Source organism: Microbacterium sp. F2, from assembly GCF_052274505.1.
In the GTDB taxonomy this organism is placed as follows: Bacteria; Actinomycetota; Actinomycetes; order Actinomycetales; family Microbacteriaceae; genus Microbacterium.
The window spans coordinates 963,008-1,015,517 of record NZ_JBNVBV010000001.1; the positions used below are offsets into that span (position 1 = coordinate 963,008).

Annotated in this window: 62 protein-coding genes and 3 pseudogenes (1 of these 65 only partly in view); 31 read left to right on the forward strand and 34 right to left on the reverse strand. The window is 66.5% G+C overall.

All coding sequences use genetic code 11. From position 1 onward, the window contains the following. Positions 1–81: the 5' portion of an SDR family oxidoreductase gene (locus tag ACQVDU_RS04740; RefSeq protein WP_443476347.1), read on the reverse strand. 858 nt of this gene lie to the left of the window's left edge; only the first 81 of its 939 coding nucleotides appear in the window; the start codon lies at positions 79–81; its stop codon lies off the left edge, out of view. Positions 82–193: 112 nt separating this feature from the next. Here ACQVDU_RS04740 and ACQVDU_RS04745 point away from each other — a divergent pair, with 112 nt between their 5' ends. Then, the gene (locus tag ACQVDU_RS04745) at positions 194–1,033 is read left to right on the forward strand and encodes a helix-turn-helix transcriptional regulator (RefSeq protein ID WP_443476348.1); all 840 of its coding nucleotides are present in this window, start codon (positions 194–196) and stop codon (positions 1,031–1,033) included. A gap of 109 nt (positions 1,034–1,142) precedes the next feature. Here ACQVDU_RS04745 and ACQVDU_RS04750 read toward each other — a convergent pair whose 3' ends face one another. After that, entirely contained in the window at positions 1,143–1,913 is a 771-nt protein-coding gene (locus tag ACQVDU_RS04750; RefSeq protein ID WP_443476349.1) for an SDR family oxidoreductase, read from the reverse strand. A gap of 100 nt (positions 1,914–2,013) precedes the next feature. Between ACQVDU_RS04750 and ACQVDU_RS04755 the strand changes: the two genes are divergently transcribed. Further along, complete coding sequence (locus tag ACQVDU_RS04755; protein ID WP_443476350.1) at positions 2,014–2,862, forward strand: helix-turn-helix transcriptional regulator; 849 nt, start codon at positions 2,014–2,016, stop codon at positions 2,860–2,862. A gap of 6 nt (positions 2,863–2,868) precedes the next feature. On the opposite strand, the gene ACQVDU_RS04760 is transcribed toward ACQVDU_RS04755, so the two are convergent. From ACQVDU_RS04760 to ACQVDU_RS04790, 7 genes are all read right to left on the reverse strand, one after another. Beyond that, positions 2,869–3,303 (reverse strand): type II toxin-antitoxin system VapC family toxin, encoded by a 435-nt coding sequence (locus ACQVDU_RS04760; RefSeq protein WP_300592684.1) that lies wholly within the window; start codon positions 3,301–3,303, stop codon positions 2,869–2,871. Further along, a complete protein-coding gene (locus ACQVDU_RS04765) occupies positions 3,293–3,517 on the reverse strand; it encodes an AbrB/MazE/SpoVT family DNA-binding domain-containing protein (RefSeq protein ID WP_300592679.1) in 225 nt (74 codons plus the stop codon). Before ACQVDU_RS04765 ends, ACQVDU_RS04760 begins: the two co-directional genes overlap by 11 nt. An 83-nt stretch (positions 3,518–3,600) precedes the next feature. Further along, positions 3,601–4,035, reverse strand: coding sequence for a hypothetical protein (locus tag ACQVDU_RS04770; protein WP_443476351.1), 435 nt, complete (start codon positions 4,033–4,035; stop codon positions 3,601–3,603). A gap of 120 nt (positions 4,036–4,155) precedes the next feature. After that, positions 4,156–5,631, reverse strand: coding sequence for a 30S ribosomal protein S1 (gene rpsA, locus ACQVDU_RS04775; protein WP_443476352.1), 1,476 nt, complete (start codon positions 5,629–5,631; stop codon positions 4,156–4,158). Between the two features lie 225 nt (positions 5,632–5,856). Beyond that, positions 5,857–7,158, reverse strand: a complete 1,302-nt coding sequence (locus ACQVDU_RS04780; protein WP_443476353.1) for an SAM-dependent methyltransferase — start codon at positions 7,156–7,158, stop codon at positions 5,857–5,859. A gap of 208 nt (positions 7,159–7,366) precedes the next feature. Then, positions 7,367–8,065 (reverse strand): hypothetical protein, encoded by a 699-nt coding sequence (locus tag ACQVDU_RS04785; RefSeq protein WP_443476354.1) that lies wholly within the window; start codon positions 8,063–8,065, stop codon positions 7,367–7,369. 68 nt (positions 8,066–8,133) lie between these two features. Next, complete coding sequence (locus ACQVDU_RS04790; protein ID WP_443476355.1) at positions 8,134–8,706, reverse strand: protein-tyrosine phosphatase family protein; 573 nt, start codon at positions 8,704–8,706, stop codon at positions 8,134–8,136. Between the two features lie 150 nt (positions 8,707–8,856). On the opposite strand from ACQVDU_RS04790, the gene ACQVDU_RS04795 reads away from it, so the two are divergent. Further along, a complete protein-coding gene (locus ACQVDU_RS04795) occupies positions 8,857–9,435 on the forward strand; it encodes an RNA polymerase sigma factor (protein WP_443476356.1) in 579 nt (192 codons plus the stop codon). A gap of 28 nt (positions 9,436–9,463) precedes the next feature. Here the strand turns inward: ACQVDU_RS04795 and ACQVDU_RS04800 are convergent, their stop codons facing one another. Beyond that, positions 9,464–9,835, reverse strand: coding sequence for a hypothetical protein (locus ACQVDU_RS04800; protein ID WP_443476357.1), 372 nt, complete (start codon positions 9,833–9,835; stop codon positions 9,464–9,466). 215 nt (positions 9,836–10,050) lie between these two features. Here ACQVDU_RS04800 and ACQVDU_RS04805 point away from each other — a divergent pair, with 215 nt between their 5' ends. Together ACQVDU_RS04805 and ACQVDU_RS04810 are read left to right on the forward strand one after the other, a co-directional pair. Then, positions 10,051–11,142 (forward strand): type I restriction endonuclease, encoded by a 1,092-nt coding sequence (locus tag ACQVDU_RS04805; protein WP_443476358.1) that lies wholly within the window; start codon positions 10,051–10,053, stop codon positions 11,140–11,142. A gap of 9 nt (positions 11,143–11,151) precedes the next feature. Beyond that, positions 11,152–12,042 carry an HNH endonuclease gene (locus ACQVDU_RS04810; protein ID WP_443476359.1) on the forward strand — a complete coding sequence of 297 codons (891 nt, stop codon included), beginning with the start codon at positions 11,152–11,154 and terminating at the stop codon, positions 12,040–12,042. Between the two features lie 104 nt (positions 12,043–12,146). Here the strand turns inward: ACQVDU_RS04810 and ACQVDU_RS04815 are convergent, their stop codons facing one another. Together ACQVDU_RS04815 and ACQVDU_RS04820 are read right to left on the reverse strand one after the other, a co-directional pair. Beyond that, positions 12,147–12,572, reverse strand: coding sequence for a type II toxin-antitoxin system VapC family toxin (locus tag ACQVDU_RS04815; protein ID WP_443476360.1), 426 nt, complete (start codon positions 12,570–12,572; stop codon positions 12,147–12,149). Beyond that, positions 12,569–12,802, reverse strand: coding sequence for a FitA-like ribbon-helix-helix domain-containing protein (locus tag ACQVDU_RS04820; protein WP_443476361.1), 234 nt, complete (start codon positions 12,800–12,802; stop codon positions 12,569–12,571). The genes ACQVDU_RS04815 and ACQVDU_RS04820 overlap by 4 nt, the downstream gene beginning before the upstream one ends. Positions 12,803–12,918: 116 nt before the next feature. On the opposite strand from ACQVDU_RS04820, the gene ACQVDU_RS04825 reads away from it, so the two are divergent. Further along, complete coding sequence (locus ACQVDU_RS04825) at positions 12,919–13,140, forward strand: ribbon-helix-helix domain-containing protein (protein WP_443476362.1); 222 nt, start codon at positions 12,919–12,921, stop codon at positions 13,138–13,140. After that, the gene (locus ACQVDU_RS04830; protein WP_443476363.1) at positions 13,106–13,504 is read left to right on the forward strand and encodes a type II toxin-antitoxin system PemK/MazF family toxin; all 399 of its coding nucleotides are present in this window, start codon (positions 13,106–13,108) and stop codon (positions 13,502–13,504) included. Before ACQVDU_RS04825 ends, ACQVDU_RS04830 begins: the two co-directional genes overlap by 35 nt. Here ACQVDU_RS04830 and ACQVDU_RS04835 read toward each other — a convergent pair. The 4 genes from ACQVDU_RS04835 to ACQVDU_RS04850 form a co-directional block, all read right to left on the reverse strand. Beyond that, positions 13,446–13,619, reverse strand: a complete 174-nt coding sequence (locus ACQVDU_RS04835; protein WP_443476398.1) for a hypothetical protein — start codon at positions 13,617–13,619, stop codon at positions 13,446–13,448. The genes ACQVDU_RS04830 and ACQVDU_RS04835 overlap by 59 nt on opposite strands. Then, the gene (locus tag ACQVDU_RS04840) at positions 13,616–13,897 is read right to left on the reverse strand and encodes a HigA family addiction module antitoxin (RefSeq protein ID WP_443476364.1); all 282 of its coding nucleotides are present in this window, start codon (positions 13,895–13,897) and stop codon (positions 13,616–13,618) included. The genes ACQVDU_RS04835 and ACQVDU_RS04840 overlap by 4 nt, the downstream gene beginning before the upstream one ends. A 12-nt stretch (positions 13,898–13,909) precedes the next feature. Next, the gene (locus ACQVDU_RS04845; protein ID WP_363493349.1) at positions 13,910–14,188 is read right to left on the reverse strand and encodes a type II toxin-antitoxin system RelE/ParE family toxin; all 279 of its coding nucleotides are present in this window, start codon (positions 14,186–14,188) and stop codon (positions 13,910–13,912) included. 134 nt (positions 14,189–14,322) lie between these two features. Then, positions 14,323–15,129 (reverse strand): hypothetical protein, encoded by an 807-nt coding sequence (locus ACQVDU_RS04850; protein WP_443476365.1) that lies wholly within the window; start codon positions 15,127–15,129, stop codon positions 14,323–14,325. Between the two features lie 176 nt (positions 15,130–15,305). On the opposite strand from ACQVDU_RS04850, the gene ACQVDU_RS04855 reads away from it, so the two are divergent. Continuing rightward, complete coding sequence (locus ACQVDU_RS04855; protein WP_443476366.1) at positions 15,306–16,892, forward strand: HNH endonuclease signature motif containing protein; 1,587 nt, start codon at positions 15,306–15,308, stop codon at positions 16,890–16,892. A gap of 155 nt (positions 16,893–17,047) precedes the next feature. Here ACQVDU_RS04855 and ACQVDU_RS04860 read toward each other — a convergent pair whose 3' ends face one another. The 5 genes and pseudogenes from ACQVDU_RS04860 to ACQVDU_RS04880 form a co-directional block, all read right to left on the reverse strand. Beyond that, positions 17,048–17,803, reverse strand: a complete 756-nt coding sequence (locus tag ACQVDU_RS04860; RefSeq protein ID WP_443476367.1) for a YqjF family protein — start codon at positions 17,801–17,803, stop codon at positions 17,048–17,050. A 93-nt stretch (positions 17,804–17,896) separates the two neighbouring features. Then, a complete protein-coding gene (locus ACQVDU_RS04865; protein WP_300590677.1) occupies positions 17,897–18,385 on the reverse strand; it encodes a DUF6036 family nucleotidyltransferase in 489 nt (162 codons plus the stop codon). A gap of 44 nt (positions 18,386–18,429) precedes the next feature. After that, on the reverse strand, positions 18,430–18,633 hold the full coding sequence (locus tag ACQVDU_RS04870) for a hypothetical protein (protein ID WP_300590678.1): 204 nt from the start codon (positions 18,631–18,633) through the stop codon (positions 18,430–18,432). 204 nt (positions 18,634–18,837) lie between these two features. Continuing rightward, positions 18,838–19,017, reverse strand: a pseudogene (locus ACQVDU_RS04875) (helix-turn-helix domain-containing protein); the annotation flags it as partial. Positions 19,018–19,116: 99 nt separating this feature from the next. Further along, the gene (locus ACQVDU_RS04880) at positions 19,117–19,611 is read right to left on the reverse strand and encodes a GNAT family N-acetyltransferase (RefSeq protein ID WP_300590679.1); all 495 of its coding nucleotides are present in this window, start codon (positions 19,609–19,611) and stop codon (positions 19,117–19,119) included. Between the two features lie 151 nt (positions 19,612–19,762). Here ACQVDU_RS04880 and ACQVDU_RS04885 point away from each other — a divergent pair, with 151 nt between their 5' ends. Both ACQVDU_RS04885 and ACQVDU_RS04890 read left to right on the forward strand, forming a co-directional pair. Then, positions 19,763–20,026 carry a type II toxin-antitoxin system Phd/YefM family antitoxin gene (locus tag ACQVDU_RS04885; RefSeq protein ID WP_300590680.1) on the forward strand — a complete coding sequence of 88 codons (264 nt, stop codon included), beginning with the start codon at positions 19,763–19,765 and terminating at the stop codon, positions 20,024–20,026. Positions 20,027–20,039: 13 nt separating this feature from the next. Beyond that, on the forward strand, positions 20,040–20,465 hold the full coding sequence (locus ACQVDU_RS04890; protein ID WP_443476397.1) for a type II toxin-antitoxin system VapC family toxin: 426 nt from the start codon (positions 20,040–20,042) through the stop codon (positions 20,463–20,465). Between the two features lie 49 nt (positions 20,466–20,514). On the opposite strand, the gene ACQVDU_RS04895 is transcribed toward ACQVDU_RS04890, so the two are convergent. Further along, positions 20,515–21,168, reverse strand: coding sequence for a DUF6226 family protein (locus ACQVDU_RS04895; protein ID WP_443476368.1), 654 nt, complete (start codon positions 21,166–21,168; stop codon positions 20,515–20,517). Positions 21,169–21,270: 102 nt separating this feature from the next. Here ACQVDU_RS04895 and ACQVDU_RS04900 point away from each other — a divergent pair, with 102 nt between their 5' ends. The 5 genes and pseudogenes from ACQVDU_RS04900 to ACQVDU_RS04920 form a co-directional block, all read left to right on the forward strand. Continuing rightward, a complete protein-coding gene (locus ACQVDU_RS04900) occupies positions 21,271–21,681 on the forward strand; it encodes an SRPBCC family protein (protein WP_282502652.1) in 411 nt (136 codons plus the stop codon). Between the two features lie 208 nt (positions 21,682–21,889). Continuing rightward, positions 21,890–22,204, forward strand: coding sequence for a transposase (locus tag ACQVDU_RS04905; RefSeq protein ID WP_269268755.1), 315 nt, complete (start codon positions 21,890–21,892; stop codon positions 22,202–22,204). Next, positions 22,201–22,953 carry an IS3 family transposase gene (locus tag ACQVDU_RS04910; RefSeq protein WP_269268754.1) on the forward strand — a complete coding sequence of 251 codons (753 nt, stop codon included), beginning with the start codon at positions 22,201–22,203 and terminating at the stop codon, positions 22,951–22,953. The genes ACQVDU_RS04905 and ACQVDU_RS04910 overlap by 4 nt, the downstream gene beginning before the upstream one ends. Positions 22,954–23,155: 202 nt before the next feature. Next, positions 23,156–24,217 carry an IS110 family transposase gene (locus tag ACQVDU_RS04915; RefSeq protein ID WP_269268753.1) on the forward strand — a complete coding sequence of 354 codons (1,062 nt, stop codon included), beginning with the start codon at positions 23,156–23,158 and terminating at the stop codon, positions 24,215–24,217. Positions 24,218–24,233: 16 nt separating this feature from the next. Further along, positions 24,234–24,467: pseudogene (locus tag ACQVDU_RS04920) on the forward strand (integrase core domain-containing protein); the annotation flags it as partial. Positions 24,468–24,491: 24 nt separating this feature from the next. Here the strand turns inward: ACQVDU_RS04920 and ACQVDU_RS04925 are convergent. From ACQVDU_RS04925 to ACQVDU_RS04940, 4 genes are all read right to left on the reverse strand, one after another. Then, on the reverse strand, positions 24,492–25,397 hold the full coding sequence (locus ACQVDU_RS04925) for an NADP-dependent oxidoreductase (RefSeq protein WP_204947949.1): 906 nt from the start codon (positions 25,395–25,397) through the stop codon (positions 24,492–24,494). A 76-nt stretch (positions 25,398–25,473) separates the two neighbouring features. After that, positions 25,474–25,899 (reverse strand): cupin domain-containing protein, encoded by a 426-nt coding sequence (locus ACQVDU_RS04930; protein ID WP_204947950.1) that lies wholly within the window; start codon positions 25,897–25,899, stop codon positions 25,474–25,476. Between the two features lie 103 nt (positions 25,900–26,002). Next, positions 26,003–28,009, reverse strand: a complete 2,007-nt coding sequence (locus ACQVDU_RS04935; protein WP_269268752.1) for a heavy metal translocating P-type ATPase — start codon at positions 28,007–28,009, stop codon at positions 26,003–26,005. 94 nt (positions 28,010–28,103) lie between these two features. After that, positions 28,104–28,343, reverse strand: a complete 240-nt coding sequence (locus ACQVDU_RS04940; RefSeq protein WP_204947951.1) for a heavy-metal-associated domain-containing protein — start codon at positions 28,341–28,343, stop codon at positions 28,104–28,106. A 164-nt stretch (positions 28,344–28,507) separates the two neighbouring features. On the opposite strand from ACQVDU_RS04940, the gene ACQVDU_RS04945 reads away from it, so the two are divergent. The 5 genes from ACQVDU_RS04945 (at position 28,508) to ACQVDU_RS04965 (ending at position 33,492) form a co-directional block, all read left to right on the forward strand. Continuing rightward, a complete protein-coding gene (locus tag ACQVDU_RS04945) occupies positions 28,508–29,191 on the forward strand; it encodes a Crp/Fnr family transcriptional regulator (protein ID WP_204947952.1) in 684 nt (227 codons plus the stop codon). Positions 29,192–29,511: 320 nt separating this feature from the next. After that, positions 29,512–31,167: an IS21 family transposase gene (gene istA / locus ACQVDU_RS04950; RefSeq protein ID WP_278100875.1), complete on the forward strand. Its 1,656-nt coding sequence runs from the start codon at positions 29,512–29,514 to the stop codon at positions 31,165–31,167. Then, the gene (gene istB, locus ACQVDU_RS04955) at positions 31,164–31,973 is read left to right on the forward strand and encodes an IS21-like element helper ATPase IstB (RefSeq protein ID WP_443476369.1); all 810 of its coding nucleotides are present in this window, start codon (positions 31,164–31,166) and stop codon (positions 31,971–31,973) included. Before istA ends, istB begins: the two co-directional genes overlap by 4 nt. Before the next feature lie 95 nt (positions 31,974–32,068). Further along, complete coding sequence (locus ACQVDU_RS04960) at positions 32,069–33,106, forward strand: hypothetical protein (protein ID WP_443476370.1); 1,038 nt, start codon at positions 32,069–32,071, stop codon at positions 33,104–33,106. Continuing rightward, positions 33,103–33,492, forward strand: coding sequence for a GntR family transcriptional regulator (locus tag ACQVDU_RS04965; protein WP_278100878.1), 390 nt, complete (start codon positions 33,103–33,105; stop codon positions 33,490–33,492). The genes ACQVDU_RS04960 and ACQVDU_RS04965 overlap by 4 nt, the downstream gene beginning before the upstream one ends. 302 nt (positions 33,493–33,794) lie before the next feature. Here ACQVDU_RS04965 and ACQVDU_RS04970 read toward each other — a convergent pair. After that, positions 33,795–34,677: pseudogene (locus ACQVDU_RS04970) on the reverse strand (IS5 family transposase). Between the two features lie 142 nt (positions 34,678–34,819). Here ACQVDU_RS04970 and ACQVDU_RS04975 point away from each other — a divergent pair. The 3 genes from ACQVDU_RS04975 (at position 34,820) to ACQVDU_RS04985 (ending at position 36,722) form a co-directional block, all read left to right on the forward strand. After that, complete coding sequence (locus tag ACQVDU_RS04975; protein ID WP_300592166.1) at positions 34,820–35,491, forward strand: Type 1 glutamine amidotransferase-like domain-containing protein; 672 nt, start codon at positions 34,820–34,822, stop codon at positions 35,489–35,491. A 78-nt stretch (positions 35,492–35,569) separates the two neighbouring features. Further along, positions 35,570–36,250 carry a hypothetical protein gene (locus ACQVDU_RS04980; RefSeq protein ID WP_443476371.1) on the forward strand — a complete coding sequence of 227 codons (681 nt, stop codon included), beginning with the start codon at positions 35,570–35,572 and terminating at the stop codon, positions 36,248–36,250. A 19-nt stretch (positions 36,251–36,269) separates the two neighbouring features. Next, on the forward strand, positions 36,270–36,722 hold the full coding sequence (locus ACQVDU_RS04985) for a helix-turn-helix domain-containing protein (RefSeq protein WP_300592169.1): 453 nt from the start codon (positions 36,270–36,272) through the stop codon (positions 36,720–36,722). Between the two features lie 19 nt (positions 36,723–36,741). Here ACQVDU_RS04985 and ACQVDU_RS04990 read toward each other — a convergent pair whose 3' ends face one another. The 3 genes from ACQVDU_RS04990 to ACQVDU_RS05000 are packed head-to-tail and all read right to left on the reverse strand — an operon-like array spanning position 36,742 to position 39,282. Then, positions 36,742–37,557, reverse strand: a complete 816-nt coding sequence (locus ACQVDU_RS04990; RefSeq protein WP_443476372.1) for a hypothetical protein — start codon at positions 37,555–37,557, stop codon at positions 36,742–36,744. A 56-nt stretch (positions 37,558–37,613) separates the two neighbouring features. Continuing rightward, positions 37,614–38,351, reverse strand: a complete 738-nt coding sequence (locus ACQVDU_RS04995; protein ID WP_443476373.1) for a phosphotransferase — start codon at positions 38,349–38,351, stop codon at positions 37,614–37,616. Beyond that, on the reverse strand, positions 38,344–39,282 hold the full coding sequence (locus tag ACQVDU_RS05000; protein WP_300592174.1) for a hypothetical protein: 939 nt from the start codon (positions 39,280–39,282) through the stop codon (positions 38,344–38,346). The genes ACQVDU_RS04995 and ACQVDU_RS05000 overlap by 8 nt, the downstream gene beginning before the upstream one ends. A 210-nt stretch (positions 39,283–39,492) precedes the next feature. On the opposite strand from ACQVDU_RS05000, the gene ACQVDU_RS05005 reads away from it, so the two are divergent. From ACQVDU_RS05005 to mtnB, 7 genes are all read left to right on the forward strand, one after another. Continuing rightward, positions 39,493–40,674 carry an aminotransferase class I/II-fold pyridoxal phosphate-dependent enzyme gene (locus tag ACQVDU_RS05005; protein ID WP_300592176.1) on the forward strand — a complete coding sequence of 394 codons (1,182 nt, stop codon included), beginning with the start codon at positions 39,493–39,495 and terminating at the stop codon, positions 40,672–40,674. 77 nt (positions 40,675–40,751) lie between these two features. Next, complete coding sequence (locus tag ACQVDU_RS05010; protein ID WP_443476374.1) at positions 40,752–41,777, forward strand: isopenicillin N synthase family dioxygenase; 1,026 nt, start codon at positions 40,752–40,754, stop codon at positions 41,775–41,777. A 193-nt stretch (positions 41,778–41,970) separates the two neighbouring features. Beyond that, positions 41,971–42,954, forward strand: a complete 984-nt coding sequence (locus ACQVDU_RS05015) for a PLP-dependent cysteine synthase family protein (protein ID WP_300592180.1) — start codon at positions 41,971–41,973, stop codon at positions 42,952–42,954. Then, complete coding sequence (locus ACQVDU_RS05020) at positions 42,951–44,111, forward strand: cystathionine gamma-synthase (protein ID WP_300592182.1); 1,161 nt, start codon at positions 42,951–42,953, stop codon at positions 44,109–44,111. Before ACQVDU_RS05015 ends, ACQVDU_RS05020 begins: the two co-directional genes overlap by 4 nt. A gap of 73 nt (positions 44,112–44,184) precedes the next feature. Further along, positions 44,185–45,324 carry a hypothetical protein gene (locus ACQVDU_RS05025; protein ID WP_443476375.1) on the forward strand — a complete coding sequence of 380 codons (1,140 nt, stop codon included), beginning with the start codon at positions 44,185–44,187 and terminating at the stop codon, positions 45,322–45,324. Then, positions 45,321–46,028 (forward strand): acireductone synthase, encoded by a 708-nt coding sequence (gene mtnC, locus ACQVDU_RS05030; RefSeq protein WP_443476376.1) that lies wholly within the window; start codon positions 45,321–45,323, stop codon positions 46,026–46,028. The genes ACQVDU_RS05025 and mtnC overlap by 4 nt, the downstream gene beginning before the upstream one ends. Continuing rightward, positions 46,025–46,660, forward strand: coding sequence for a methylthioribulose 1-phosphate dehydratase (gene mtnB, locus ACQVDU_RS05035; protein ID WP_300592188.1), 636 nt, complete (start codon positions 46,025–46,027; stop codon positions 46,658–46,660). Before mtnC ends, mtnB begins: the two co-directional genes overlap by 4 nt. Positions 46,661–46,713: 53 nt before the next feature. Here the strand turns inward: mtnB and mtnK are convergent, their stop codons facing one another. From mtnK to ACQVDU_RS05055, 4 genes are read right to left on the reverse strand one after another with little or no spacing between them, the layout of a single operon-like run. After that, the gene (gene mtnK / locus ACQVDU_RS05040; RefSeq protein ID WP_300592190.1) at positions 46,714–47,931 is read right to left on the reverse strand and encodes an S-methyl-5-thioribose kinase; all 1,218 of its coding nucleotides are present in this window, start codon (positions 47,929–47,931) and stop codon (positions 46,714–46,716) included. Next, positions 47,928–48,977 (reverse strand): ABC transporter permease, encoded by a 1,050-nt coding sequence (locus ACQVDU_RS05045; protein WP_300592192.1) that lies wholly within the window; start codon positions 48,975–48,977, stop codon positions 47,928–47,930. Before ACQVDU_RS05045 ends, mtnK begins: the two co-directional genes overlap by 4 nt. Beyond that, a complete protein-coding gene (locus ACQVDU_RS05050) occupies positions 48,974–50,536 on the reverse strand; it encodes a sugar ABC transporter ATP-binding protein (RefSeq protein WP_443476377.1) in 1,563 nt (520 codons plus the stop codon). Before ACQVDU_RS05050 ends, ACQVDU_RS05045 begins: the two co-directional genes overlap by 4 nt. Further along, positions 50,533–51,627 (reverse strand): substrate-binding domain-containing protein, encoded by a 1,095-nt coding sequence (locus tag ACQVDU_RS05055; RefSeq protein WP_443476378.1) that lies wholly within the window; start codon positions 51,625–51,627, stop codon positions 50,533–50,535. The genes ACQVDU_RS05050 and ACQVDU_RS05055 overlap by 4 nt, the downstream gene beginning before the upstream one ends. Positions 51,628–51,846: 219 nt before the next feature. Here ACQVDU_RS05055 and ACQVDU_RS05060 point away from each other — a divergent pair, with 219 nt between their 5' ends. Continuing rightward, complete coding sequence (locus ACQVDU_RS05060) at positions 51,847–52,434, forward strand: 1,2-dihydroxy-3-keto-5-methylthiopentene dioxygenase (RefSeq protein WP_300590934.1); 588 nt, start codon at positions 51,847–51,849, stop codon at positions 52,432–52,434. Positions 52,435–52,510 lie beyond the last annotated feature (76 nt).

Genomic DNA, 52,510 nt, shown 5'->3' on the forward strand with positions numbered 1-52,510 from the left:
GCCGATCCCGTCGCTGCCGCCGGTGACGACGGCACGGCGTCCGGTGAGGTCGGGCAGGGGCAGATCGTAGGTGCGAGGCATGTCGATTCTTCTTTCGTCCGGAGGGATGGCTTCAGCATCCGTCGCTGGGCGAGCCGTATCCACGGCCTGACGATCCGAGGCTGCGCGAGCCGATTCGGGAGAGGATGCCTACATGATCGATCGACCCGGACTCGCGCACTTTCTGCGCACCCGTCGCGAAGCGCTGCAGCCCGAGGATGTCGGGCTCTTCCGGGGTGCTCGCCGGCGCACGAGCGGCTTGCGGCGCGAAGAGGTCGCGGCCCTGTGCCACATGTCGGCCGACTACTACTCCCGACTCGAGCGCGAGAAGGGTCCGCAGCCGTCGGAGCAGATGGTCGCCGCGATCGCGCAAGGTCTGCACCTGTCCATCGACGAGCGCGATCACCTCTTCCGCCTCGCCGGGCATCGCCCACCCGAGCGCGGGGCGGCGTCCGAGCACGTCAGCCCCGGGATGCTCCGCATCCTCGACCGCCTCACCGACACCCCCGCCGAGGTCGTCACCGAACTCGGCGAGACGCTCCGGCAGACTCCCCAGGGCATCGCGCTCGTCGGAGACCTCACCCGCTTCACCGGCCCCGCGCGCAGCATCGGATACCGCTGGTTCACCGATCCGGATGCGCGCAGCATCCATCTGCCCGAGAACCACGAGTTCTACTCCCGCATGTATGCCGCGGGCCTGCGGACGATCGCCGCGCAGCGCGGGCCGACCTCGCGCGCTGCGCGATACGTCGAGCTGCTGCTGGCCGAAAGCGCGGAGTTCCGCGAGTACTGGGATCGGCATGAGATCGGCATCCGTCCCCGGGAGCTCAAGCGGTATGTCCATCCCGAGGTCGGGCTGCTGGAGCTGACCTGCCAAGTGCTGACGGATGCCGAAACCTCGCACAGTCTGCTCGTCTACACGGCCGTCCCCGGGAGTGAGAGCGCCGAAAAGCTTCAGTTGCTGGGCGTTCTCGCCCGCGCGGGCACCCGGTAGCCCGTCGGGGCCGTGGCTAACTCCTCAAACCCGGCGCCCGACGCAGCATCCGCCGCGACCTACCGCCCGCAGCCCTCGGATCTGAGGAGTTAGCCACACAGCGCCGGCGTTACTCCTCCGCGGCGTGCGGGTCTGAGGCGTTGAGCGTGGCCACGACCTGCGGGTAGTCGCCGCGCGCCTCGCCGTGCCGCAGGAACCTCACCCGCTCGACGAGAATCTCGGATGCCTCGGGCTGGGTCTCGATCAGGGTCATGACCTCGTCGACGAAGTCATCGAGCGGCAGGGCTATCGGGCTCTCCTCCTGCCCGGGCATGAGCGCCGTCCGTACGGCCGGCGGCACGAGCTCCACGACCGACACCGAGGTGCCCTCCAGCTGCAGCCGCAGCGACTCGCTCAGCATATGGATCGCCGCCTTCGAGGCGTTGTAGCTCGGCGTCACCCGCAGCGGCGCGTGCGCCAGGCCCGACGAGACGGTCATGATCGTGGCATCCGGCCGGGTCTGCAGGTTTTCGATGAACGCGCCAATCAGCCGAATGGGCCCGAGCACGTTCGTCGTGATGATCGACTCGGCGCTTGCGACGAAGCCGTCGGCCCGCGTCCAGTCTTCGGCGCGCATGATGCCGGCCATCGTGATCAGCACGTTCAGCTCGGGGTGGTTCTCGAGCACGGTGGCGGCGGCGGAACGGATGCTGTCGGCATCCGCTGTGTCGATCTGCACCGTGTCGATGCCGGGATGCGTGTCGCGGATCTCGTCGAGCAGCGCCGTGCGCCGCCCGCCGACGATGACCGTGTTGCCGCGCTCGTGCAGACGCAGGGCGAGGGCGAGTCCGATGCCGCTCGTGGCACCCGGGATGAAGATGGTGTTTCCGGTGATGTTCATGCCTCCACCCTGCGCCGGGGTGCGAGGCCGCGGCAGAGAGCGGATGTCCAGGGATTCGCGATCCCTGGAACGGATGCCGACAGCCGCGCATACTGGCGGGATGGACCGTGACGCGCTCGCCGAGTTTCTCGTGCATCACCGGTCCGCGTTGCAGCCGCAGGACGTGGGGCTCTCGGCAGGAGCCCGCCGCCGCACCCAGGGCCTGCGGCGTGAGGAGGTCGCGCAGCTGGCGGCGATGTCGACTGACTACTACACGCGTCTCGAGCAACGCCGCGGACCGCAGCCGAGCACACAGATGCTCAGCTCGCTCGCGCGGGCACTGCGCCTGAGCGCCGAGGAGCGCGATTACCTGTTCCGCGTCGCCGGGCATAGCGCTCCGGACCGCGCCGCGAGCGACTTCGTGTCGCCGGGCTTGCTGCGGATGATGGACCGCCTCACCGACGTGCCGGCGTTCATCATCACGGCGATCGATGAGACGCTCGTACAGAATACGCCCGGGCGCGCGCTGTTCGGCGACGCATCAATGTTCACCGGACTCGAACGAAGCGGTATCTACCGCTGGTTCGCCCACCCCGACACCGCCCGCACGGTCTACCCCGAGAGCGATCACGCCCGCCAGTCGCTCGCGCTGGTCTCGTCGCTGCGGGCGGCGTATGGGGCGATGGGTCCGCGTTCGCGAGCTGGCGAGATCGCCCGGGCGTTGGAGGCCCAGAGCGCGGAGTTCGCCGAGCTGTGGCCAAGCCAGCGGGTCGGGCGCCGGTTCGAAGACCACAAGGTCGTCATCCATCCCGAGATCGGGCCGATCGAGGTCGACTGCCAGGCCCTGTTCACCGAGGATGCCTCGCAGACCCTCGTCGTGCTGACGGCTCCCCCGGGCACGGATGCCGACAGCCGCCTGCGCCTGCTCGCGGTGCTCGGCACGCAGCAGTTCAGTGACGTCGACCGGTGAGCCGGCTCACTCTTCGCTGGATGGAGTAGGCGGAGCGATCAGTTCAAGCCCCGGGAACGACGTGCGATATCTGCGAGCATCACGGGTAAGTAGCGTGTGACCGCGCACAAGCGCGTGGGCGCCGATGTAGAAGTCCGGCAGAACCGCCGAGCGCGACCCGCCCCGCTGTCGGTAACGGGCGAAAGCCTGCGCTGCCGGGAACCCCGCGTCGAAGGGGATGCTTTCTCTGGTCAGCGCGAGCGGCGCAAGCGCTGCGTCGACATCGGATGCCGCTGCGAATCTCACCGACAGCTCGGCGAAGATCAGTTGGTTGATCAGGATGGGGCCGCGGTCTATCGCCGCGGCCAGGGCGTCGCTCGACCACGCACCCCATCGGGGATCATCGGTGAGAACGTCGAGCAAGACGTTCGTGTCGACGAGCGTCGATCGCTCAGCTGTCACGAGTCAGCGCGAGGATCTCGTCGGTGGATGGTCCCGGGCCAGCTGCGCCACGTATGCGCAGCACCGCGCGCTGACCGGGAGTCAGATCGTCGCGATGGATGATCCGCAGAACTCCCCCGTCATCGATGACTTCGACCTCGTCGCCGGTTGCGAAACCGTGTTTGTGGCGCAGTTCGGCTGGGATAGTCACCTGCCCCTTGGCATTCAGCTTCATCTCACACCCCGTATTACGCCGACAAAAGCAAGCGTAATACGCCGGCTCATCGGCTCAAAGCGCCCCGCACGACACCATGCGGCTCACCGCACGACGTAGACGTTCTCGGCGAGCTTGACGCCTCCGTCGGGCGCAGGGTCGCCGTCAGGAACAAGCTGGTACGTGGCAGGGGTTCCTCTACTCACACCGACACCACCCCGAGATGCGCATCCGGTCGACGCCATGTCGTAGGCGACCAACACGAGACAGTACTGGGGCCCCTCGGTTCCGATCCCGCGCACGGCCCACACTTGCGTGCCGTTGTCGTCGCCGGCGTACCGCGACATGCTCTGCGTGAGATCCGCAAACAGGTCACTCGCGGCGTCGGGCAGCGTGTCGATGTCTTCGGCACCACTGTCGAAGATGCTGTACGTGTAGGTGCGCGGTGAGTTCGTCGGCTCCGGCGCCGCATCGGTGCATCCGGCGAGCCCGAGCACGCCAACAAAAGCAACTGCAAGTACTGCGATCCCCCGATGCATGCGCCCAGTGTGGCACAGCGCCACGGCCTCACAAACGCTGAAAGGCCGGGACCCCCGTGGGGATCCCGGCCTTCCGTTGCTGTGTAGTGCTACCGGCTGTGATGCGGGTGGTGCCGGGTCTTAGCGGCCCGAGAGCTTCTCGCGCAGGGCCGCGAGGGCTTCGTCATCCGCGAGCGTGCCCACCGGGCTCTCGCTCGAGTACGAGCCGGAGCCCGATGCGGACGAACCGCTGTAGCTGTCGTCGGCTTCCTTGGCAGCCTCGGCCTCGGCGGCCTTGGCAACCGTAGCCTTGTGGGCTTCCCAGCGCGCCTGGGCTGCAGCGTATTCCTGCTCCCACTTCTCGCGCTGCTCGTCGAAGCCTTCCTTCCACTGGTTGGTCTCGGGGTCGAAGCCCTCGGGGTACTTGTACTCCCCGTTCTCGTCGTACTCCGTGACCATGCCGTAGAGGGCCGGGTCGAACTCGACACCGAAGGGGTCGATGGACTCGTTGGCCTGCTTCAGCGAGAGCGAGATGCGGCGACGCTCGAGGTCGATGTCGATGACCTTGACGAAGACCTCTTCGCCGACCGAGACGACCTGCTCGGCGAGCTCGACGTGCTTGCCCGAGAGCTCCGAGATGTGCACGAGGCCCTCGATGCCGTCTGCGACGCGAACGAACGCACCGAACGGAACGAGCTTGGTGACCTTACCCGGTGCGATCTGGCCGATCGCGTGGGTGCGGGCGAACACCTGCCACGGGTCTTCCTGGGTGGCCTTGAGCGAGAGCGACACGCGCTCGCGGTCGAGGTCGACCTCGAGGATCTCGACGGTGACTTCCTGGCCGACCTCGACGACCTCGGATGCGTGCTCGATGTGCTTCCACGAGAGCTCCGAGACGTGCACGAGACCGTCGACGCCGCCGAGGTCGACGAACGCACCGAAGTTGACGATCGACGAGACGGTGCCCTTGCGGACCTGGCCCTTGTGCAGGTTGTTGAGGAAGTTCGAGCGCGACTCCGACTGGGTCTGCTCGAGCAGCGCACGACGCGAGAGCACGACGTTGTTGCGGTTCTTGTCGAGCTCGAGGATCTTCGCCTCGATCTCCTGGCCCAGGTAGGGGGTCAGGTCGCGGACGCGACGCAGCTCGATCAGCGATGCGGGGAGGAATCCACGCAGGCCGATGTCGACGATGAGTCCACCCTTGACGACCTCGATCACGGAACCGGTGACAACACCGTCGTTCTCCTTGATCTTCTCGACGTCGCCCCACGCACGCTCGTACTGGGCACGCTTCTTCGAGAGGATGAGGCGGCCTTCCTTGTCCTCCTTCTGGAGAACCAGCGCCTCGACCTGGTCGCCGACGTTGACAACCTCGTTGGGGTCGACGTCGTGCTTGATGGAAAGTTCGCGCGAGGGGATGACACCCTCGGTCTTGTATCCGACGTCGAGGAGCACCTCGTCGCGGTCGATCTTGACGACGGTGCCCTCGATGAGCGAGCCGTCGTTGAAGTCCTTGCCCTTGAGGGTCTCTTCGACCGCGGCCAGGAAGTCCTCAGCAGATCCGATGTCGTTGATCGCAACCTGCTTGGTGGCCGGGGCGGTCGTTGCAGTAGTCATGTAGTGGGTTGTCCTTGGATGGTGTTGTAGTCGGGGCCAGGTAGGCATACGGATGCCGCACCAAGGCCAGGTGGATTGGGTTATGCGGTGTCACTCCCCCGCGTTCCCGCGGGCAGGCATGCAGAACGAAGCCCACGAGTGACGCTTCAGGATATCAGAGATGATGTTTAGCCGTGTAGCGTCTCCGCGACCGCATTCGCTCGAACCGGTCCTCGTGGGAAACGGTCAGAACAACGTCGGAACCCGCTGCTCGGCAGCGGAACCTCGAATCATGTCGGGCGCACGTTCGGCATCGAAGTTGATCCCGGCCTCCGTGGCCACCGCCTGAGCCACCTGGAGAATGGCATCAGAGTCTGTCGGAAGCTTCGCCAGGTCTAGCCGAGCGAGGAGCTTCTTCGTGATCGGTCGCTTTGAATCCCAAAACACCAGCGACTCGATAAGGAGTTTCGCCTCAGGACTGTTCAGTTGAGCCGCAACTACCGCAGCCTCCGTGCCGTCATCAAACGGGAGGAAGTAGCAGGTGTCGTCCAACACGACGGGCTTACCTTCGATAGGCGCAACCAGGCGGAAGACTGCTTCCTTGTGCAGGCCCGAAACTGCGACCTTGTAGGGCGCATAGGTGTAGTCGCCATGACCGAACACGGAGAAGCGGGGCCGGTTCCGATAGATTGACGACTTGCGGCCGTCGAGCGTTTCTGCGTTCGAGACCAGATAGTCCCACAGCTTCGGGGCGACTATCTCAAGGTGCGAGGTGTCCGCACCGAAGGTCTTCTGAGGCACCAGCACCCACTTTCTAAGCGCGTGGTGCTTGCCTCGGAATATGTCGGTGCACTTGAGGAGGGGGAAGACATATTCACTCTCAACGTCGAGCTTTGTCCCCTCGACCGTGGTCGGCTCCGGTGTGGCGTCGAGCTCGAAGACTCTGGAAGCGTCGTGCTTCAGCCCCGAGCGCCACACCAGAGATGACGCCCCATCGGCATCCCGGACCGCGAGGTAAGCGTCGACGTCTGACACGAGGCGACCATCCACCACACCAAATCGGCTAGCAGGCTCAGCGTCCGGTCGGAACACATCCTCGAAAACGTCTGCCGTGTAGTTGGGCGTCAAACGCGGGTCCGCGGTGACGATGAACAGGCAAGCATCAACCGCCGCATCGAACCACTTCTTCGCGTCAATCCGAAACACGCGGGCCGACGCGATCGGCAATCTCGCCGCCGCAGCGTGCGCAATGACATTTCGCGCGACCTGAGTCTTGCAGAGCATCGCAAGCTGAAGCGGCTCGCTGCGCAGGTCACCAAGGCACTTCAGAATAATGTACTCGCACACGTCAAAGTTTGACCCACCGAGGAGTGCATCAAAGCCCTTCGCGCCCTTGAAGTTCTCCTTCGGCGGGAGGTTTCTGGAATCCATACGATTGAGCTCGGCCGACGTAACCCACGGCGGATTGCCGATAACTCGGAGCGGGCCGCTGGTCTTCCACTCAATATCATCCGCCAGGTCTGTTAGGAAGATATTGCCGACTGACACGCGCCCCCACCGCGAGGCTTGCTCAGCGTACGCGGGCTGAACCTCGATTCCTACGCGCTCGGTATTGGGTTGCAGGTGCGCGGACGCTTTGAGGAAAGAGCCGAGTCCGCACGTCGGTTCTAGGATTCGTGCGTCTGCCGGGATCCCCACCACACGGAGGCACTGATCAGCGAGTTCGAACGGAGTCTGAAAGTCACCGAACTCATTGTTAGGCACTCAGATCCACCACCTCAGGCGCGACCTGACCCGAAACAGCGGTAGCGATTGCCCGCCCATATTGAAGTCTCCACTGGAGAGCATTCGAGATCGTGAGCACACCTTGTTCTGGCACGTCATCGACTAGACGTTCTGCGAGCTGGCGTCGGCTCACCTCGTCCAAAGGGATGCTCTTGTCTTCGAGCAGCGCGTCGAGGTCTTCGATCACAGACTCCCGGCCCCCGAAAGTCGCGTCTGACATACGCTCAACGATTGCGCGTATTTGACCGGTCAGTGTGTAGTCGCCAGTACGCGCCTGGTCGATGTAGATCACGTGGTTGATTTCGAGAAAAGCTGCTCGCTGCTCCGCATCGTCATACTTGACGTAGACGATTACGAGCAGGTTATACCCGAGCCCGTAGATCTTCTGCGTCGCGGACTTGAATGGGCATGAAGACTGCGGCTGCCTCAAGGAGGTGACCTTGAGGTCTGTGTTCAGCGTGGGAAAGTCGAGCCCGTTGGCGGCATTGCCAACCGCGATGTCGAAGCGCTCCTGTAGGTATGCCTTGAAGCCCGCCTCGACTGCTGTCCCGACTGCCTTGCCATCGGTTGCTCCGTAAAGGCCAGGCAAGGGAGTCGCACGCAACGCGGCAGCAAACTCCGACGCCGCAGCTTGGAATAGCTCAAGCGTGAGCGGGGGCAGTGATGGCATGTGCTGAACCTCGGGAGTATGAGGGAGAGGTTTGGCGCTAGTGGCGCCGAAGCTCGGTACTGGACACCTCAGAATATCGACGGCCCGCCGCTTAGCGCTGAGCGCCGCGCGCACGTGTCCAGCGCGCTGGTCCGCTGGCGAGGAATCCTTCCCGTCGGATCGCGCGGAGCTTCATCATCCGGGCCTTCACGGAAGCTATGAGCGCCCCCAGTCGGCCGCTCACGGCGGATCAGGCCCAGCGCCTCGATCGGATCCCACCCGAGTGTCAACAGGATCGCGAAACCCATGCTGGGACCGCGGTTGATGCCCATATGGCAGTGCGACAGCACCACGTGTCCGCCGGCGATCTGCTCGAGCGCGTAGGCCGTGCCGTCGTCGAACCAGTCGTACGGCATCCGTTGGCCCGCGTCATCCACCCCGATCCACAGGTAGTCGATCTGCGGATTCTCTTCGGTGACCCAGTCCGCGTCATCCCACTCGGCCCGGCAGTCGATGATCGTGTCGATCCCCGCCGCCGTGAGTTCCGCGAGCTGGGCGCGTGCCATGGTCAGGCGCCTCGTGTCGAGGTCTCCCCCGATCCACAGGCTCGCGGTCAGCCTGCTCACATTGGCCCTCACGATCGGCACTGTCGTCTCGGTCATGATTCCCTCGTTCCGCCGGAGGGGTTGAACACCGGCACGGACTCATACGGCGGGAACGCACGAACGGGGACAGCCCAGCGAAGAAGAGATGAATACGCAGTCGGATGTCGCACCCCCTCCCTACCCTGAATTGCACGAAGGAGGCTGGCGTTGCGCGAGTTCGGCAAGAACGGTACCCACAACCCGAGTTTCGAGGCGGTCGAACGGGAGATCACGAAGGTCGTCAACGCGAAATACGCGGGCTGGCCGGCGGCTGATCGTGAAGACCTCATCACGCGAGTGATGGAGTCGTACTTTCACAAGTTCGGTCGCGCCCCGTTACCGCAGGCCGATGACGGAACTCCACTCGTCCCCAAGGCGTGGCTGCGAACCGTGATCACGAACGCGGCGATCGACATGTATCGTCATGCGGAGCGTCGGCCAGCCGATCCGGTCGACTTCGCCGGCATTGACGACCCGCTCGTCGAAGAGCGCTTGCACCGCGCACTGGACGACCGCGCGCCGAGTCTGAGCACACTTGTTGCTACGCGCGTCAGGATCGAAGAAGCGCTGAAGCAGCTGGCACCAGAACATCCGCGGGACGTCGAACTCATCGTCTGGGGAGTCGTCGCTGACCTACCGATCGACGAGGTCGCACTCCGGGCCGGAATCTCCCGCGACGCCGCGAAGAAGGCCGTGCGCCGCGCGCTCGATCGGCTCCGCGACGTGCTGGAGCGGGACGGGCGCTGAACCCGAGCCCGCTCCAGCGCCGCTGCGTTCAGCCGCGGCGGACGACCCTCCGTTCGGGTACGTACTGCGCAGTCGTGCGCGCGAACTCGCGCTTCCACGACCACTGGTCCATCACGTACTGCGCGAACTCCTCCTCCGAGAACCTGAGCTCCTCGTCGACCGACATCGCCGCCATCGTCAGGATGCGGTCATAGTCGTCAGTGTGGTCCTCAGGCTCGGGCAGCCGGAAATACTGGTCGACCTGCCCGCCGCGCCGAATATCGGCAAGGCGCGTCTCCAGCTCCTGGATCCACCGCTTGCGATATCCCTCGAGCGCACGCTCGAAGACATCACGATGTGCGTCCCGATTCCGCTGGACGACTTTGATGAACTCATCCCGGTTGACTCGAACAGAATCCATGTGACACTCCCTTCGCTGTGCAGATCTCGGTGATCTGCCGCACATTCATGTACGTGCGGAAGGCTCCGAAGGTGACATCGCCGATGCTCGTCCGGCTCGGCTACGCGAACAACTCAACCGGAGCCGTCGTCCCCGGGCCTTCGACGCTCTTCCGTCGACACAGGCGACGACGCTAGGCTCACGTTCACGTCGAAGGTGACTGTCTGGGGGCATCTATGGAGTTCGAAGAACGCATTTCCGCGCTGGCGACAAAGGTCAAGAATCAAGCGGATTCGATCGGCACTGAGGAGGCGACCAAGAACGCCTTCGTGATGCCGTTCATCTCCACGATCCTCGGCTACGACGTGTTTGATCCGCTCGAAGTCGTGCCAGAGTTCACCGCCGATGTCGGTACGAAGCGCGGCGAGAAGGTCGACTACGCGATCATGCGGGGCGGCGAGGTGCAGATCCTTATTGAGTGCAAGGTCTCGAAGGGCGATCTGCGTATCGAGCACGCCTCGCAGCTGTTCCGCTACTTCGCGACGACCAACGCGCGCATCGCGGCCCTCACCAACGGCGTGGTCTGGAAGTTCTTCACCGACCTCGACGCGCCCAACCGGATGGACGACAAGCCCTTCCTCGTCCTCGACTTGAGCGATGTCGACGACACCCTCATCCCTGAGATCAAAAAGCTCAGCAAGGACAGCTTCGACCTCGACTCGATCATCAGCGCCGCCGAGGAGCTGAAGTACGTCGGTGCGCTCAAGCGCGAGATCGCCGCACAGTTCCGGGAGCCGTCCGACGAGTGGATCAAGTTCTTCACTCAGCGTGTCTACGACGGCTCGTTCACGGCGCGGGTACGTGAACAGTTCACCGGGATAGTCGCCAAGGCCTCGGCGCAGTTCCTCAACGAACGGATCAACGACAGGCTCAAGCTCGCCCTGGGCGCGGGCCGCACCAGCGACTTCGTCACGGACGCCGATCCTGCCGCGATCGCCAGCGCACCAGTCGCCGACGACGATCTAGCGCGCGATACCGAGATCGAGACAACGCTCGAGGAACTCGAGGGGTATCAGATCGTCAAGGCCATCGCGTGCGGCGATGTGAAGCCTCAGCGCGTCACGCACCGGGATGCCAAGAGTTACTTCGCCGTGCTGCTGGACGACAACAACCGCAAGCCCATCGCCAGACTGCACTTCAACGGCCGGCAGAAGTACCTGGGGCTACTCGATGAGAACAAGGACGAGACGCGGCATCCGATCGAATCGCTCGACGAGATCTACGAGTACGCGGGGCAGATCCGCGAGGCCGTCACCCGATACGCGTAGCGGGAAGAGATGCTGAGTCGGGAGACGGAGCAAGCCGTACGGGCCGATGTGTTCCGCTGGCTCGATGAGCAGTTCGTCGGACGCGGCGGATACGAGATCCACCACACCGTGCTGCGTTCCTACACCTATCAGGGTGAACGGATGCCGTTGCTCGATCCGCAGCGCGGCATCCGCAACCCCGCCACGTTCTCGTCGACGCTCACGATCCGCACCGTCGGCAGCGCCAACCCGTACGACGACGCGGAGTCCGACGATGGTTGGGTGCGTTACTCGTATCGGCAGGGCGACGGCGGCGACAACACCAAGCTGGTGCGAGCCTGGGCCAACGGTGACCCGGTCGTGTACTTCCGGGCTGTACGCCAGGGGTACTACTTCCCCTTCTATCCGATCGTGATCGCCGAGAACGATCCGGTCGCGCGCGTGGTGCGGTTCCCGCTCGAGCAGAGCCTGCAGTTCCTCGGAGACCCTGCGACGTACACCGACGCCCAGCGCTCCTATGCCGAGACCGTCGTGCGCGCCCGGCTGCACCAACCGATCTTCCGTGCCCGCGTGCTGCATGCGTATGCATCGGCGTGCACGGTGTGCGATCTCAAGCATCCGGAGTTGCTGGATGCCGCGCACATCGTTCCGGATGCCGCCGGGCACGGCATCCCCCACGTGACCAACGGGCTCGCGATGTGCAAGATCCACCACGCCGCCTACGACCGCTCACTTATGGGCATCACCCCCGACGGCGAGGTTCGCATCGACCGCGAGCTGCTCGACGAGGTCGACGGACCCATGCTGCGACATGGGCTGCAAGACATGCACGGACGGCAGATCCGGATGCCGGAATCTGCGAAGGCCAAGCCCGACCGGGAACGGCTGGCGGAGCGGTTCGCGGTGTTCGCTGGGCGGTGAGCAAAGGAACTGCCCCGCCGACTCAGACCGTCTTTCGGAGAAAGCGCTCCTCCACGTGGGGCGACGGACCAGGAGAGGCGAAGCTCGACCGCGTTGTCGGAAAGCTAGGCGAATACCTCGACCCGAGCCGACGATCTCGGGATGGACTGAAGCCGAGCGTCACAGGTCAGGAGCGTGGCGCCCGTGAGTTCGGCAAGCGCGACGTATCCGGCGTCGTAGGTTGTCGCGTTCGCCCGCAGCTGCCATGCCCGATCCGCGAGAAGGTGCCACGGCCACAGGTCGATCGGGAACTGCGCGAAGAGGCCGCGCGCGGCATCCGCCTGCGCGGTGGAGATGCGACCACCCCGCTCGAGGCCACGCAGTGCACTGTCTACCTCAGTCGGCAGGAGGTGCGGCGCCAGAAGTGTCGCGTCGGCGAGACGGGCCGCGATGCGGTCTCCGAGGTCGCCCCCTGACGCGATCATGGCCACGACCGCCGACGCGTCGAGCACCACGAGAGCGGATGCCGCGCGGTCGGCATCCGTTGTCACCGACGCCCCTCGTGGACAGCGGCGACGATCTCGCCAGCTGTCAGGGCGGGATTCAAGCTGGCACCCATTCGCGCTCGCACCGCTGCTTCGGCCGCGCTGGGCGTGCTCGCGATTCGGACGAACTCTGCGCTCAGGAATTCCTGCAGCGACCTGCCCGACCGCGCCGCGCGGGCAGCGAGCTCGTCGCGCACCTCATCGGGAACGTTGCGAATCGTGATGTTCACCGGCATGGCACCAGTGTAGACACGGACGCCTGCATTGTGCATGCACCCACCGCAGCGTTCTTGTTGTCCCGGATCCCCAGCTCATCCGACCCGCGATCTTGCTACTTCGGTAGCATCGAAGAATGGTGCATGTGAAAGTCAGCCTCAGCCTCAGCACCGATGACCTCGCGTTCCTCGACGACCAGACTCGATCCGGCGTCTACTCCAGTCGGTCCGCGGCGGTGCAAGACGCCGTGCGGGTGCTGCGCGAAGAACGACTCGCGGATGCCTACGCCGACGCCTTCACGGAACCTGCGGAAGACGCGTGGGATGCGGCATCCGGCGACGGACTTGCGCGGCCGTGACAGACCTGTGCGCGCGTTGCGACGCGGTCACGTCGTGCTCGTCGATCTCGATCCAGCCGTCGGATCCGAAGCCGCGCGAACTCGCCCAGCCATCGTTGTCAGCAACGCGACAGCGAACCTCAGCGCCGCGCGCAGCGGGCACGGCGTGATCACCGTCGTGCCGGTGACCTCGAATATCTCGACGGTTCATCCGTTTCAGGTGCTTCTCTCGCCGGAAGAATCGGGACTCCCCCAGCCCAGCAAAGCCCAGGCCGAGCAAGTGTGCGCAGTGTCCATTTCGCGTGTGAGCCGCGTCACTGGCCGCCTTACTCGCGAGTCACTGGGGGCTCTCGACGACGCGTTGCGGCTGCACCTGTCTTTGTAACGGCGCTCAGCTCATCGAGGGTCACGCGGGTGCCGTCATCCTCAGCCTTGGCGTGCCGGTAGGCGGCAACCTCCTGGGCCCACTCGAACGCTTCGAAAGCCTCCACGTTTGTCACGCGACGACGAGGGGCTCGACGTCGTGGCTCTTGCCTTCGAGTTCGCGGGCGAGGTCATAACTGGTCTGCATCGCCATCCAAGCGCGGGCCGTCCCGACGCCCGCGCGCTCGAGACGGACCGCGAGGTTCGGACTCACCCCGGAGTGTCCGTGAATGACACGACTAAGCGTGACGCGGGAAACGCCGAGTCGTGCGGCCGCTACCGCGACAGTCAGCCCCAGTTCGCCGAGCACGTCCTGCCCGATGATCTGCCCTGGGTGCGGTGGGCTCTTCATCATGATGCTCCTCCCTTAGTGATGGTCCTGGTAGTCGACGAGCTCGACATCCTGCCCGACGAATCTGAAGGTCACTCGCCAGTTACCGTTGACCCAGATCGACCAGTGGCCAGCGAGGTCGCCCCTCAGTTCGTGTGTCCGAAATCCCGGGATCGCGAGGTCCGCGGACGATTGCGCGACATCGAGGAGACCCAGGATGCGAGTGAGCTTCGGCGCGTGTGCCGGCTGGACGCCCCTCTTCGAGTCTGACTCGTAGAGCGCCTGGAGTCCCTTGTGTCGGAAGCTCACGATCACCAGCCGAGCGTATCGCGTATCGCATCGCGATACACGGATCATTCACGACAGGGATCGACCAGCGCGGGGCAGCGGGTGCATTGTCGGCGCGTACCCGACGGCGAACCGGCGATCCCAAGGCGTGAGAGCCCGACTCAGCCCACCCAGAGGGTCGAGAGCACGAGCGCGGCGGGCGCCAGAGGCAGAACCCAGCCGAGGAGTGCGTCGGTGCGGCATCCGTCTGCTCGCTCAGGATCACGGCGGGCACGCCATCCGGTCACGACCCAGACGGATGCCGAGGCCGCCAGCACCAGCAAAGTCACGACGCGAACGGATGCCGCCACCTCGAAGCCGGCGAGGAGGGTCGTGATCTGCGCGAAGGCGATGACACCCCACGGCACGATCGCGACCGCGGATCCGAGGGCGAAGGCGGGACCGCCGAAGCGGCCGGTCGCGGCGCGGTGATCGTGGACGATGAGGAAGAGCGCTCCGGCGGCGCCCAGCGCGTAGATCGGCACGAGACTCGTGACCTCGGTGATGCCGTTGAGCTGCGCGACGAGAAAGGTTCCGACACCCGCCAGCTGCGAGTACTCGATCCAGTGCCAGGTGTGGCGATCGGCTGCGGCATCCGTGGCGTGACGGCGGCGGATGGCGGGGATGAGCAGCAGCAGGCGCATCGCGGCGACGAACAGCAACAGTACGGCGATCGCTGCGCCCATCTGGATGCCGGGCCACAGGTCGGGCGTTGGGGTGACGACGATGATCATTCCGCCGTCGGCTGGTGCGATTCCGGGTGGGGTGAGGGTCAGTGTGATGAGGGGCGCGAAGCCCGACTGCAGGCTCGAGGCGACGAGGGCGACCGCGGCGAGGATGACGGCAGCGGCCGCGACCGTGAGGTCAGCGCGCGGCACGGGCGGGGTGCCTGCCGGTGCGTCGGCGAGCGTGCGGGTGGGGTTGTTCATGCCGCTTCCCTCCGGGCCTGGGTGCGCCGATGTCGGCCTGGTGTCGAGCTTAGGTCGTGTGCGTTCGCGGGCGTCGGTTCCTCCCCAGGCGGCTTGAGAAATGACCTGTCCACAGGCTGTTTTCGGGTCGGACTCGGCCCGCGATAAATGTCGGAGGTCGGTGAGAGAGTGAGCGTATGAACATCCTCACGGCGATGCGCGAGCGGCTTGACCGGCTCGCGGTTTTCGCTGAGCTGGATGTCGAGCCGTCGAGCCTCCCGTCCGGCGCCGCGGCGCTCAGTGATGCATCCGTGTTGGAGGTGTTGCGAGAGGTCACCGGCATCGCGAACGACGCGGAACGGTTGCAGTCGGTGGTCGCGGGCGTCGCCGCCCAGCGGTCGAAGCGCGAGAACGGACATTCCGGGCTCGCGGCCACCCAGGGGCACGCGTCACCGGTTGCTCTGGTGCAGTCGATCACCGGCGGAACGCGCGCTGATGCGCTGCGGCAGGTGCGCGTCGGGCAGTCGCTGCTCGATGGTGCAGCTTCGGATGCGGCTGCTGCCTCGGGTGCTGAGCAGGCACCGGCGACGGATGACTCCCCCGACGCCACTCGCGCGCCGTGGCACGCTCCGCTGCAGTCAGCCCTGTGGGCTGGTCGGTTGACGACGGCCCAGCACGATGCGATTCGTGGTGGCCTGGGTGAGCCCGAGGCTGACGGGGTGGACCCGGCATCCGCTGCTCTCGCGTGGTCTGTCGCGGCCGAGACCCTCGTCGATGAGGCTGTAGCGGGGGCATCCGTTGAGGAGCTGCGCTCTCGGGCCCGGCAGTTGCGCGACATCCTCGACCCCGTCGGCGCCGAGAATCGGTTCCAGGAGAGGTACGTGAAGCGGTCGCTGCGCATGTGGATCGATCAGCACGGGCAACACCATGGCCACTTGCTTCTCGACGATGAGATGGCGCTCTGGCTGCGGTCGACGTTCGCCGCGGCGCTGCGTCCACGGCGTGGTGGCCCCCGGTTCATCTCGGATGCCGACCGCGCCGCCGCCAAGGAGCTTTCGGACGATCCGCGCAGCAACGAGCAGCTCGAGTACGACCTGTTCGTCGATCTCATCCGTGCCGGGGCACTTGCCAACGCCTCGGATGTCTTCGGGGCACGCCAACCCGGGGTGCGGATCGTCATGGTGGGCGATGCCGACGGGCCACGGGACCCGATCGGGCGGCTCATCAAGACCGGCCACGCCGAAGACGGCGGGGATGCCCTGCCCGGATCGGTCGTCGACCGCAACATCTGCATGAACGGAACCGTGACTGTCACCATCGACAGTGGCGGCAACCCGCTCGATGTCGGACACGAGCAGCGCCTGTTCACGACGAAACAGAAGATCGCGCTGGCAGTTCGCGACGGCGGATGCGCCGGGGAAGGATGCCCCGTGCCGGCGTCGTACTGCGAGGCCCACCACATCGACCACGTCGCCACCGAGAACGGCCGAACCGACATCGACCGCGGCATACTGCTCTGCCGGTTCCACCACATGCAGCTCCACAACAACGGGTGGAAGATCATCCGCGACGGCCACGGCGCGTTCATTCTCGTGCCACCGCTCGGGCATGTGGGTCTCGACGGCGAACCGGCGACCCCGAGGGTTTTGCGGACGAAGGCGCCGTGGGCGTGGGCGTGGGATCCGCCACCCCCACCCAATCGACCACCCTGGCGCGAGGCGAGGCCCCGTGAGGGTGATGAGAAGACGCTCGTGGGGCGGCTGGATGGTGTGCTCGTCGGATAACCGGATGCTGCGCTTGCCGGGAAGCCACTCCGATGGGCAGCGGGATGCTGGGTTCGCGAGGCGCACGCATGATGCGTTCGCCGGGCACCCACATCGTGTCTAGCGACGCGGAGGGATAGCGAGATGGGGATGAGAGTTCCTTCGAGGCGTCCTCTTCAACCGACCCGCACGGGAGCCGCGAACTGTGTGATGAAGCCGGGATGATCCATCGGCATCGCCAGCACCGAGTCGGGCCGGCGCCCGGCAAGATCCGCGAATCCCCGGTCAGCCAGGAGACCGTCACGGATGCCGAGCAGCTCCGCCCGCCGCAACGGCCAGGGTTCGTGGGTATTGGCGGCCCAGATCGTGTGGCCGAGGTGCCACTCATGGAAGCCCCACCGCGCCGTGAGGAAGCGCGACAGCTCGTCATCGACGACCTCATCACCGACCCGAACACGCAGGCGTGTCCCTGGGCCACGCCGCGCTGCACCGTCTGCCCGTCGGCGCCGGGAGCGGTACTCGACGGTGCCGGCATCCTGCGCATCCTGGCGATGGCCGATGCTCGCCCACCGATACGGCAGACCGAACAGGGCGCGGGCTGTCAGCACCGGGATCAGATGCTCGGCCTCGAGCGTCAGGAACACCACCCCGCGCCGACCCTCGTCATCGACGCCGTAGGTGCGGACGTTGATCTCGTTGAACGTCCCGAGAAACGGCACCGGCGGGGCAGGCAGAAACTGCAGCTTCGACAGGACGAAGGGAACGAGACCGACCCAGCCCGAACCATCGAACGTGTCGGGACGCACCCCCGGCGGCAGCAGAGGAGCGAGGCGCGCGGCATCCACCCGCCAATGCAGGAAGACCGCCTGCGACCAGCGCTGGGCGATAATCGCCCGGCCGGGCAACGACGGAGGGTGGCTCGAAAAGGCCATGGCTCCATTCTTGCGTCGCGCCATGGGCCGCGGCGGTCAGGTCTCGTTCTCGCGGATTGCGATCGCGCGCTCATGCAAAGCGGGCATCGTGGCTCACAACCAGGGCGAGAGCCATGCATGCGCGGTCGCAGCGCGCTCGGCCTCATCCGGAATCGACGCTAACCGCTCGGCGATCAGCGCAGGGTCGACCAGCGACGCTTCGAGCAGAGCAGCGACGAAGGCGCGATCCTTCTCGCGGTGCGCGATGAGTTTGGCTGCACAGAGGTCGTGCGGATCGAGGCAGAATCCGACAGCACCGTCTGTGTTCTCGCCGCTCACCGGAACGAGCCGAGACTCCCAGCCGAGGGGCAGCTTTGCGGTCCGCCGTCCCACACCCTGAATGTAGAAGCCCTGTGTCTCGTGGAACACAGACATCTCGCCCACTGCGGCATCGATCTCCGTCGCAAGCGACTCAACATCGTCATCCTCGATCGGACACATATCGACCTCGACAGACATCACCGCTTCGGCGGGGAGTTCACTCTCGTCCCACGAGCCAAGAATCGACTGGGATCCGATGATGATGATCTCTCGCTGCTTCACGATCCTTGTTGCCGCGCGTATGGCGTGCTCGAGCTGATCCCGTCTCACGCTGCAGCCGCTCGTCGCACGACGTCGCGCCGCTCATCCTCCGACAGAAGGCCCGCGAACGGCGTCATCTGGCGCAGGTCATCGGCGCGCTCACCTGTCGCGAGCATGAACTCGATCAGCTCCCCGGTTGGGGCGTCGAGCATGCGCTCCCAATCATCGAGCCACCCTTGCGACAGGGCTCCGCGCGCGTTGAGGCGCATTCGAGCAATATTCTCGAGAGCTCGTGAACGAATGTCGTCAGGATTCGAGCGCAGTTTCCGCGCGACCGCCCGATGCAGTTCGCGGCTTACCCGGGCTGCGCGAGAATCCTCTTCGCCTTTCTGCCTCAGCGGAGATGACACGCGTTGACGATTCGGTGACGATTCCTCGGTGGTCGCCAGACCTTTCGCATGAAACGTAACTCCCAGCGTGTCTGCGACCGCCCACGCCGTTGCGAGCGAACTACCCTCGCCTCGCTCCAGCCGTCGGAGCGCTTGCACACTCACACCCGCCGCGTCTGCGACATCGCGCTGATCGCGGTGACGACTCAGGCGCTGCGCACGCAGTATCTCCCCTAACCGCTGGGGTGATTCGAGCGAGATCATGACTCAATTCTATCTCTAATAGATTGTTTTTCATCTATTGAGCATGGGTGACGCCTTACCGCACGTCCCCCTTCTCGAGCAAAGAACTGGTCGAGAGACTCAGCGAACCATCCGCACCGAGCTCAGCAGCGGCCGATACTCGTCTTCCCTTCGGGCGCCGTCGAGAGTGAACCCGTTGCGCTCGTAGAAGCGGATCGCGCGCGGATTGCGTTCGGCGACCCACAGCATTGCAGGGTCATCGCCGAGGACGGCATCCAGCAACGCCTGGCCGAGACCCGTGCCGTACTCGCTCTCCAGGACATAGATCAGGTAGAGCTGGCGCTCACGCGGGAAGTCCTCGCCGTCGGCGGCGACGGCCGCTCCCGACATCGCGATGCCTACAATCTGCCCGTCCCGGATGCCGACCCGAAACACCGAACCCAGCGGCGGGTCCTGCAGAGTGCCTCGCCACCACTGCCTGCGCGACTCCGCGTACTCCGGCGTGAAGAAGCCGTCGGGAAGGAGGTTCGTGTACGCCTCCTGCCAGCTCTGGACGAGGACGGCAGCCCATGCGTCGGCATCCGCGATGTCGGCCGGGCGGATCGTCCAGGTCATTCAGCCATGGTGCCACGCGTCGGACGACGGGGATGATCGGGCCACCCCGCCGGATCCAGCGCAAGCCGCGTACCGGGTCCGACACCCACGACTACCGTGTCGGCCGGCGTCACAGATCTCATGTGTTCCGAAGTGTGGCTACACTCGGCTCATGAAAAGCGCCACAATCGGCATCCGTGAGCTGCGCGACGGCCTGAGTCGGCACCTGGCCGAGGTGCGTGCCGGAACGGAACTGACGGTCACCGACCATGGACGTCCGATTGCACGGATCGTGCCGATCGGCGTCGAGTCCGGGCTCGAGGCCCTCGTGCGCGCGGGACTGGCAACCCTCCCCGACTCGGGGCTCGCCGCACTCCCCGAGCCGGTCGACGCGTCCGGCACCGTGAGCGATCTCGTCGCCGACCAGCGCCGCTGAGCACGGCGTGACGATGCTCGCGTATTTCGATACTTCAGCACTCATCCCCCTCGTCATCCACGAACCAGCGACTTCGCGCTGTCGGGCCGTGTGGGATGCCGCAGCCGCCATCGTCACCAGCGACCTCGCCTACATCGAGGCGCACGCGGCACTTGCCCAGGCGCGCCGGCTCGAGCGACTCACGGATGCCTCGCACCAGCGCGCGGTGGCGGCATTCGAGTCGCTCTGGTCTGGCGTGGCGCGGATTGCGGTCGCACCGTCGATCATCCGCGAAGCCGCGACACTCGCTCACGCTCAGGCACTTCGCGGATACGACGCCGTTCATGCGGCAAGTGCGGTAGCAGCGGCTTCCGATGAGTTCGTCGCCGTTTCCGGGGACGCGGCGTTGCTGCACGCCTGGAGCGAACTCGGCATCGCCACCGTTGACAGTCGCGGATGAGATTCCCGCGCCGTCCTTGCGTCATAGCCGCGAGCGGGCGGCATCCTGTTCAGGAGTCAACCGCAGCGCGTCGGGGCCACGCCGCCCAGCCGTCGGAGAGCACGCGAAGGATCGGGCGCGCTGCCTCGACCTGGGCTGCGGGGAGGCCTTCGCCTGCGGGACTTCGCCCCGAGGTCGACCCATTCGGATACTCAAGCGAGTACCCAACCCACGGGGCAGGGCCCTCGTGGACGCTCTCGCGGTACCTGCCACCGACGACCGCGAAGACATGCCGCTCGAGCTCGTCGACCTCGTACTCTCCGGTCGAGTCGCATGCGTCACACCCGCAAACCGGGAAGGGGAAGTCGTGCAGCAGACCCGCGTGCATGACAATGCCCGGAAAGTCTGTGTAGGCCAGCGTGATCGCGGCGCATCGTGGGTCGTTCGGCTCGATACGCAGCGCCCGCACGACGGGCGTGCTCTGGCGAAGAAGATCGGTTGCCACATCCGCACTCTCGGTGATCCGCACGTCGTAGGTTTCAGCCAGGTGCGCCACGAGCGCGTCGGCGACGGTATGAAGCGGAGCAAACCGCTCGGGGTGCGTATCGACCGAGTAAGCGTCGGTCGGAGGTGAGCCTTCCCAGCGGTTCCCGTACTCGATGACCTGCCCCTCGGCGTCGCGGAACACCGGCGAATCGATCGGCGGGCGTCGGTAGGAACTCACCCGGCCATTCTTCCCGCGATATCGCTGTGGTGCGCTAGGGCGTGTTGCTAAAGGCTTCGGCCGGAGCGATAGCTTGGTCGTGTGACTCGTAGTTCGGTGACGGTGGTTGCGGACATTGATGCGTCCGTCGAGGTCGTCTGGCGATTCCTGACGACTGAACGAGGCGCATGGTGGCCCGAGATGCGCTTCGAGGCGGAGGTCGGCTCGCCGCTCGTCGAAACCTGGGTCGAGGAAGGCCAACAGGTAAGCGCGACGGGGAGCGTCACGCGATGCGACGAGCCGCATGTTCTCGGATTCGATTGGACCGAGCAGAGCTGGGACCATCCTCTCGACGTCGTGATAGAGCTCGTAGCGCACGGGCAGGGGACCTTAGTCACGCTCACCGAGTCAGGATTCTCCCGTGCTCGTGTTCCGCACTCTTTGCCTGCGGAACACGAAGAGGGGTGGCGATACCACCTGGCACGATTGAAGCGGACGAGCGAGGGTGAAGACGTCGACGTCGATGTTCAGTGAACGCTGCTGGTGAGCCAGTGGAGTGTCGCGGCGAGGCAGAGACCGGCGCGGTAGTTGCGTGCGGTCTTGTCTGAGCGCATCGCGATCCCGCGCCACTGCTTGAGCTTGTTGAAGCATCGCTCGACGACGTTGCGGCCACGGTAGCGGACCCGCTGCTCCTTGAATCGGCCTGGCTTTCGTTCCGTTCTTCAAGCAAGGATGGAACTCGATGAACAGGAAGTATTCGCCGGAGATGCGTGGGCGGGCGTTGCGGATGCTCGCGGAGACGCGGCCGTCGCACCCGACGATGATGAGCGCGGTCCGTCACGTGGCCGGTCTGCTCGGGATGAGCCCGGAGACGCTGCGGCTCTGGCAGCGTCGCTACGAGGTCGACGCGGGCGTGAAGCCCGGGTTGACGACGGATGCGGCGGCGGAGATCGAGCGGCTGCAGAAGGAGGTCTCGGAGTTGCGGAAGGCGAACGAGATCCTCAGGGCTGCGAGCATCTTTTTCGCGAAGGAGCCAGGCCACCCCTCGACGAGATGATCCGGTTCGTCAACGAACACCGGGATCGTTTCGGGGTCGAGCTCATCTGCCAGGTCCTGCGACCGGCAGTGAGAGGATTCTTCACCTCACGCGGCTATCGCGCCGCGGTGGGCCGCGCGCCGTCCGCGCGGCAGCTGCAGGATGATCTGCTCGTGCCCGAGATCGCCCGGCTGCATGCGGAGAACTACGGCGTCTACGGGCGACGGAAGATGCACGCCCTCATGCGACGGCAAGGCTGGGACATCGGCCGGGACCAGACCGAACGCCTCATGAGCCTTGCCGGGGTTCGCGGAGTCCGCAAGTCGAAGCGCGTGTTCACCACCCGCGCCGACACGACCACAGTGCTGCCGAGCGATCTCGTGAACCGCCGCTTCACCGCACCAGCGCCGCGACGGCTCTGGGTCTGCGACGTCACCTACGTCGCCACCTGGTCCGGGTTCGCCTACGTCGCGTTCGTCACCGATGTCTACTCGCGTCGCATCGTGGGCTGGAACGTCGCATCGACCCTGAAGGCCGACATCTTGCCGTTGCGGGCACTCGATATGGCCGCGTGGGCCGCGGGCGGTCGCCTCGACGGGTTGATCCATCATGCCGATCACGGGTCGAACTACCTCGCCGTGGTCTTCACGGATCGGATCGAGGAACTCGGAGCGAGCCCCTCTACCGGAACCGTCGGCGACTCGTTCGACTGTCAGTCTGTTTCTGCCCGATCTCGCGAGGATGGGGTAGTCCTGGCCGGAGCGCTCTGACCCTTGCGTTTGATTGGCCCGTAGGGTGCCTTGGCGTTGATCTGTCGAGCCTCCGGCCGGGCGCGCAGTAACCGCTGCCGCCGGATCGGGCGTGACCTGATAGGAGCCTGGAGCAGTCTCGACAACGCGTCCCCATGACAGTCCTGTCCACCCGCCGGCGACAGCGTGATGACCACGCTAACCGGTGAAGGAGACAGCACACATGACCGAACTCGAGACCGTCCGTTCCGGACACGTCGTGATCGGCGTCGATACGCACAAACACATCCACGTCGCCGCGGTGACGGACTCGGTCGGCGGGATCCTCGCGACCTTGACGATCACGACCGATACGGCCGGGTTCAAGCAATTGCTGGGATGGGCTGCGAGCTTCGGGAACGTCATCGCGTTCGGCATCGAGGGAACCGGCTCCTACGGGGCCGCGCTGACCTCGTTCGTCCGCCGCCACGGACACAAAGTCATCGAGGTCGCCCGCCCCGATCGGCGGCTGCGCCGACTCAACGGGAAGTCCGACACCCTTGACGCGGAAAACGCCGCCCGGGCCGTGCTCGCCGGATTCGCGACCGCGATCCCGAAGACCGCGGACGGGGTCGTGGAGATGATTCGACAGCTGAAAGTCGCGCATGACACCGCGGTGAAAGACCGCACCGGAGCGATGATCACCCTCAAAGCGATGCTCGTCCACGCCACCGAAGACCTCCGACGCGAGACCGCCAAGAAGACGCAGAAGATGGTCGCGCGGCACTGCGCCGCGCTCCGACCCCGCGGACTGGAGACCCCGGAGGACGCGAACCGTCACGCTCTCCGCTCGATCGCGAAACGATGGATCGCGCTCAACGATGAGATCAAGGATCTCGAAGAGCAGCTCGTGCTCCAACGCGCCCCGCACCTGCTCGACGAGTTCGGCATCGGCGTCGACACCGCCGCGGAGATCCTCATCGTCGCCGGCGACAACCCCGAACGCATACACAGCGAGGCCGCATTCGCAAAACTCGCCGGCATCAGCCCCATCCCGACCGGATCAGGGATGACCAGCGGCAAGCATCGCATCAACCACGGCGGACACCGTCAACTCAACGCCGCCATCTACCGGACTGTGATCGTCAGGATGAGATTCCACGAGCCCACGATCGCTTACGTTGCCCGACGCACCGCCGAGGGCAAGAGCAAGCGCGACATCATCCGATGCCTGAAACGCTACGTGATCCGCGAGGTCTACCACCTCGTCAAGACCGACCCGAGAACCGGCGAAATCAGGAGTTGACAACTATAGGAGCATCAACGCCCTCGCCGAGGCGGTCAACGGCCTCTACAAGACCGAACTGATCCGTCAGCGCGGGCCCTGGCGCACAGTCGAGCAAGTCGAACTGGCGACGCTCGAGTGGGTGTGGTGGTGGAACAACTCCCGCCTCCACGGCGAGCTCGACATGCGAACACCCGCCGAGGTCGAACAGGCGTATTACGCTGACCAGGAATCAGCCAATCCGGCACCTGTCGGACAAGGCTCCCGATAGGAACGAAAGTCAGGCCGATTCACCTTAGGGCACCACGATGATCTTTCCAGCAGCGTGTCCGGTCTCCACGGCGGCAATCGCCTGACCTGCCTGATCAAGGGCGAACTGGGCGTCCACGTGGGGATCGACCAGCCCGTATTGGATCACCTCGGTGATCTTGGCCATGGCCTCATCCGTGCGTGCCAGGGCCTGGCCGCCGAGCTCGGCGGCGGTGTCTGGGTCCGCTGCGGAGATGATCCGGGTTCGGTCGGGCACCAGGTCCGCAACAGCACGTAGCGCATCGCCACCGACGAGATCAACGATCAAGTCTGGGCCGTCCGCGCTCACCTGTCGCACCCGGTCGGCCGCCCCTGGACCGGATTCGATGAAGGTGGCGCCGGTTGACTCGACGAGTTCCCGCTTGGTTGCGCTGGCGACGCCGATGACCGTGAGCTCGTGCACGCGACCAATCTGTGCCGCGATCAGTCCCACTCCGCCGCCGGCGCCGAGCAGTAGCAGGGTCTGGCCCGGTTCGAGTTCGATCTGGTGGGTGGCGTCGTAGGCTGTGGCGGCGGCCACCGGGATGGTGGCCGCGTCGGCGAAGGAGATCTCCTCGGGCTTGGCCACAGTCGTGGCGGCGCGCAGTAGCGTGTGCTCGGCCATTCCACCCTGCCCGGGCGCCACAAGGCCGAGCACCTCGTCGCCCACGGCGAAGTCCTCGACCCCGTCACCGACCTCAGTGACCACGCCGGCGGCTTCACGGCCCATCGGCGCCGGCAGGCTCCAGTGACGGCCCAGCTGGCCTTCCCGGATCTTCCAGTCCGCCGGATTTACACCAGCGGCTCGGACTTCGATGGCCAGTTCCCCGGGCCCGGGCGTTGGAACAGGCCGCTCGATCAGTTGCTGGGCCTCGGGTCCGCCGTAGCCGGTGAAGACATAAACCTTGGACATGGATGGAATCTCCTTCTGATCTGGACTGGGTGGTGCGTCGTCGACGTCCCGGATGGGTCTGTCGTGGCGGTGGCGGTCAGGGCCGGGGTGGTTCGTCCTCACCGGCGGCTTCGGCGGCGTCAGCCTCTTCCCGGGTGGCGAATGCGGCGCCGGCGGCGTGCTCGGGTGGGCTGTAGATGGTGTACAGCACCAGTGGCTGGTCCCCGGTGTTGCGGAAGTTGTGCTGGGCACCGGCGGGTACTGCGCACTGGTCACCGGCATCGATGGGGTGTGTGTGGCCGTTGAGGTCGGCTTCGCCGGTTCCGGAGACGAAGGTCAGGATCTGATCGGTGTGTTCGTGGACCTCGTCTCCGATCTCGCCACCGGGCGGAATGGTCATCACCACGATCTGGGTGTGTTCTCCGGTCCACAGCACCTTCCGGAAGTCGGGATTGTCCCTGGCCACGTCCGCGATGGTGAAATGCTCGACGTTGTCGCCCAGGGTGAAGTTCTTTTCGCTCATGGTCGGTCTCCTCTGTTTCGTGTGTTGATTTCGGTGTTTGCGTCGTTGTTTTGAGTCTTCGAGGTGCTCGGTGCCGCGGGGCGGGTCCACTGCCCCGGGGGCGTCAGGCGGTCACATGCTCCGCCGAGGTCCCCGTAGCAGTGCGTTCGCTCTTTGGCGTCGTCGTGGAGTCTCGGGTGTTTTGCAGGAGCCGCATCGCGTTGGCGATGACCACGAGCACGGAGGCTTCGTGAACGAGCATGCCGATCGACATGGTCACTCCGCCGGCGAAGACTCCGGCCAGTAGTAGCACCACGGTGATCAGGGCGATTGCGATGTTCTGTTTCATCACGTTCACGGTTCGCTTGGCCAGGCCGATGGCCTCGGGCAGCTTGAGCAGGTTGTCGCCCATCAGGGCGATGTCCGCGGTCTCCACGGCCACGGCTGAGCCTGCCGCACCCATCGCCACGCCGATGTTCGCGGTGGCGAGAGCCGGGGCGTCGTTGACGCCGTCACCGACCATCGCGATCGTGTGGCCCTGGCGCTGTAGCTCGGTGACAGCGTCCAGCTTGTCCTCAGGGAGCAGGGAGGCGTGGATCTCGTCGATCCCGGTGGCTTTGCCGACGGCCTCGGCCACCAGTCGGGTGTCACCAGTGAGCATGACGACCTTCTCGACGCCGGCCCGGTGCAGTCGCGCGACCATCTCGGGTGCGTCCTGGCGGATCTGGTCGGCGACGGCGACGACGCCGACCACTGTCTCGTCAACAGCGACGATCATAGGAGTTTTTCCGGCGGCGGCCAGCTCCTGGGCGGCCTGCGCTGCCTCGGCGATGCCTGAGGCAACGCCGTACTGCTCCAGTAGCGGTGGGTTGCCGATCAGCACCTGGCGGCCATTGACGTTCGCCACGATGCCCTTGCCGGGGACCGGGGTGACGGCGCCGGGGATGCCCTGCGGGGCGACGCCCTCCTCGCGGGCGGTCTCCAGGATGGGGCGGGCCAGTGGGTGTTCGGAGCCGGCCTCGGCTGCCGCGGCCCAGCGCAGCACCTCCGCACGGTCGAGCGTGGAATCCAAAATGATGACGTCGGTCAGCTGGGGACGTCCCTCGGTGAGCGTGCCGGTCTTGTCCACGGCGACCGCGGAGATCTTCGCGGAAGTCTCCAGGAACTCGCCGCCCTTGATGAGGATGCCGTTGCGCGCAGCGCGGCCGATGCCCGCCACGATGGCGACCGGGATGGAGATCACCAGGGCACCGGGGCAACCGATGACCAGCAGGGTCAGGGCCAGCACCACGTCTCCGCTGATGAGTCCGGCCACCAGGGCCAGGACCATGACAGCGGGGGTGTACCACGTGGAGAACCGGTCGATGAAGGCCTGGGTCTTGGCCTTGGCGTCCTGAGCCTCTTCCACTCGGTGGATGATGCGGGCCAAGGTGGTGTCTGCGCCGATGCCAGTGGCCAGGACCTGTAGGAATCCGCCGCGGGAAACGGTGCCGGCGAAGACCTGCCCGCCCTTAGTTTTCTCCACTGGGATGGACTCGCCGGTGATGGAGGCCTCGTCGATGGCGCCGGTGCCGGAGACGACCTGGCCGTCCACGGGGACCTTCGCGCCGTTCTTGACCAGGACGATCTCGCCCATTCTCACCTGTCCGGCGGGGATTTCCTGTTGCTCGCCATCGCGCACGACGATCGCGGAATCGGGCGCGACGGCGACCAGTTCGGCCAGTGCCGAGCGGGTCTTGTTGAGGGTCGCAGCTTCCAGCGCGTGGCCGATCGCGAACAGGAACGTGACCGCCGCGGCCTCCCAGAAGTTGCCGATGATGACCGCGCCGATCGCCGCAACCGACACGAGTAGGTCGATGCCGATGACCTTGGCGATCAGCGCGCGCACCGCCTTCACCACGATCCCGTAGCCGGCCACCACGGCCGCGGCGATCATGAAGACATCTCCGAGGGTGAAAGCCTCGCTGGCGTGAGTGGCGTGGGCGCCGGCGTCTAGCCACCACTGGGGGCTGACGGTGAGGTTGGCGGCACCCCCGGCCAGCCACTGGATGGCGAAGGAGGTGATGATGAGCACGCCGGACACGACGGGAACTGACCAGTTCCCATAGACCCATTTTTGGAGCCTGTTCACTTTCGGGTACGACCTTTCTGGGTCTCGTGCCGGCGGAGCGGCAGAGTGGAATGTGGGGAGGATGTCCGCAGGTGGCGCGCGGGGGTCGTTGGTCTCAGAAGGCGGACGGTGCGGCCTTGTAGCCGGCTTTGGCGATAGCGGCGACGAGGTCATCCACGGAGATGCGCTCGTTGTCGTGGTCCACCTCGATGCGGGCGGAGGCGAAGTGGACCTTCACGTTCTCGACACCCTTGAGTCGCCCGACCTGCTTCTCGATCTTCGCCACGCACGAGGGGCAGGAGAATCCCTCCGCTCTAAGGACGGTGTGAGTGGTGGTGGGGGTGGAGGTGGCCATGGTGGACCCCTTTCGTGATGTGTTCCTTATTGGTACCTTCACGATAGGTTTGCGGCGTCCGGAACTCCTTGACATAGATCATGTTCGGCGCCCGCCTGCTACCGAGGCGTAGCTGACGCTGTCCGGTCCCGCGGCGCCGATGCCGACTCCGGTAGACTTGCCACATGCCCGTGGACGATCTGTGCGTCAGCCGCGTGCCGATCTTCCAAGGACTCACCCGCGAGGAGCAGTTGCGGGTCGCGGAGTTCGTCCGCCCGGTGCATGTTGCCAAGGGGGAGACGGTCTATTCGCCAGGACAGTCGGTCTCGCGTCTGTTGGTGATGCACAGCGGACAGCTCAAGGTCAGTCATGCGGCGGCCAACGGCCAGGAACAAATCCTGCGCACGGTGACCGACGGTGATGTCGTGGGCGAACGGGCCTTCCTGACCGGCCACCTGCCCAATGACCTCGTCGTCGCGCTGGAAGACAGCCGGATGTGCGTCTTCGACCACACAGACCTCTCGGCGCTGCTGCGCGACTACCCTGATGTCGGTCTGCGGATGCTGCGGACTCTGTCCGACAGGCTCGCCTCCGCCGAGCGGTTGCTGGCCGCCATCACCTCCAGCGATGTCAGCGCCCGCATCGCGGCCTACCTGCTGGATCTGCCCGGCGGCATCCGAGACGGCGTGCCCACAGTGTGGCTACCGTTGGCGAAGTACGAAATCGCCTCCTATCTGGGCACCACGCCAGAAACCCTGAGCCGACGCCTTGCCGCTCTCGCCGCCTCCGGTGTCATCGAACTCCACGGGCGTCGTGAAGTCACGATTCTCGACATTGATGGGCTCGAACGCGTAGCCACACCTCGATAGACAGGGTATCGCCATGGCTTGGCTAAAGGTGGCGTGCGGCCGGGCCCGAATGCGGCTTGCCTCGTCCTCGGGTGCGTAAGCGTGGTCACATCGCGGCGTCACCTACGATGGCGCCCACATCCCGCTGGTCGACCCGGACACCTGGCTGCAGGTCCAGACGCAGCTCGATGCGAAGAACGCTGTTGGCTCTGTCACGCTTAGCTGGCCCAGGCTTGTCGCTTTGATTTGGCCCAGCTCGTCGGCTGCCGGGGTGTCGTTGTCGGTCTGATTTGGCCCAGGGCTGAGGGTGTCCTCGTTCGGTATCGAGCGAGGAGGGGCCTGTGAGGTCGAGGGTGGAAGAGTTCGCCGAGATTCGTCGTGCGGCGCGGGTCGAGGGGTTGTCGATCAACGCGCTGGCGAAACGGTTCCGAGTGCATCGACGCACGGTCCGTCAGGCGTTGGAGTCCGCAGAGCCGCCGGCGCGGAAGACCCCGGTCCGGGCAGCGCCGAAGCTCGATGGGGTGCGGGAGCTTATCGACGGGATGCTGCGGCAGGACATCGACGCGCCGCGGAAGCAGCGGCAGACCGCGACCCGGATCTGGCACCGGCTCCTGGACGAGCACGGCGCCGATGTCGGCTACCCGACGGTGCGTGACTACGTGCGGTGGCGGCGGCCGGAGATCCTTGGCACCAGCGGGGTGTCGCGAGCGATGGTCCCGCAGGAACACGCGCCCGGTGCTGAGGCGGAGGTCGATTTCGGGGAGCTGTGGGTGATCCTCGCTGGAGTGAAGACAAAGTGCTACATGTTCGCGTTCCGCCTCTCCCACTCGGGGCGTGCCGTGCACCGCGTCTACCCGACGCAGGCGTTGGAGGCGTTCCTGGAAGGCCATATCGACGCGTTCGAGGAACTCGGCGGTGTCCCAACGCTGCAGATCAAGTACGACAACCTCTCACCCGCAGTCACGCAGGTTCTCTCCGGCCGGGCGCGGGTAGAGACCACACGGTGGGCGTTGTTCCGATCGCATTACGGGTTCGACGCGTTCTACTGCGAGCCCGGGATCAACGGGGCGCACGAGAAGGGCGGCATCGAGGGCGAGGTTGGCAGGTTCCGCCGCACCTGGCTCTCACCCATGCCCGTCGTCGCGTCCCTCGCCGAGCTCAACGCCCGGATCCGTGAATGGGATCTGCGGGATGAGAGACGGCGGATCGGGCAGAAGATCAGCACTGTCGCCCAGGACCTCTCCTCCGATCGGGAGCATCTCGCGCAGCTGCCGAGGGATCGGTTCGACCCGGGCCTGGAGCTCTACCCGCGGGTCGACAGGTCCGGGCTGGTGACGGTGCGGCAGGCGAAGTACTCCGTCCCGGTCCGGCTCATCGGCCGCAAACTCCGCGTCTCGCTGCGCGCGTCTGAGCTCGTCGTATTCGACGGCCGGCAGGTCGTGGCCCGGCATGAGCGGGTCATCGAACGCTACGGGCAATCCGTCCAGCTCGATCACTACCTCGAGGTCCTCCAGCACAAGCCCGGCGCTCTCGGCGGCTCCACCGCCCTCGCCCACGCCCGCAACACGGGCGCGTTCACTGGGCTGCATGAGGGGTTCTGGGCGGAATCGAGGAAGGTCAACGGTGATGCAGCCGGCACGAGAGAGCTCATCGACGTGCTCCTGCTGCACCGCACTATGCCGACCCCGGCGGTGCTCGCTGGAATCAGTGCCGCGCTCACCGTCGGCGCGGTCACTGCCGACGTCGTCGCCGTGGAAGCGCGCCTCGCGGCGGCCCAGCTCGAGAAAAATGACATCGCGCTCATCGAGGCGCCGACGTTGCCGAAGGTGGTGTCGCTCACGCAACGTCGTCTCACCGACCCGGCCGCGGTCATCGCCGGCCTCCCGCAAGACAACCGGCCCCTCCCGTCCGTCGCCGGCTACGACGCATTGCTGACCAAGAGAGCCGCGAAACACGCGGTTACCGCATCCATGAGTGAAGGAGCCTCCGGCGCATGAGTCCGACCTTCACGAACGTTACGACCACGCTCCGCCACCGCCGCGGCCTGACTGAGGAAGCCGCCGCGGCCGCCGTCGACTCCGCCTGCCGACGGCTCCGGCTGCCGACGATCCGGGCGGTGATGGAAGAGGCGACGCAGACCGCGAAACGGGAGCAACTGTCCTACCTCGGCTACCTCGCCGAGCTGCTCCTCGCCGAGGTCGACGACCGGGACCGCCGCTCCATCACGCGCCGGGTCCAGAACGCCGGCTTCCCGCGGCAGAAATGGTTGGGCGACTTCGACTACGACGCGAACCCGAACATCAACCCCGCCACCATCCACACTCTCGCGCAAGGCGACTGGATCCGCCGCGGGGAACCCCTCTGCCTCATCGGCGACTCCGGCACAGGCAAGTCGCATCTCCTGATCGGGCTCGGCACCGCCGCAGCGGAAAAGGGCTACCGGGTCCGATACACGCTCGCGACCCGGCTCGTGAACGAGCTCGTCGAAGCCGCCGACGATATGCAACTGAACCGCACCATCGCCCGCTACGGTCGCGTCGACCTGCTCTTGATCGATGAACTCGGGTACATGGAACTCGATCGCAGAGGCGCCGAACTCCTGTTCCAAGTCCTCACCGAGAGAGAAGAGAAGGCATCCGTGGCGATCGCGACCAACGAAGCCTTCAGCGGATGGACGAAGACATTCACCGACCCGAGACTCTGCGCGGCGATCGTCGACCGACTCACCTTCCACGGCACCATCATCGAGACCGGGACCGACTCATATCGACTCAACCACACCAGGAAGACGCCAGCGCGATAGCGGTCCAGACGGCCGCCAGCATCCAGATCTTGTGCTCCTCATCTGGTACAACTTGTGATAGACAAGTGGCACAAGAGATTGGATGAGTGATGTTGATGAGCGGTGCGCGCATGTTCGACCCAGCCCAGTTGATCGCAGGAGCGTTCTCGCTACCTGCAGTCTCGTTCTTCGTGGCATTGGTCCTTGCGGCAGGTATAGGTCTCTACACGTCACGGGCTTCTGCTGCTGCACGGCCGCTTACCGCAGAGCCGCGATCAGTTCGAGCGCGATACGCACCCGAGCGGCGTGCGATTGGATGGGCCGCGGCCGGGGTGCTCGTCTTTTTCTTCGTTGACTACGTGATCCGCGGCTACATCCTCACTGGTGCGGATCGTCTTCATTGGTGGCGATTCACCACCCCGATCGCGTGCGCCATCATCGGTCTCGGCATCGTCCTCGCTTTCATCGTGACGAGGGGGACGACCCCGGCGGAGGTTCCCGTGATTTCGGCCGAACGTCGAAGCTGGGTGAGCTTCAGCTCCCGGTTCGCGCTCATCAGCCTGGGGCTCACGGCTCTGATCCTCGTGGTGACGACCGTTGCTGCCGGTCTCGCATCGTCACCCAACGGGCAGGGCCAATACGTCTGGCTCGTCATTCCCATCCCCAACGAAAGCACGATCGACCCGATCCGTCTGCCCTTCTACGGGTGGACCTACGGGCTGCCGGTGCTCACCAGCCTGGGTGCCCTGCTCGCCGTCGCCTGGTCCGCGTTCGATCGCAATGCGGCGCGCCCATACCTCCACACCGAGACCCTCATCGCCGAGCGGGCTGCGCGTCGAGAGACCGCGCGCAACGTCACACGCGTGACAACGGCGGCGGTTCTTCTCACACTCGCCGGCGCCTGGCGTTTCATCTCAAACTCGGGATCGGTTTCCCACCTGACCGTCACGGGGCAGAACGGGGACAACCCCTACGACGCCGCCTGGCGATACGCCGAGCTCGCCGTCGCCGCGGGATGGTGCGCTCCCATTCTCGAGATCACCGGGTTCGTGCTGCTACTCCTCGTCGCTGGCAGTGGCCTGCGACGCCGCCCAGCGACCCGCCAACCATCGGCTCCGACCGAGACACCGGCGACCCTGGAGGCAACGCGATGACATCGCACGTCGTCGTCACCACACCCGAAGAGAGCAACCCAGCGATCGACATCTACCGGCAGCTTCGCGGGCTCATCGTCTCAGGCCAATTGGGCGCGAACGAGCGGCTTCCCACGGTGCGCCAGACCGCCGCAGACCTCAAAGTCGCGCAGGGCACCGCGGCGAAGGCCTACAAGATGCTCGAGCAGGATGGACTCGTCGTCACCCGGACCGCGGCCGGGACGCGCGTGGCAGACTCCGCCGCAGTGCTGCCTCAATCGGTGATCCGGCGAATCCGCGAACTCGTCGACGAAGCCGCCGCCACGAACACGGACCACGACGACGTGATCAATGTCCTCCGCGCGATACTGCAAACTCGATCCGGCAACGCGCACCATCCAGCCTGACGAACACAGCCCTTCAGAAGACACCATCTTGGATGGGCCAAATCAGGCCGTCCCCCCTGGGCCACAAGACGTTGACAAAGCCACGCTGTCGGTGAGCGGCCTCAGAAGTACGACCACTACCTCAAGGGGAGCTTGTGCTGCTCGTGTGGCGCCAAGCTCATGATCGAACGACCCCGTGACAAGCAAGGCGATCGCTACGAGTACTTCACCTGTTCAGGGCGGCGCAAAAAAGAAGAGGGGTGGCGATACCACCTGGCACGATTGAAGCGGACGAGCGAGGGTGAAGACGTCGACGTCGATGTTCAGTGAACGCTGCTGGTGAGCCAGTGGAGTGTCGCGGCGAGGCAGAGACCGGCGTGGTAGTTGCGTGCGGTCTTGTCTGAGCGCATCGCGATCCCGCGCCACTGCTTGAGCTTGTTGAAGCATCGCTCGACGACGTTGCGGCCACGGTAGCGGACCCGCTGCTCCTGACCGAAGTCGATCGGTCGCCCGCGGCGCTTGCGGCGGTGAGCGATCTGATCGTCACGTTCAGGGATCGTCGCGGCAATCCCGCGCTCGCGCAGCCAGGCGCGATTCGCCTTCGACGGGTAGCCCTTGTCCGCGAGCAGCCGATCCGGCCTCGACCGCGGCCTGCCTCTCGCGCCCGGGACGCGGATCTCGCTCAGCGTTGCGGTCAGCATGCTCGTGTCCGCCGCTTGTCCGGGCGTGAGGATGAACGCGAGAGCTCGTCCCTTGCCGTCGCAGACCAGGTGATTCTTCGTCGTCAACCCACCGCGGGAACGGCCGATCGCGTGATCGGGTGGCTCGTCACCGAATTTCTTGTAGTTCGCCAGAGCCCCCTGTGGCGCGGGGAAGGGTGGCGCCGTGCTGATGCACGCGCACGATCGTGGAGTCGATCGACGCGACCCAGTCCAGATCCCCGGACTGCTGCGCGAGAGCCTGCGTCTTCTCCAGCACCCGCGCCCACACGCCCAGCTCGGACCACCGGTTGAAGTTCTTATAGATCGTGTTCCAGTTCCCGAACCGCTCCGGCACGTCCCGCCACGGCGCACCAGTCCGGAACCGCCACGCCGTCGCCTCGACCACCGCGCGCCGATCCACCGGCGGCCGACCCGTCGACTTCGCAGTCGGGAACAGCGGACCGATCACAGCCCACGCTTCATCCGAGATCACGTCACGAAACACGCATCAAGACTCACCCACGAGGCAACCGCAGATGTTTAGCAACACGCCCTAGGCGGGCTGGAACGGCGCTCCGCCAGCGCTTGACATCCGCGTAGCGATCTGGCGTGCTGGGGAGGCGGGCCCGCGCCGAGAAGGAGACACGATGCGACTACTGCTCACCGGCGGCGGCGTGACCAATCCCAGCATCCGTAACGCCCTCGTGGATCTGCTCGGCAAGCCGACCGAGGAGTCGACGGCCCTGTGCATTCCCACAGCGATGTATGGGCATCCGTGGCTCGGTCCGGGCGTCAAGGCGTGGGAGTTCGCCGCCGGCCACGAGCCCGGCAACCCGATGGTTTCGCTGGGCTGGAAGTCGGTCGGGCTCCTCGAACTCACAGCACTGCCGAGCATCCCCGACGAGCGATGGATGCCGCAGGTGCGCGACGCCGACGTGCTACTCGTCTCGGGCGGCGATGCGATCTACCTGCACCACTGGCTCCGCGAGTCCGGGATGCTCGACGTGCTGGGCCACCTCGACGACACCGTGTGGCTCGGCATGAGCGCCGGCAGCATGGTCATGGCCCCGCGGATCGGCGAGGAATTCGTCGGTTGGAAATCACCCCTGGGTGACCGCGGGCTCGGCTTCGTCGACTTCGCGATCTGCCCGCACCTGGCCGTCGGCGATCGCCCCGGCAACTCGATGGAGGTCGCCGAGAGGTGGGCGTCCAAGATCGATGTCCCCGCGTATGTGATGGATGACGAAACGGCGATTGTCGTCGACGGCGACCGGGTCGAGGTCGTGTCGGAAGGGGTCTGGCACCGGCTGGGCGACTAGTACCGCTCGGCAAGGAGAGACGCAGGACTCTCGCACATTCGTTATCTGAAGTGATAATCTGCGCAGGTGGATGATGCGATGTCACGCCTTCCTGAGGGCCTGAGCGAGGTGCTCGAGTCCGCCGCGCGACTGCAGGCCCGCGTGCCGGATGCCGTCCTCGTCGGCGGAGCCGCCGCCGCTCTCTATGCGCGCCACCGGATGTCGACCGACCACGATCACATCATCGAAGACCTCCAGGACCGTTACGAACAGATCCTCGATGCCCTGGAGCGGGAGGGCGACTGGGTCTTCAACAGAGGGGTCCCGGGCAAGATCATCCTCGGCGAGCTCGGAGGAATCGAAGCAGGCGTGCGTCAGATGATCCGCACACGGCCGCTCGAGGTGCAGTCGGTCACCGTGCCGACCGGCGCCACCATCACGGTTCCCACTCTCGACGAGATTGCGCGAATCAAGGGCTTCCTGATCGTGAAGCGCAACCAGATGCGTGACTACCTCGACGTTGCCGCACTGTCGTATCGCTTCGGACCCGAGCGAATCGGCGCGGTGCTGTCCCGGATCGACGACTACTACACCGACCCGACTCATCCGGAAGACCGGCCGGTGCAGTCACAACTCGCCAGGCAGCTGATCGATCCCTCACCGAAAGACCACACCCGCATCCGCGACCTGGCCACCTACAAGCAGCTCGAGCGGCGCTGGCACGACTGGCAGAACGTCGTCGCCGACTGCCGAACGCTGGCTCCCTACGTCGCCGCCTGAATGCCGAGAGGAACTGAGGATGCCGCTTCGATTCCGCAATATCGACGTCACCCCCGACGCCCCCGTGCGCGAGTGGGGGTTCGAAGGCATGCTTGCCGCACTCGATCGGGGCTACGCGCCTCACTGGTCTCGGCTCGCTTCAGCCGTGGCGTCCGAGCCGGGCCTGCGCGAGATATTCGAGGAGGCTGCTGAGGCCGCGGAGTCACGCACCACCGTCGCGCTCGTGCGCGAAATGATCGACCACCGACAGCGGACGTCGTCGGACGTCGCCCGCGAACGCCTCCGCTCCGCCCACCGCGCGAGCGGCCTCACCCAACGTGAGCTCGCATCTACGCTCGGAACATCCGCGAGCCGGCTCAGCACCTATCTGAGCGGTCGTGTGACTCCCGCCATGGATGTGCTGGTCGCGGCCGAGGAACTCGCTGACCGAGAAGTCGCGCTTCGCAACGCGCGGGAACTGATTCTGCGGTAGGTGCTGCACGAGTCATCCATCACGAGACGGATCCACGGCGCTCCTGAGCGTCGAAGCTCCACCCTTGCACGCGGTGGATCATCGCCGCCTTCGGATAGGTGCCGCCGGGTCGGCCGATCTCGAACAGGTCGATCATCAGGAACAGCGGATAGGCAGGAGCCTGCGCGATCCGGAGCACGACGCGCCCCTCGCACCCGATGACGGTCTCGCCGCTCCCCCAGATCACTGTCCAGGTGTGAGGGGCGCTCGCATCGAACGGCAACGTCACCTCAGCCATATCGGTCTGCATCCGCGGATCATGATGCGCCTTCACGCCACACCGCGCGGCCGTGGTGGTGCCGACGGCATCCGCATCGATCTCGACAATGCAGATCTCTCCTGAGTCCTCCGGCGACAGATGCTCGGTTCCCACGAGCCAGGCCGCGAGCATGCATCCGTCATCACGCGTGGCCGACACGGTCAGGTCGACGCGTCCGCTCGAAGGAGCAAACAGCAGCCGCAACGGCGTTTCGGTACGCACGCGCACGTCGTCGCGGTGACGGTGGGTTCCGGATGCCGACCCCACCGGCCCCGAGAAGGTGCCCGTCTGCAGATTCGACACCCGCAGCGGGGCATCCTCGTGCCGCCAGTCGAGCTGATCCTGCTCGATCCGCAGCTCGAGGCCCCCGGGCGTGATGCGGTAGCGAGCTTCCGAGCGCTCCGGGGTCGTCCAGTGCGGCAGGTAGTGCGCCACCCAGCGCTCGGACGACAGATCACCCGAGAATCGGTCGTCGAGGTCGGGGGCGCGATCCGGCGGCGGAGGCAGCAGTTCGACGACGGATGGATCGAAGCTCACGTCCCCAGCATCGCGCCGACGTCCGACATGACGCGCGCGGAGAGCCGGGCCGCGCCTCAGGTCGCGTTCCAGAGCGCCTGGTAGTACTGCATCCGTTCCGGATCGGGGTCGATGCCGTACGCGTCAACGAGCGCGTCTTCCCACCCGGGTCCATAGTTCCACTGCGTACTGAGCGCGGCCGACGCGAGGTCGCCCCACCGATCACCGATACCAAGCGAGCCGAGGTCAACGTGGCCCGACCAGGTGCCGGCATCCGAGATCAGCGTGTTCGGCGCGCACGCGTCACCGTGACATACGACGAGCCGGTCAACCGGCGGCGGCTCGTGCAGCGCTGCGGGAACACGGATGCCGCGCGCCGCCGCGGTCGCGAGGCGCCCGGGCACATCCCACCGGAACGGGCACTGCGCGACCGGCAGCGCATCGTGCAGTGCCCGCAGCCCCTGACCGATCGCCCGAACCGCCGTCGCGGGATCGGAGCGCCACCGCGGTGATACCGCACTCTCCCCCGCCAGCGCCTCGGTCACGAGCCACGCGTGGGTTTCGTTGCGTCCGAACTCGATGACCCGCGGCACGGGTGTGAACGGAGCGACCCACCGCAGCCGTTCAACCTCCGCCTCGACCGACCACTCGGCGTTGTGGGCCTCGTATTTGATGAAACGGGTGCTGTCGGCATCCGTCGCCCGAAAAGTCAGGCCGCCGAGGTCGTTGATCCACACCGGGGTCAACCGTGCGCCCCGCGCCAACTCCCGCACCCGCGAGGGGATCGGGATGTCAGGCGACGGGATCTCAGCCATCTGCCCGCTCGTCCGGGACGATGATCACCATCGCGATCTCGCTCTCTGACCACCCGCGCGATTCGAGTTCTGCAGACAGCGCCTGGCTGAAGACCTGGTGCGACCTCCTTCTGGCCAGGACCGTCGCCTCGGGCACATCGTCGGCGCCGATCGCCTCGCACGCCTCGCGAAGATCGGCCCGCAGTCGAGACACCGTGGAGCTCCCAAACGCGGCGCGCAGATCCTCAACCGCGGGTAGACCCACCAACCAGCCGTCCACGCTGTACGCGGACTCAGATCCGGTCGGCGGCCTGCGCCCACCCATGCCGCGTGCCACTGCCATCCGTACGACCGCCACCCCGGTCGCGGCGACCGCCAGAATGCCGACCGCGGTCGTCGGATAGATCGAAAACGCCGCCTGGTAGAGCGGCGAACCCATCCCCAGCGTGAGAGCGACGGCGATGCGTCCGGCCGAGAACGTGGCATACCCCACGTTCACCAGCAAAAGCGTCAGCGCGCCGACCTCGCCGACGATCGGCGCGACGCGGGTCTCACGCGCCGTGAGTACGCACAGCAGCAGGAGTGCAAACACCTTCACCAGCGCCGAGATGGGAAGTCCGATGAGCGCGGTCGTCGCTGCAACAGCCAACACAGCGCAGGACACCACGATCGTGGCGCTGCGCAGTCGCCCCGACAGCGCACGAAGGGCCAGCAGAATACCGCCGGGACCGAGCACCATGAACGTGTCACCGACCACGAGCGCGAGAACGGTGCCCGTCGTTTCGTAGATCGCGTACATCAAGGTCGATCCCACGGCGGCGATGCCCGCGATAATGCAGAACCGGACGAACAGCTGCCCGCGTCCGGGCGAACCGATGCTGGGAAGTGTGGAGGCAATGATGACTCCCGCGACCGCGATGCAGATCACGAGGAGGGTGCCGATCCACGCCATAAACCCCCGCCCCCTTCCTGGTCTTCTCGGAAGTACCCAGGCCCGCCCGAGCTCATCATAGGGAACTGGCGGATGACGGCGACAGACAGGATGCGGCACCAGCCGTCACCGAGAGACACGGATCCCGCCGCATCCGGCGGGCAGAGATAGCATGATCGGTCGGCACGGATACCCATGACAGGTGCGCGAGCCCCGATGCGGAAGCAGGACATGACGAGCGACGCGACTCCCGAACAGTTCACCGCCGCAGCGCGCGTGGTAGCGCTACCCGCCAACTACTGGGCGGCGATCGACCTCGACGTCGCGCGCCTGAGCGCGCTCCCCGGACCGCGCATGATCGACGTTTCCAAGGGCAGCCCCGACATGCCCACCCCGCCCCACATCGTCGCGGCGATGCAACGGGCCGTCGACGACCCGCGACACCATCGATACAACGACTTCGCTGGCTACGCGGGCCTGCGTGAAGCCATTGCTCGCCGCTATCAGGCCGACCACGGCGTCGACCTCGACCCGCTGGCTCAGATCATCGCCTTCAGCGGATCACACGAAGCGCTCATGGCGTCCGTGCTCGCCCTCACCGATCCGGGTGACACCGTGATCCTGCCTGATCCGGGATACCCGATGTACGTATCGGCGGTCGACCTCGCCGGCGCCCGCATCCAGACCCTCCCGCTGATCGAACCCGCCTACCTCCCCGACTATGCGGCACTCGACGACCTCAACACGGCACGCCTGCTACTGCTGAACTACCCGAATAATCCCACCGGTGCTATCGCCGACAGCAGCGTCTTCGAGGGAGCCCTTGAGCTCACGCGCCGCGTCGGAGCGGCGTTCGTCCACGACTTCGCGTACTCGTCGCTCGGCAACGGCACCACCCGGCCGCTCTCGGCCCTGAGCGTCGACCGCGAGACCGAGCGCACGGTCGAACTGCAGACGCTCTCGAAGACCTACAGCATGGCGGGTTGGCGGGTGGGCTTCGCCGCCGGTAACCCGTCGATCATCGCGGCGATGCGTCGGTATCAGGCGCACGCGTTCAGCCTCATCTTCGGCGCGACACAGGAGGCCGCCGCCGCAGCGCTCGATGGCGATCAAAACATCGTCGATGAGCTCGTCGCGATCTACCAGCGTCGGCGCGCGGTCGTCACGGCGGGGCTCCGAGACATCGGCTGGGAGGTCGTCGGGGGCGAAGGCACCTTCTTCGTCTGGGCGCGCGTGCCCGGGGATGCCGCCGAGATCGCGGCACGCCTGCTCGAGGAATGCCGCGTCGCGGTGGCCCCCGGCGACGGCTTCGGCGAGCGCGGTCGCGGACACATCCGGATCGGACTCGTCCACGACGAGAGCATCCTGGCCGAAATGATCGACCGCCTCCGAGGAGTCGATCTGCCCCGCTGACGACATGTTTCGTCGCACTTCGTCATCCTGGCGACACACAACAGCGATCACGCCCGCGTGAACGTAGCGTCATCGGCATGACCGACTCCCCCGTTCCCGTCCTCGACTTCTCGCAGCTGGATGCCGGCCCCGAGGCCGCTGCTCGGTTCCGTGCGGATCTTCGCCAAGCCACCCATGAGGTCGGGTTCTTTGCTCTGACTGGGCACGGTGCCTCGCCCGCGCTGCAAGATCGACTACTGGCGACCGCGCGCGCGTTCTTCGCCCTCCCGGATGCCGACAAGCTCGCGATCGAGAACCTGAAATCCCCCCAGTTCCACGGGTACGCGCGTCTCGGCGGTGAACTCACCCAGGGCCGCATCGATTGGCGTGAGCAGATCGACATCGGCCCCGGTGGCGAGCCCGTCGCCGTCGGCGAGAACGACCCCGCCTACCTCGCGCTCGCCGGACCCAACCTGTGGCCGGCGCACCTCCCCGAACTGCGCGAGGTGATCGAGGAGTGGACAACCCACCTCACCGTGGTCGCTCGACGTCTGCTCACGGCGTGGGCCGAGTCCCTCGGCGCGGACCCCGACGACCTGCTCCGGCTCTTCGACGACGCCCCGGCAACTCTCCTGAAGGTCGTGCGCTATCCGGGCATGCCTGACGACGCGCCGTCGCGCCAGGGAGTCGGCAGTCACAAGGACAGTGGTGTCTTGACCCTGCTGTGGATCGAGCCGGGTAGCCCCGGGCTTCAGGTCGAGTACGGCGGCCGGTGGTTCGATGTGCCGCCCGTCGACGGGGCGCTCGTCGTCAACATCGGCGAGCTCCTCGAATGGGCGACCGACGGCTACCTACGCGCCACTGTCCACCGTGTTGTCGCACCCGCCGAAGGGACCGACCGAATCTCGGTTCCGTTCTTCTTCAATCCGCGACTTGATGCCGAACTCCCGCGCCTGCAGATCGCCGACGAGTTCCGCGCCGCCGCGCGAGGTGTCGAACAGGACCCCGACAACGTCATCCACGGAACGTACGGCGAGAATCTGCTGAAGTCGCGCCTGCGTGCTCACCCGGATGTCGCCGCGATCCACCACCCCCAGTTGCTCGAGGTTCCCGCCGGAGTGTGAGGTCCGGGAGGCCCGGCGGGGTGCACGGCATGCAACATGTCGTCATATGACGACAGTGATTCGGATGCCGTCACCCTGCCGTGCACAATGGTGGGCATGTCCCTGACGTGTCGGTGTTGTCGCTAGCGCTATTGCGCTGCCCCGCGACCCCCGACCCGTGCGCCCTTCGGCGCTGATTCACTAGGACATCCCCGTGCGCTATGCCGCCTCGGTTGCCGACCTCATCGGCAACACCCCTCTCGTTCGCCTGAACTCCGTCACCTCCGGCATCCGTGCCACCGTGCTCGCGAAAGTCGAGTACCTGAACCCCGGCGGCTCCGCAAAAGACCGCATCGCCGCCCGCATGATCGACGACGCCGAAGCGCAGGGACTCCTGCGACCCGGCGGCACGATCATCGAACCCACGAGCGGCAACACCGGCGTGGGCCTCGCGCTGGTCGCCCAACAGCGCGGGTACCGGATGATCTTCGTCGTTCCCGACAAGTTCGCCGGCGACAAGGTCGCAACCCTCCGCGCCTACGGCGCCGAGGTCGTCGAGGTTCCCGCATCCGTGCCGCCGGAGCATCCGGACTCGTACTACTCGGTGTCGGATCGCCTCGCCCGCGAGATCCCGGGAGCGTTCAAGCCCAACCAGTTCGCCAACCCCGCCGCGCCCCGCAGCCACTTTGAGACCACCGGCCCCGAGATCTGGCGCGACACCGACGGTGAGGTCACGCATTTCGTCGCCGGCGTCGGCACGGGGGGCACGATCTCGGGAGCGGGACGCTACCTCAAACAAGCCTCGGCGGGACGGGTGCGCGTGATCGGCGCCGACCCCGAGGGCTCGATCTATTCAGGCGGACCCATCCACGGCTACCTCGTCGAGGGCGTGGGCGAGGACTTCTATCCACCGAACTTCGATCCCGGCGTCGTCGATCAGTTCCACCGCATCTCGGATGCCGAATCTTTCGCGATGACCCGCCGCCTCGCCCGCGAGGAGGGTCTGCTCGTCGGGGGCTCGAGCGGCATGGCCGTCGTCGCTGCCCTGCGCACGGCGCGAGATCTGCCCGACACGGCCGTCGTCGTCGTACTTCTTCCCGACAGCGGCCGCAGCTATCTCGGCAAGATCTTCGACGACGACTGGATCACCGACCGCATCCCCGCCACGTTCGACCACCAGCCTGTGAGGACCGCATGACCAGCCCCGCCGCCCGCCAGTTCGATTCGCTCGCCGTCCACGCCGGGCAGGATCCGGATGCCGCCACCGGCGCTGTCATCCCACCCGTCCACTTCTCCTCGACCTACGTGCAGGACGGGATCGGAAACCTCCGCGACGGCTACGAGTACGGCCGCGCCGGCAACCCGACGCGCACGGCGCTCGAGCGCCAGCTCGCCGCGATCGAAGGCGGCACGTTCGGCCTCTCGTTCGCGTCGGGCCTTGCCGCCGAAGACGCACTCCTCCGGGCCCTTCTGAAGCCCGGCGACGAGGTGCTCATCGGAAACGACGCCTACGGCGGCACATACCGGCTCATCTCCCGCCTCCTGGGGCCCTGGGGTGTCGGGGTACGGGTCGCCGATCTCAGCGACCCGGCCGCCGTGGCAGCGGCACTGTCGGCATCCGTTCCGCGCGTCGTCTGGGTCGAGACGCCCAGCAACCCGCTGCTGCGGATCACCGACATCGCTGCCCTCGCGACAGCTGCTCACGCCGTCGGCGCGATCGTCGTCGTCGACAACACCTTCGCGACCCCGGCGCTGCAACAGCCCCTGAGTCTTGGCGCCGATGTGGTCGTGCACTCGGCGACGAAGTACCTCGGCGGGCACTCCGACGTCGTCGGGGGCGCCGTGGTGACCTCGGATGCCGAGATCCACGAGAAGACGCGGTTCCTGCAGTTCGCCGCGGGAGCCGTTTCGGGGCCGCTGGATGCCTGGCTCACGACGCGCGGGATCAAGACTCTCGGCATCCGGATGCAGCGGCACAGCGAGAACGCGCAGCGCGTCGCGACTACCCTCGCCGCCGATCCCCGCGTCGCGCGCGTCTACTACCCGGGTCTGCCGACGCACCCCGGCCACGAGATCGCGGCGGCGCAGATGAGCGGGTTCGGCGGGATCGTCTCGCTCGAGCTCGGCTCGGGCGAGCAGGCTCGGCGGTTCGCCGAGTCGACGCGCCTCTTCACGCTGGCCGAATCGCTCGGCGGCGTCGAGTCGCTCGTCAACTATCCCGATGCGATGACGCATGCGTCAGTGCGCGGCACGGAACTCGCCGTCCCTGAGACGATCGTGCGCCTGTCGGTCGGGATCGAATCGGCCGACGACCTGCTCGATGACATCGACCACGCCCTTGCGAAGGCGAGCTGACAGCCAGCGGGTTCGTGACGGCGTGTGACAGGGGCGTGAGCGAGGCGGCCCCGGGCCTGCCAGGATGGAAACGGTGAGCAAGACGACGGGACCTGGCGGCGCGAGCGCGCCCACCGCGACACTCGAAAACTCCGTCATCCTGACGGGCGACACTGTCCGCATCCTGGATCGCCGCGTCTTTCCCTCACGCATCGAGTGGGTCATCGCCCACACCGCCGAAGAGGTCGCCGAGGCGATCCGGGCGATGGTCACCCAGAGTTCCGGGCCGCTCTATGCGGCCTGCGCGGGCATGGCGCTGACGGCACAGCAGTCCCGTGATCAGCCGCTCCCCGACGCTCGCGCGCGCCTCGCGGCCGCGGGAGCGGCGATCGCCTCTGCCCGCCCCACCAACCGTCATCCGCAGGATGCTGTCGCGGCGATCATCGACGCGACTTCCGCCGCGACGACGACCGCCGAATTCGTCGAGCGGGCAACGGACGCCGCCACAGCCTTCGCCGCCGCATACCGCGACGCGGGCGTGCGCCTCGGGCGGGCCGCGGTTTCGCTGCTCCCGCAGCGCGCGACGATCCTCACCCACTGCTGGGGGGAGGCGTACCTGTTCGGCCTCGTCACCGCTGCCCGCGAAGCCGGCACCGCACTGACCTGGGTCGCCACCGAAACGCGCCCCTATCTGCAGGGCGCACGCCTGACCGCGCACTCGCTGCGCGAGCTCGGCTACGACGTCACTCTGATAACCGACGGCATGGCAGCCGCCGCCCTCGCCTCCCCCACCGGGGCCGGCAGCGGACCGATCGACGCCGCCATCACCGCCGCCGACCGCGTCGCCATGGACGGCTCGGTCATCAACAAGGTCGGCACCCTCGCCATCGCTGCCGCCGCGAGCACGTTCGACATCCCCTACATCGCCCTCGTCGAGGCACCCGACGCCGAGGCTCCGACCGGCGCGGATGTCGTCATCGAAGAGCGCGACCCCCGCGACGTGCTCGAAGTGCTCGGGCACCGCACCGCGAGCGAGCTCGTGACGGATGCCTGGTACCCCGCCTTCGACATCACCCCGCCCCGGCTCGTGACGAGCATCGCGACGTCTCGCGGCCCCTTCTCCCCCGACCGCCTCGCGGAGTACTTCACGACCCCCGCCGACCGGTTCGCCTCGCCCGTCACTGCCACGACCGCCGACACTCTCGTGCCGGCAGGAACGGATGCCACCGCATGACGACTCTCGCCGTGGACGTGATCGTCCTCGACATCGAAGGCACCACGAGCGCCGCGGGGTTCATCCTCGGCGACCTCTACGACTACGCGCGTCCGCGTCTGGAGCAGGTGCTCGCCCGCGCCGAGAACGACGAGGTGATCGCCGCCGCTCGCGCCGACGCGATCACCGAAACGGGACTCACTCCCGACGCCACTGACACCGAGGTCGCCGATGCGCTACGCGCGCTCATGGCAGCCGATGTCAAGTCCACTCCCCTGAAGACGCTGCAGGGAGTGCTGTGGGCCGAGGGCTTCGCGCGCGGCGAGATCACCTCGCAGTTCTTCGACGACGTGCCCCCGCGACTGCGCGAGTGGCGGGATGCCGGCATCCGTCTGGTCGTCTACTCGTCGGGTTCGGTGGCCTCGCAGCAGCCCTGGTTCCGTCACGCTCCGCAGGGAGACCTGAGCACTCTCGTCGAGGCCTGGTTCGACACCGTCAACGCGGGGCCGAAGAAAGAAGAAGCCTCTTACCGGCGCATCGCCGAGTCGCTCGGGCTGGATGCCGCACGTCTGCTGTTTCTCACCGATCACCCCGACGAGGTCGCCGCCGCTCACGCCGCGGGCTGGAACGTCATCGCCCTCGACCGGACGGGCGAACCGTGGGCGGGCGAACATCCGACGGGAACCGCGGTCGGCAGCTTTGACGAGATCGAGGTGACGCGATGAGCACGGTGCCTTCTGCCGCCGCTATCACCGATGCCGGCGCGATCCTCGCCGATGAGGCCCGCCGCTTCGCTGGCTACGGCTGGATGCGCGGCACCTCGGGGAACCTCTCGCTCGTGCTCGAGCGCGATCCGCTCACGCTCGCCGTCACGGCATCCGGCCTCGATAAATCCCAGCTGAGCGCGACGGATGTCGTCCTCGTCGATGCCCACGGCGCTGCCCTCGACCCCGCCGACACGCGGCCCCCGTCGGCAGAAGCCGGCCTGCACGCGCACATCGCGAGCCGGACGGGTGCGGGCGCGATCTTCCACGTCCACGCAATGGATGCCGTCATCGCCGGGGCACGGTGGCCGGGCGGCGTCGAGCTGCGCGATCTGGAGATGCTCAAAGGCCTCGGTCACCGAGCGCACGACGAGACCGTCGTCATCCCGGTGATCGACAACCATCAGGACATGACCGTCGAGGCGGCGCGCTTCGACGAGGTCTACGTACCGGCCACGGCCGACGTACCTGAAGTACCGGTTCTGATCGTCGCCAGCCACGGCATCTACGCCTGGGGCGCGACGCATCTCGATGCCCGGCGCCACCTCGAGATCGCCGAGTGGCTCCTGCGCTTCACCGTCGCCACGCGCTGACCCCTGGGCCGCTGCCCGCCACGGTCCCAGTCTCGCCGGGATCCCGACGCGCGCTATGCGAACGGAATCTCGGTGGTCCCCGCGACGAGAGTGCGCACGTCAGACGTGACGAGGCGCTCGGTGCCGAGCCGGCGCGCGACCCGCAGCGCCCAGCGCACCGCACGGGCGCGCTCGGGCTCGGGAAGCGTCTGGATGTCGGCAACCTTCGAGAACCCGACGATGCGTCGCACGGTTTTGGCCGCTGCGTAGATCGCGGCATCCGTGTGCACCCGCTCGAGAGTCGCCGTCAGCACCGCGTCGTCGAAGACGCGCGGGTCCACCCGGGTCGGCCACCGCGACGAGAACTCCTGGTCGAAGGCGTCAACGAGTTCGACCGGCAGCGCGAGCAGCAGCTCGGCGTCAGCCGAGCGGCCCTGCGCGTGGGCGCGGGCAGCAGCGAGCACGAGATTCGCCCAGACCGCACCGAGATCGAACCCGGTCGGGCCGTACATTCCGAATTCGGAATCAAACGCGCGCACCGATCCGGCCGCACCTTCCTCGTCCGCGCGGACGAAGACCGAACCCGTGTGCAGGTCCCCGTGGATGAGACTCTGCGTGTCTTCTTGAAAACGAAGCTTCGCCAGTGCGATCTCGTGCACGAAATCCCGGTCCGCGCGAAGCTCCCGGACATCCTCATCGTTGGCGGGCAGCCAGCCGTTGTGGACGTGGTCGACGTAGGGCTCGGTGAACACCAGGTCTTCGGTGATCTCACCGAGCTCCGGATTCGCCGCCGCAGCGACCAGGCGGCGGCGCGCGGGCCCGGGCGTGCCGAAGACGCTCGTCGCGAAGGCCGTCGCGCCGACGTAGCGGCCGAGTTCTGCCGCGGCGTACGGATGCAGGCGCCCGGCGTTGAGCTCCGACCGCCACACCGCGTGGTCGCTGAGGTCCTCGATCGACAGGACGATCGCCTCTTCATCGAACCCGTAGAGCGCGGGCACGTGTGCGGGATCGATCCGCTCGTGCGCGGCGAGCACGAAGGCCTCACGGCGGGTCCGCTCGCGGGTCATCGGCCACGAGGGATCCACCCGGACGTGCGGCAGCGACTGCTTGATGACGACACTGCTCCCGTGCGCGTCGGTGACGACGAACACGAGGTTGAGGTTGCCGTCGCCGACCTCGCGGACAGTCACGATCGCGGCAGGATCGACAGGTCCCGCCAGGTGCGGACGATCGGCGAGAAAGCCCGGGACCGTCTCGACGGTCAGCTGCGCGGTAGACGTGGTGGTGCTCATGAACTGGTCGTGCTCCCGGCGTTGATGATGGTGGCGCGGCGACGGAACGTGAAGCTGAACAGCAGCGCGACCAGCAGCACGACGCCCTTGCCGAAGTCCTGGTAGTAGTACGGCAGGCCCGCCATCGAGAATCCTGTCACCATGACGGCGATGAGTACCGCACCGAGTGCCGTCCCCCATGCGTTGGGGCGACCGATACCGAGAACTGACACACCCACGAGCGCGACAGCAACGGCATCCAGCAGCAGCGAGTTACCGGCCGAGACATCGCCCTGGCCGATGCGTGCCGACAGCAGCAGACCCGAAATCGAGGCGAGGATGCCGCATCCGATGTACGCGGCGGCGCGGTAGACCCGCACGCGCACGCCCGCCAGACGCGCAGCCTGCGGATTGGATCCGACAGCTGCGAGTGCCCGGCCCCAGCGGGTGCGTTCGAGGACGACCCACAGCAGGACGGTGAGCGCGAAGAACAGGATGACGGGAACCGACACGAATCCGATCGAGCCGCGGTCAAGCCACAGGAAGTCGTCCGTGAACCGGCCCGGCGCGGTCGACCCGTCGGGCAGCATCATCTGCGACGAGATCGACTTTCCGTCGACGATGATGAGCTTCAGGCCCACGACGATGAACATCGTGGTCAGGGTGGCGAGCAGATCCGGGATGCGGGCGAAGACGATGAGGACGGCATTGAAAGCCCCGATGAGGGCACCCGAGACGAGAACGACAGCGATCGAGACCCCGCCGACCTGGCCGGCGACGACGAGGGTCCACGCCGAGATCGAGACCGCGAAGCCGGCGTTCGCGCCGACCGAGAGGTCGAGACCGCCGACCGTCATCGCGAGGGTCACCCCGAGACCGGCAATGCCGATGGGAGCGATGTACTTCAGCATCCCGAACACGTTCTCGACGGTGCGGAAGTTCGGTTCGGTGATCGCGAAGTACAGGATCAGCGCGGCGGTGACGGCCACGAATCCCCACGTCGCGATGCCCCGGGCGGCCCTTTCGCCGATGCTCTCACGGGCAACGAACGCGGTCTGCGCGCTCATGCGGACTCCTTCTGGTGGTGCGGATCGTCCAGGAGCGCGGCGACGAGCCGCTCACGCGGCACGGTGCCGGCGGGTACATCGAGAACGATGCGCCCCTGAACGAGAACGATGATGCGATCGGCGACGTCGAGGATTTCGTCGATGTCGCTCGAGAAGACCACGACGGCGCGGCCCCCTGCGGCCTGGGCGCGCGCGGCTGCGCCGATCGCGCGCCGTGCGCCGATGTCGACGCCGCGAAACGGCTCGTCCAGGAGCGCGACACGCGGATCGGTGCGCAACCAGCGCCCGACCATCACCTTCTGCTGGTTGCCGCCCGACAGATCGTCAACGGCCGTCGCGGCAGAAGGCGCCACGACGCCGTAGTCGCGCACGACCTCGGCGCCGACCGCCGTCTCGGCGCGGGTGCGGATGAACCCCAGCCGGGTCGAGATCTCCGAAAGGACAGGGAGCCCGACGGTGCGCGAGATCGACCAGCCCTGCTGGATGCCATCGCGCTGTCGGTCTTCGGGCACGAGGACGACACCCCTCTCGATCGCTGCCGCAGGCGAGGTGGGAGCAAAGTCGGCATCCCCCAGTCGCAGGGTCGCTCCTGGTGCCGGGCGGGCGCCGCCGAGCGCTTCGGCGAGTTCCGTCTTTCCCGCGCCCAGCAGTCCCAGGACCCCCGTGACGTGTCCGCTATGGATCTGGAGCGACAGTGCAGCGGCGCCAGGAAGAAGCGTCACCCCTTCGGCATCGAGCTCGACATCTCCCGCGGGAAGGGGGTCGGTCACATGCTGCTGGAGTTCGGTGGGCACGCCGAGCATCGCCTCGATCGCGGCGCGCCAGTCGAACGGGCGGGACGCGTCGAGGGTGACCGATCCGTCGCGCAGGACGACGATGCGGTCGGCCAGCCGCTCGACCTCACCGAAACGGTGGCTGACGAAGACGATCGCCAGGCCCGCATCGCGCAGGCTCCGCACGACCTCGAAGAGCCGGTCGGCCTCGGCTTGGGTGAGCGCGGACGTCGGCTCGTCGAGAATGAGCAGCCGCGGCGTGGAACGGAGGGCGCGCGCGAGGATCAGCAGCTGCGCATCGGATGCCCCGAGACGGGCGGCATCCGTCGTGAGCACCTCATCGCTCCAGTGCAGGCCGAGCCGGGACAGTGCCGCGCGCGCTGCGCGCAGGGACTCCCGTCGACGCACGATTCGGTGTCCGTGGGTGGCGAGGTCGGTAAGGAGAACGTTGTCAGCCACGGACAGTCCGGGGACGATGCCGTCAGCGATCCGCTGATGCACCGTCTCGATGCCCGCGTGGCGCGCCGCGGCCGGGCTGCCGATCGGCCCGCTGTGACCGGCGATCTCGATCTGACCGGCGTCGTGGGAGACAGACCCCGAGATCGCACCGATGAGCGTCGACTTTCCGGCGCCGTTGGTGCCGAGCAGCGCGGTGATCGTGCCGGGATAGAGGGCAAGATCAACGCCCTGCAGGACCCGGTTGGATCCGAAGCGCACGCCGACGCCGGTGAGGCGGATGACGGGCTGGTCATCCGCCTCACCGGCGTTGTGGCGGGTTTCGCTCACTGCGAGACAGCAGGAAGCCAGTCGGCAGTGAGGAAGTCACCCAGCTGGAGGCCCGGCTCGACCTCGCGCAGCGCGGCCACGTTCGTGACGCCCTCATCGAGCAGGAACTGCTGCGTGATCGTCACGGCGGGGAACTGCACCTCGGTCTCATCGGACTCGCCGGCCAGCGACAGCGCGAGCGCACGCACGACAGCGGCGCCGACCGCGGCGGGGTCGGTCGCGCTCGTGGCCACCCAGGGGCTGCCGTCCGCGGTGATGACCTCAATGTCGGCGTTGGAGATGTCGATGCCGTAGACCTTGACGGAGTCCTGCAGGTTGTTCTGGATGACCGCCTGCACGACGCCCTTGGTGATCTCGTCGTAGGGAGCGAAGATCGCCTGCACGTCAGGGTGCTGCTTGAGTGCGGCATCCACGAGCGGGATGTTGTCGGTTGCGGTCGACTCGGTGACCTCACCGGTGAAGAACAGCTGGTCGAGGTTGTGCTCGCTCACGTAGGTGTCCCAGACGGCCTTCCGACGATCGAGCGGTGCGAAACCCTCGGCGCTGACCAGGCCGACCTTCGCTCCGTCGCCCACGTCGGCGATGAGCTGGTCGAGCACACCCTCAGCCATCGAGGCATCCGACTGCGAGGTCACAATGACGCCATCGGTGTTCTCCAGGGCGAGGTCATAGACGATGACCGGGATACCGGCGGCGACGGCGTCCCGGATGCGGGGCTCGAGCGTGTCGGTCTGACCGTGGTCGACGATGATCGCGTCGGGCTGGGAGGCGATCGCCTGTTCGAGGTCTGAGGCCTGCTTCGCGTTGTCGTTGCGAGCATCGGTCACGGTGAGCTCGATGTTGGTCGCCGCCGCCTGCGCCTTCGCGCCGGCCGTCCACGCGGTGAAGAAGTCACCGGCACCGGACTGCTGCACGAGAGCGACCTTGACCGGCTCGCCGTCGAACGGAGCCGGAAGGGGTGCGGTGGCCTCGGCCTGACTTGCCGTAGCGGTGGCAGCAGGCTGCTGGGCGCAACCAGTGAAGATCAGCGCCGCGGCGGCGGTCGCTGCGGCAACGCCCAGAACGCGACGGATCGGGGTGCGAGAGGTCATGGTGATTCCACTTCTGGTAGCTGTGTGACGCGCTCGATGCAGCGGCGCGGCTCCACAGTCAATCGCGGCGGCAAAGCACGTTCCAAAACGCGGTTGCGCTTTGTTACGCATTCGCACTGTCGTGTCGATATGTGACGCTGCGGGACGACATCACCAGACCGTCTGCGCGAGAATCGAGTTCGAGAAACCGCGCTCGCGCGACCCGCGCAAGGAGGACCCATGACCCTGCTGACCGTCTGGAACGAGACCGACCCCGAGACGCCGATCGTCGAGACCCTCGACGCGGAAGAGGTTCGTGCGGAGCTCGCAAAGCTCGGTGCACGCTTCTCCCGCTGGGAGGTCAAGGCTTTCGCCGCGGATGCCACCCTCGACGAGATCCTCGCGCTGTACCGCGACGAGGTAGAAGAGGTGAAGGCACGCGAGGGCTACACGCTGGTCGACATCGTCGGGCTTTCGCCGCAGCAGAGCAACTACGACGAGGTCAAGGGCCCGTCGCGCGAGAAGTTCCTCTCGGAGCACCGCCACGACGACGATGAAGACCGGTTCTTCGCCGACGGCGCAGGCGTCTTCTACCTGCACGTCGATGGCAAGGTCTACGCCCTCTACTGCGAGCCCGGAGACCTCGTCTCGGTGCCGGCGAACACCACACACTGGTTCGACATGGGTACCGCGCCCACCTTCACATCGATTCGCTTCTTCCACGACGACGACGGCTGGGTCGGCCACTTCACCGGCAACCCCATCGCCGAAACGTTCCCGAGCTTCGACGACCTCCAGGCACGCCGGGCAACGCTCGTCTCGGTCTAAGCCTCGATCCACCGATGAGCCGTGGGTGTGCCGGGGCGGCATGATCGGGGCGCGGTGACGCGTCGAGGGCAGGGTT

Bases quoted from the DNA above. Each gene is read 5' to 3' on its own strand.
- ACQVDU_RS04915 (WP_269268753.1), top strand. From the start codon at position 23,156: ATGACCGAACTCGAGACCGTCCGTTCCGGACACGTCGTGATCGGCGTC.
- ACQVDU_RS04855 (WP_443476366.1), top strand. From the start codon at position 15,306: ATGAACATCCTCACGGCGATGCGCGAGCGGCTTGACCGGCTCGCGGTT.
- ACQVDU_RS04960 (WP_443476370.1), top strand. From the start codon at position 32,069: ATGAGCGGTGCGCGCATGTTCGACCCAGCCCAGTTGATCGCAGGAGCG.
- ACQVDU_RS04785 (WP_443476354.1), bottom strand. From the start codon at position 8,065: ATGCCATCACTGCCCCCGCTCACGCTTGAGCTATTCCAAGCTGCGGCG.
- ACQVDU_RS04745 (WP_443476348.1), top strand. From the start codon at position 194: ATGATCGATCGACCCGGACTCGCGCACTTTCTGCGCACCCGTCGCGAA.
- ACQVDU_RS05020 (WP_300592182.1), top strand. From the start codon at position 42,951: ATGACCAGCCCCGCCGCCCGCCAGTTCGATTCGCTCGCCGTCCACGCC.
- ACQVDU_RS04860 (WP_443476367.1), bottom strand. From the start codon at position 17,803: ATGGCCTTTTCGAGCCACCCTCCGTCGTTGCCCGGCCGGGCGATTATC.
- ACQVDU_RS05005 (WP_300592176.1), top strand. From the start codon at position 39,493: ATGACGAGCGACGCGACTCCCGAACAGTTCACCGCCGCAGCGCGCGTG.
- ACQVDU_RS05060 (WP_300590934.1), top strand. From the start codon at position 51,847: ATGACCCTGCTGACCGTCTGGAACGAGACCGACCCCGAGACGCCGATC.
- ACQVDU_RS04930 (WP_204947950.1), bottom strand. From the start codon at position 25,899: ATGAGCGAAAAGAACTTCACCCTGGGCGACAACGTCGAGCATTTCACC.
- ACQVDU_RS05010 (WP_443476374.1), top strand. From the start codon at position 40,752: ATGACCGACTCCCCCGTTCCCGTCCTCGACTTCTCGCAGCTGGATGCC.
- mtnC (WP_443476376.1), top strand. From the start codon at position 45,321: ATGACGACTCTCGCCGTGGACGTGATCGTCCTCGACATCGAAGGCACC.
- ACQVDU_RS04825 (WP_443476362.1), top strand. From the start codon at position 12,919: ATGGTGCATGTGAAAGTCAGCCTCAGCCTCAGCACCGATGACCTCGCG.
- ACQVDU_RS04975 (WP_300592166.1), top strand. From the start codon at position 34,820: ATGCGACTACTGCTCACCGGCGGCGGCGTGACCAATCCCAGCATCCGT.
- ACQVDU_RS04965 (WP_278100878.1), top strand. From the start codon at position 33,103: ATGACATCGCACGTCGTCGTCACCACACCCGAAGAGAGCAACCCAGCG.
- ACQVDU_RS04880 (WP_300590679.1), bottom strand. From the start codon at position 19,611: ATGACCTGGACGATCCGCCCGGCCGACATCGCGGATGCCGACGCATGG.
- mtnB (WP_300592188.1), top strand. From the start codon at position 46,025: ATGAGCACGGTGCCTTCTGCCGCCGCTATCACCGATGCCGGCGCGATC.
- ACQVDU_RS04750 (WP_443476349.1), bottom strand. From the start codon at position 1,913: ATGAACATCACCGGAAACACCATCTTCATCCCGGGTGCCACGAGCGGC.
- ACQVDU_RS04800 (WP_443476357.1), bottom strand. From the start codon at position 9,835: ATGGATTCTGTTCGAGTCAACCGGGATGAGTTCATCAAAGTCGTCCAG.
- ACQVDU_RS04850 (WP_443476365.1), bottom strand. From the start codon at position 15,129: ATGAACAACCCCACCCGCACGCTCGCCGACGCACCGGCAGGCACCCCG.
- mtnK (WP_300592190.1), bottom strand. From the start codon at position 47,931: ATGAGCACCACCACGTCTACCGCGCAGCTGACCGTCGAGACGGTCCCG.
- ACQVDU_RS04830 (WP_443476363.1), top strand. From the start codon at position 13,106: ATGCGGCATCCGGCGACGGACTTGCGCGGCCGTGACAGACCTGTGCGC.
- ACQVDU_RS04870 (WP_300590678.1), bottom strand. From the start codon at position 18,633: ATGCGCCTCAACGCGCGCGGAGCCCTGTCGCAAGGGTGGCTCGATGAT.
- ACQVDU_RS04810 (WP_443476359.1), top strand. From the start codon at position 11,152: ATGCTGAGTCGGGAGACGGAGCAAGCCGTACGGGCCGATGTGTTCCGC.
- rpsA (WP_443476352.1), bottom strand. From the start codon at position 5,631: ATGACTACTGCAACGACCGCCCCGGCCACCAAGCAGGTTGCGATCAAC.
- ACQVDU_RS05045 (WP_300592192.1), bottom strand. From the start codon at position 48,977: ATGAGCGCGCAGACCGCGTTCGTTGCCCGTGAGAGCATCGGCGAAAGG.
- ACQVDU_RS04770 (WP_443476351.1), bottom strand. From the start codon at position 4,035: ATGCATCGGGGGATCGCAGTACTTGCAGTTGCTTTTGTTGGCGTGCTC.
- ACQVDU_RS04905 (WP_269268755.1), top strand. From the start codon at position 21,890: ATGAACAGGAAGTATTCGCCGGAGATGCGTGGGCGGGCGTTGCGGATG.
- ACQVDU_RS04945 (WP_204947952.1), top strand. From the start codon at position 28,508: ATGCCCGTGGACGATCTGTGCGTCAGCCGCGTGCCGATCTTCCAAGGA.
- ACQVDU_RS04995 (WP_443476373.1), bottom strand. From the start codon at position 38,351: ATGGCTGAGATCCCGTCGCCTGACATCCCGATCCCCTCGCGGGTGCGG.
- ACQVDU_RS04940 (WP_204947951.1), bottom strand. From the start codon at position 28,343: ATGGCCACCTCCACCCCCACCACCACTCACACCGTCCTTAGAGCGGAG.
- ACQVDU_RS05055 (WP_443476378.1), bottom strand. From the start codon at position 51,627: ATGACCTCTCGCACCCCGATCCGTCGCGTTCTGGGCGTTGCCGCAGCG.
- ACQVDU_RS04980 (WP_443476371.1), top strand. From the start codon at position 35,570: ATGTCACGCCTTCCTGAGGGCCTGAGCGAGGTGCTCGAGTCCGCCGCG.
- ACQVDU_RS04765 (WP_300592679.1), bottom strand. From the start codon at position 3,517: ATGAAGCTGAATGCCAAGGGGCAGGTGACTATCCCAGCCGAACTGCGC.
- ACQVDU_RS04820 (WP_443476361.1), bottom strand. From the start codon at position 12,802: ATGCCGGTGAACATCACGATTCGCAACGTTCCCGATGAGGTGCGCGAC.
- ACQVDU_RS04910 (WP_269268754.1), top strand. From the start codon at position 22,201: ATGATCCGGTTCGTCAACGAACACCGGGATCGTTTCGGGGTCGAGCTC.
- ACQVDU_RS04985 (WP_300592169.1), top strand. From the start codon at position 36,270: ATGCCGCTTCGATTCCGCAATATCGACGTCACCCCCGACGCCCCCGTG.
- ACQVDU_RS05000 (WP_300592174.1), bottom strand. From the start codon at position 39,282: ATGGCGTGGATCGGCACCCTCCTCGTGATCTGCATCGCGGTCGCGGGA.
- ACQVDU_RS04840 (WP_443476364.1), bottom strand. From the start codon at position 13,897: ATGATGAAGAGCCCACCGCACCCAGGGCAGATCATCGGGCAGGACGTG.
- ACQVDU_RS04790 (WP_443476355.1), bottom strand. From the start codon at position 8,706: ATGACCGAGACGACAGTGCCGATCGTGAGGGCCAATGTGAGCAGGCTG.
- ACQVDU_RS04890 (WP_443476397.1), top strand. From the start codon at position 20,040: ATGCTCGCGTATTTCGATACTTCAGCACTCATCCCCCTCGTCATCCAC.
- ACQVDU_RS04805 (WP_443476358.1), top strand. From the start codon at position 10,051: ATGGAGTTCGAAGAACGCATTTCCGCGCTGGCGACAAAGGTCAAGAAT.
- ACQVDU_RS04885 (WP_300590680.1), top strand. From the start codon at position 19,763: ATGAAAAGCGCCACAATCGGCATCCGTGAGCTGCGCGACGGCCTGAGT.
- ACQVDU_RS04925 (WP_204947949.1), bottom strand. From the start codon at position 25,397: ATGTCCAAGGTTTATGTCTTCACCGGCTACGGCGGACCCGAGGCCCAG.
- istB (WP_443476369.1), top strand. From the start codon at position 31,164: ATGAGTCCGACCTTCACGAACGTTACGACCACGCTCCGCCACCGCCGC.
- ACQVDU_RS04755 (WP_443476350.1), top strand. From the start codon at position 2,014: ATGGACCGTGACGCGCTCGCCGAGTTTCTCGTGCATCACCGGTCCGCG.